This is a genomic window from Kocuria sp. KKT182, assembly GCF_055635395.1.
The window spans coordinates 1,526,497-1,583,193 of sequence record NZ_CM145757.1; the positions used below are offsets into that span (position 1 = coordinate 1,526,497).

The window sequence follows — 56,697 nt, forward strand, 5'->3', positions numbered from 1 at the left end:
GGACGGCGCGGTGCTCCGGGACCTGCCGTGGGTGCGGATCGCCTTCGACCGCCCGGAGGTGCGCAACGCCTTCCGGCCGGGCACCGTCGACGAGCTCTACCGCGCGCTCGACCACGCGCGGATGAGCTCGGACGTGGGCGCCGTGGTCCTCACCGGCAACGGGCCCTCCGCCAAGGACGGCGGCTGGGCGTTCTGCTCCGGCGGGGACCAGCGCATCCGCGGCCGCGACGGCTACCGCTATGCCGGGGGCGAGACCGCCGAGAGCATCGACCCGGCCCGCGCCGGGCGGCTGCACATCCTCGAGGTGCAGCGCCTGATCCGCACCATGCCCAAGGTGGTCATCGCCGCCGTCCCCGGGTGGGCCGCGGGCGGCGGGCACTCCCTGCACGTGGTCTGCGACCTCACGATCGCGTCCCGGGAGCACGGGCGGTTCAAGCAGACGGACGCCACCGTCGGCTCCTTCGACGCCGGCTACGGCTCCGCGCTGCTCGCCCGGCAGGTGGGGCAGAAGGCGGCCCGCGAGATCTTCTTCCTCGCCCGGGAGTACGACGCGCAGCGGATGCTCGAGATGGGCGCGGTCAACGAGGTCGTCCCGCACGCGGAGCTGGAGGACGCGGCGATCGCCGCCGCCCGGGACGTGGCGGCCCAGTCCCCGCAGGCGATCCGGATGCTGAAGTTCGCCTTCAACCTGCCCGACGACGGGATGGTGGGCCAGCAGGTCTTCGCCGGCGAGGCGACCCGCATGGCGTACATGACCGACGAGGCCGTCGAGGGCCGGGACGCGTTCCTGGGCAAGCGCGACCCGGACTGGTCCGGCTTCCCCTACTACTTCTGATCCGGCTGCCGCCGGTGCACGACCCGTCCCCGGGTCGGGAGCCGACCGGCGGCGCGAGGAGGAGACCCGCGATGGCCGAACTGATCGTCCCCGGCGACGCCGTGGTCCTCGACGGGCCCGTGCCCGGCGACCCCCTGCGGCTGCTGTCCCCGCTGACCCGCGCGCTGGGCCGGGAGGGCCCCGCCGTCGTCGTGCGGACCTCCGGCTCCACGGGCCGGGCCAAGCGCACGGTCCTCACCCGGGACGCGCTCGCGGCGTCCTCGATGGCCACCGCGGTGCGCACCGGCGGGGTGGCCCAGTGGCTGCTCGCGCTGCCCGTCCACTACGTGGCCGGGCTCCAGGTGCTCGTGCGCTCCCTCTACGCCGGGACGGACCCCGTGGTCCTCGACCCCGCGGCCCGCTTCACCCCCGAGGCCTTCGCGGCGGCGGCCGAGGAGCTGGAGGACCCCGTGCGCTTCACCTCGCTCGTGCCCACCCAGCTGCAGCGGATCCTGGAACCGGCCTCCGGGGTGCGCAACGGGGACGCGGTCTCCGCGCTGAAGAGCTTCTCCGCGGTCCTGCTCGGCGGCTCGGCCGCTCCCCCGCGGCTGCTGGCGGCCGCCCGGGCCGCCGACGTCCGGGTGGTCGTCACCTACGGGATGTCGGAGACGTGCGGGGGCTGCGTCTACGACGGCGTGCCCCTGGACGGCGTCTCCGTGCACGTGGGGACGGAGGGGGCCGAGGACGACGTCCCGCGAACCGGGGTCACCGGCGGGTCCGGGCCGGGCCGGATCTGGCTCGGCGGGGACGTCGTCGCCGCCGGCTACGCCGGGGACCCGGAGCAGACCGCACGGCACTTCCGGGAGGCCGCCGGGACCCGCTGGTACCGCACGGACGATCTCGGCGAGATCTCCGCCGACGGCGTGCTCACGGTGCACGGGCGGGTCGACGACGTGGTGAACACCGGCGGGGTCAAGGTCGCCGCGGGGCTCGTGAGCGCCGCGCTCACGGAGCACCCGGGGGTGCGCCAGGCCCTGGTGCTCGGCGTGCCCGACCCCGAGTGGGGGCAGGCGGTCGGGGCGGCGGTCGTCGCGGTCCCCGGCGCGGACCGCCGGCGGCTGCGCGCCGAGCTCGAGGAGTCGGTGCGCGCCCGGCACGGCGCCGCCGCGGTGCCCCGGCGCTGGGCCTGGCCGGACGAGCTGCCCCTGCTGCCCACCGGGAAGCCGGACCGCGCCGCCGTGGGCCGTCTGCTGGGCTGAGCCCCCGCCCGAGCCGGGTCCGGGGCCGGGCCGTGACACAATGGTTCGCGGCCACGGACCCCCACCGCGGCCCGCATCCCGCACCCCGCACCCGCGCGGGTCGTTCCCGACGGAGGTAGCCCGTGGCCACGCCAGCACAGTGGATCGAGGGGGCCCGGCTCCGGACGCTGCCGATGGCCCTCGCCCCCGTGGTGGCCGGCTCCGCCGCGGCCCAGGCCCTGCACTCGTTCGACCCCGTCCGCGCGCTGCTCGCGCTGCTGGTCGCCCTCCTCCTGCAGATCGGCGTGAACTACGCCAACGACTACTCCGACGGCATCCGGGGCACCGACGACGACCGCGTGGGCCCCCTGCGCCTCACGGGTTCCGGGGCCGCCGCGCCGGGGCAGGTGCGGGCGGCGGCGCTGCTGTGCTTCGGCCTCGCCGCGCTCGCCGGCGCGGCCCTGGTGGTGCTGAGCCGTCAGTGGTGGTTCATCCCCGTGGGCCTCTCGGCCGTGCTCGCCGCGTGGGGGTACACCGGCGGGCGCAGCCCGTACGGGTACCGCGGGCTCGGGGACGTGTTCGTGTTCGTGTACTTCGGGCTCGTGGCCGTGCTCGGCACCACGCTCACCCAGGCGGGCACCCTCAACCTCGAGGCCTTCGTCGCGGCCCTGTCCACCGGTCTGATCGCCACCGCCCTGCTGATGGCCAACAACATCCGGGACCTGCCCGGGGACCGGGAGGTCGGCAAGCGGACCCTGGCCGTGCGGCTGGGCGACCCGCTGGCGCGGGTGGTGTTCACCGCGGAGATCGCCGTGGCGTTCGCGCTCGTGCTGTTCCTGGTGCCCGACAACCCGTGGATGCTGCTCGTGCTGCTGCTCCTGCCCCTGGCGTGGGCGCCCGTGGCCACGGTGCTGCGGGGGCAGGACCGGCGCCAGCTCATCCCCGTGCTCCGGCAGTGCGGGGTGCTCAACGTGGGCTGGGCCGTGCTCTTCCTGCTGGCGGTGCTGCTGCGGCAGTGGTGGTGAGCACCCGGTGAGGAGGCGACGGCGGGCGGCTCAGACCTCGCGGCCGTCCTCGCGCAGCCGCCGGTCCACGTAGGCGTCCTCGACCTCCTGGTCCTCGAGCGCCACCCGGTTGCGGGGCTTCGGCGCCCGCGCGAACCACCGGTGGAACTCCTCCCCCGCGGCGCTGTGCAGGCGCGGGAAGAACAGGTAGGAGACCGCGAAGGAGATGACCACCGCGGCGACCCCGGACAGGACCAGCCCCACGCCCAGCCACATGCTGAGCAGGAAGGCCAGCACGAGCAGCGCGAACCGGAGCAGGGAGTACTTCAGGAAATTCACGCGCCCAGTCTAGCCGGAGCTCCTGACAGGTTCCCCGGGCCGGCGGAGCGGCGGACAGGGCCTCCGGAGCGCTGAGCTGGCGTCCAGGCAACTCCCCTACGATTGTCGGCATGGGCAGAGCCATCCTCATCATCGGCGCGGCCGCTTTGGCGGTGGGCGTGATCGTCTACTCCCTCATCGAGTGCGCCCGGACCGACAGCACCGACATGCGCGGTCTCCGCAAGGGAGGCTGGATCGCGGTGATCCTCCTCCTCCCCCTCCTCGGCGCCCTCCTGTGGCTGTTCCTCGGGCGGCCCAAGGGCACCGCGGAGTCCTCGCGTCCCGCGCGCGGCAGGGGGCCCGACGACGACCCCCAGTTCCTGCGCAACCTCGAGGAGCGCCGCCGGCAGCAGGAGAAGGCCGAGAAGCTCCGGCAGTGGGAGGAGGAGCTGCGACGCAACGGCGGACCGGGAGCGTCCGGCGGCACCGGGCCGGACGGGGCTCCCGGCGAGCGCCCCGACGACGGGCCCTCCGGCGGCTCGTCCGCCGGCCGCAGCGACGGGCCGACGGACGGCTCCCCCGGCAGCCGGCCCCCGCGCGGCTGATCCGCCCGGCAGGACCGCACGGCAGGACCACCCGGCAGGGCCCCACGGCAGGACCGCTCAGAGCGGGACCACGCGCCGGAGCCGCCCCGCCGCGGACCCGACCGGGCCGGACGCCCCGGCCACGACCGCCCCGACCACGACGAACGGCCCGCACCTGCCGGTGCGGGCCGTTCCGGTGTCGTCGCCCGGCGGGGCGGCCGGGTCAGACCCCGGAGTAGGAGTGCAGGCCGGGGAAGACGGTGTTGACCACGGTGAAGTTGAAGATCACGCAGAGGTAGCCGACGATCGACAGCCAGGCCGACCGGTTGCCGGTCCAGCCCCGGGTGGCGCGGGCGTGCATGTAGGCGGCGTAGACCACCCAGATCACGAAGGTCCAGACCTCCTTGGTGTCCCAGCCCCAGTAGCGGCCCCAGGCCTGCTCCGCCCAGATGGCGCCGGCGGCGAGGGTGAAGGTCCAGAACGCGAACCCGACCGCGTTGAGCCGGAAGGACAGGTTCTCGAGCGCCTGGGAGGACGGGACCATCGCCAGGAACCCCGCGCCGGGCCGCTCGCCGGACAGGATGATCTGCTCCCGCCGGGCCTGCAGCAGCTGCAGGACGGCCATGGCGAACGTGATGGTGAAGATCCCGGAGGCGGCCACGGCGATGGACACGTGGATCACCAGCCACCAGGACTGCAGGGCGGGCTGCAGCGGTCCCACCGGGGTGGGGAAGCCGATGGTGGCCGCGCAGAGCATGATCACCACGAGCCCGGAGACCAGGGAGCCCACGAAGCGCAGGTCCCGGGCCAGCAGGGCCAGCAGGAACACGCCCGCGACGACCAGGGCGCCCGTGGTGCAGAACTCGTACATGTTGCCCCACGGCACCCGCCCGGCCGCGAAGGCCCGGCTGAGCACGGCGGCGGCGTGCACGGCGAAGCCCAGGACCATGACGGCCACGGCCACGCGGGCGGCGGGCCGGCGCTCGCCGGTGTAGCGCATCTCCTCGTCCGCCACGTGGCCGGACAGGGCGGAGCGCGCGCTCGTGCGGTAGCCGCGCCCGCGGTGGCCCGCGCCGTGGCCGGCCCGGGAGTCCGCGGGCTCGGCGGCGTCCCCCGAGGTCGCCGCGGAGGCTCCCGCGGCGGCGCCCACGAGCTCGCGCTCGCCGCTGCCCTCGGCCCCGCGCAGGGTCTTGGAGTGGGACGCCACGTCCCACGCGAAGGCCACGAAGGCGACCAGGTAGGTCATGGCCGCCAGGAGCATGAAGAGCTCGCTCCAGGCGCCCAGTGTCTCGTTGACGGTCATGCCGCCCATCCTCTCACTCGTGGTCCGGCCGGGCGTCCGGCACGGAGTCCGTCCGGCCGTCCGGCCGGCCGGCGGCGTGCCCGGTGCTCCCGGCCGTCGCCGCGGTCGCTGTTGCTGTCGCTGGTGCCGGCGTCGGCGTGGTCGCCGTCCCGGACGTGGTCGTGGTGTCGTTGTCCCGCACGCCGGCGTCCTGCCACTGCTCGGTCCAGAGCCGGTCCAGCCGCTCGGCCTCCGCGGCGAGCCGGGGGTCCTCGCCGCGGGCCAGCAGCCCGTACTCCAGCACCGTGCAGGGCCGTCCGTCCGCGTCGACGCCCTCCGCCGCGCGCACCCAGACGCGGCGGCGGGCGATGAACAGGGACATGAGCAGGCCGGCGAAGGCCGCGACGAAGGAGACGAAGGCGCCCGTCTTGCCGGGGTCGTAGTGGACGTCCAGACCCACGTAGCGCTTGACGTCCAGGAACTCCACGGTGCCCTTGCCGTCGGGCAGCTCGTGCACGGGGTTCGCGGCGTCGAGCGTGATGGCGCCGTTCTCGTTGGTCATGGCGTTGAGCTCGGTGAGCGGCTCGACGTCGAGCACGTACACGTTCTGCGGTTCGCCGCTGTCCAGGCCGAGGTCCCCGTGGTACGCGGAGAGGATCAGCCGGGGGTTGGCGAGGCCGGGGTCCACGGAGCGGGGCATCTCGCCCTCGCCGCCCACGGCGGTGGGCAGCAGCAGCCCCACGAGGCCGAGCTGGTCGGGACGGGCGTCCGGGATCTTGAGCACGAGCGAGGACGTGTAGACGCCGTCGGAGGGGATGGTCACGACCGGCCCCTCGAAGGCGACGTCCCCGTTGCCGTCGGTCACCCGCACCACCGGGGCGTAGCCGTTGCCCACGAGGTAGCTCTTCACGCCGTTCACGTTGAGCGGCTGGTTCACCTTCAGGACCTCCTGCCGCGGCTCGGCGCCGGGCTCGTCCTGCACGGTGACCTCCGCGGTGAAGTCGAGCGGCGCCCCGTAGCTGCGCGGGTTCGTGGTGTCCCGGTTGAACACGGCCTCGAAGCGGTCCAGCCGCACCGAGAAGGGGTCGAGCCAGTCGGCGTCGTAGTTGGGGCCGGGGGTGAAGGAGTCGTAGCCGATGAGGGTGTTGACGAAGGACTCGCCCTCCACGACCACCCGCTGGCCCTTGTAGCCGAAGAGGGAGCCGACGGCCACGGACACCAGCACGCCCAGCAGGGCCAGGTGGAAGACGATGTTGCCGACCTCCTTCCACATGCCGCGCTCGGCGGCCACCGACGGGGCGGCCGTGCCGGCGTCCCGGACCGCCACCCGGTAGCCGCGCTTCTTCAGCAGCCGGGCGGCGTCGGCCACGACGTCGTCCGGGGCCGGCGCCCCGGCCCCGTCACGGCCGCCCAGGGCCAGGGAGCGGTGCTCCGGCAGCCGCTCGAGCCGGCGCGGGGTGCGCGGGGGCTCAGCCCGCCACGCCCGCCAGTGCTTGGCCGCGCGCGGCAGGACGCACCCCACGAGGGAGACGAACAGCAGGATGTAGATCGCGGAGAACCACGCCGACGAGAAGACGTCGAACAGCTGCACCCGGTCCAGCCACTCCCCCAGGACGGGGTTGTTGTCGATGTAGTCCTGGACCGCCGCCGGGTCCTGGATCCGCTGCGGGAAGATCGATCCCGGCACCGCGGCGACCGCCAGGAGCAGCAGCAGGAACAGGGCGGTGTTCATCTTGGTCAGCTGCGTCCAGGCCCACCGGGCCATGCCGAGGGGCCCCAGGGCGGGGAGCTCGACGTCCGGGGTGCGCTGTCCGGACGGGTCCGGGGACGCGGGGCCCGACGACGACGGGGGCGCTGCGGTGCTCATGGCGGCCTTTCTGCTGTCGGTGCGGGCTCGCGGGTCGGAGGTGCTCAGATCGGCATCACCCAGTCGGTGACGAGCTCGGCCTGCACCCAGGAGACGAACGCGGTCCACGCGCCCGTCATCATGAGCAGGCCGACGAGCACGAGCAGGCCGCCGCCGGCGCGCTGGATGCCGAGGCGGTGCCGGCGGAAGAAGCCCATGGCGCCCATGCCCCGGCGCAGGGCGAGGGCGAGCAGCAGGAACGGCACGCCCAGGCCCAGGCAGTAGGCGACCGTGAGGACGGCCGCCTTGCCGGTCGAGGCGCCGTCCACGTAGACGAGCGCCTGCACGGCCGCGAAGGTGGGGCCGATGCAGGGGGCCCAGCCGAGGCCGAAGGTCACGCCGAGCAGCGGGGCGCCCCAGAGCCCGGGCGGTGGGCGGTGCTCGATCTTGCGGTCCCGCTGGAAGAAGGACACCCCGCCGAGGAACACGACGCCCATGAGCACCACGAGCCCGCCGAGGACCACGGTGATCCAGTTCTGGCCCAGGAACCAGGCGTAGGCGCCCAGCTGGGCCAGCAGCACGGACATCAGCAGGAACACGGCGGAGAAGCCGAGGACGAACAGCGTGATCCCCGCGAGCACGCGGCCGCGCCGCTGCTCCTGCAGGTCCGCGCCGGTCAGGCCGGTGACGTAGCCGAGGTAGCCGGGCACGAGGGGCAGCACGCACGGGGAGGCGAAGGAGACGAGGCCGGCGAGCAGCGCCACGGGCAGCGCGACGAGGAGGGAGCCGTCGAGGACGATCTCGGCGAAGGGGTTGCCAGCCGTCATGCCGCTTCGGCCACCGTGTCCTCGAGGAGGGTCTCGAGCACGGAGCGGTCCGCGATGCCGAGGATGCGGGCGGCCACCCGCCCCTGGGCGTCGAGCACGAGCGTGGTCGGCACGGCCTGCGGCGGCACGTACGCGCTCAGCGCCATGAGCACGCCCCCGTCCTTGTCCGCGACGGAGGGGTACGGGATCTCGAAGGTGCGCTCGAACGCCTCGGCGGTGGCCCGTTCGTCGCGCAGGTTCACACCGTAGAAGGCGGCCTGCCCCTCGAACCGCTCGGCGAGCTCGCGGAGGTCGGGGGCCTCCACGCGGCACGGGGCGCAGCCCGCGTACCAGAAGTTCAGCAGCGCGGGCCGCCCGCGCAGGTCCTCGGCGGCGAGGGGCGTGCCGTCGAACAGCGTGCCGGCGAACTGCACCGGCTCCCCGCGCTCGGCGGCCGGGTACTCGGAGACCGTGCCGTCCCCGGCGATGTAGCCCTTCTGGTCCCCCGAGTTCGCCTGCTGGGCGAGGGAGTCCTCCTCCGTGCACCCGGCGAGGGCGAGTCCGAGGACGCCGAGGCCCGCGAGCGAGAGCACGCGGCGGCGGGACGGACGGGGGGCGGGCGAGGGGCGGGAGGTCACGGACGGATCACCTGGTGCTCTGGACGGGACGGGGAGGTCGGCGGCGCCCGGCCATTATGAACCGGGAAGCTGGTTGACCCCTGGGTAGAGGTCGGCGGCGGGCTCGCTGTAGACGACCCGGGGCGGGCGCCCGGAGTCGAGGTCGTCGAAGACCAGCGAGGTGATGGAGGCGAGGTTGCACTGCCGCCGCCGCGGGTCGTGCGGCAGGGGGCGCCCCTCGGCGGAGAGCCGGGTGAGCCAGATCGGCAGCTGGTGGGACACGAGCACGGCCTCGGCGCCGTCCCCGCCGCGCTCCACGGCGGCGCGCCCGGCGTCCAGCACCGCCTCCGCCATGCGCGCGACCTGGTGCCGGTAGGGCTCGCCCCAGGAGGGCCGCAGCGGGTTGCGCAGGTGCGGCCAGTGCCGGGGCCTCAGCAGCTCGGGGAGGTCCACGTGCAGGCCCTCGAAGTGGTTGTGCGCCTCGATGATCCGCTCGTCCGGGTGCACCGGCAGGTGCAGCTCCCGGGCCACGGGCGCGGCCGTCTCCCGGGCGCGCTGCAGCGGCGAGGAGACGAGGTGGACGATGCGCGAGCCGGTGTTCACACGGCGGGCGAGCTCCGCGGCGGCGGCCTCCGCCATCCGCGCACCGAGCTCGGTGAGGCCGTAGCTGGGCATCCTCCCGTAGACGATGCGGTCCGGGTTGAGGACCTGGCCGTGGCGCAGCAGGTGGACGGTCGAGGAGGGCATGCCCCCATGGTCCCAGACCGGGCGCACCGGCCCCAAAACGGGGGGCGGTTCAGCCGGCCAGGCGCTCGCGCAGCAGCCGGGCGAGGCGGCGCTCGTCGATCTGCCAGAAGTCGCGCGGGACGCCGTCCACGAGGACCACGGGGATCTCCTCGGCGTGCCGGCGGGCCAGCTCGGGGTCGGTGTCGACGTCGACGTCCTCCCACTCCAGCCCCAGCGCGGAGGCGACCCGGTCCACGGACTCCCGGGCGGCCTCGCAGAGGTGGCACCCCGGGCGGGTGAGGAGGGTCACGGCGGGCGGCGGAGGAGGAGTCATGGAGCCCATGCTACGGGCCCGCCGCGCGGTGCGGACGGGCCCGGGAACGCACCGGGGGCCGCCGTCCTGGATCGGACGGCGGCCCCCGGTGGCGCTCAGCGCAGGGTCACTTCTTGTTGCGGCGCTGGTGACGGGTCTTGCGGAGCAGCTTGCGGTGCTTCTTCTTGGACATCCGCTTGCGGCGCTTCTTGATCACTGAACCCATAGGATCCCTCGCATCTTCATGTCTCGGTGGTGTGCCCCCGGGGACTCCGCGCGACAGGCGGGAACCAGGGGTGCCGGCCTGCGGACGGTGACGGCCGGGCAAACGTTCACTGACACCCTACCGTCTTGTGGGGAGATTGCTGTACTCGGTCCGGCCGCGGCCGGCTCAGGCGCTGCGGGACACCGGTGCGGGCCCGTCCCCGGGCTCCTCCTCGAAGGCGTCCGCGAGCTCGTGCGCGCCGGTGTCCGGCTGCGCCGCGGCGCCGGGCGGGTTGAGCTCGGCGGGCGCGTCCGGGGCCGGACCGGGGGTGCGCTGCTCCTGGTCCGGGTCCACGCCGGCCTCGCGGTACTGGTACTCGATGTGCTCCGCCACCAGCCGGGACGCCAGCCGGCGGTCACCGGCCGCCACGGCGGAGTAGATGGCGTGGTGCTCCGCGCGCAGCCGGTCCGCGGTGGTGCTCCACAGGGGCACGTGGCCCACCAGGGCCATCGTGTACTCGTAGATCGAGTCCCGCAGGGAGGACATCAGGGCGGAGACCACCGAGTTGCCGGCGGTCTTGCACAGGGCGATGTGGAAGCTCACCTCGAGGTGGTGGAACTCCTTGAGCGACAGGTCGTCCCGGGCCATCTGCTCGAGCAGCGCCCGCAGCTCGGCCATCGCCGGGTGCTCCGGGTCCGAGCGCTCCAGGGCCCACGTCTCGAGCAGCACCCGGGTCTGGACGATGTCCCGCAGGGGGTAGTCCGAGGTGGCCATGTGCAGCTGCAGCGCTGGCCCCGCGGACGCGGCGGGCTCCCGCACCAGCATGGGCAGGATCGACTTGCGCGGCCCGTCGAACAGCCGCACGATGCCCTGGGCCTCCAGGGTCTTGAGCGCCTCCCGCATGGTGTTGCGGGACACGCGGTGGATGGCCGCGAGGTCGCGGTCCGAGGGCAGTTGTTGGCCCAGCACGAGGTGGCCGTCGAACAGCTCGTTCTCCAGCCACTGCAGGACCTGCCGATGCGTTGCCATAGTCTCCAGGGTAGGACCACCGCGGCCCTCCGTGGGACGAACGCGGGTCCGGACGTGTCGGAAGTGCGGACGGGGAACCCCTGCCGGGCCCGGTGGACCGGACCCGGCACGGGTCAGATGAGGCCCTGCGCCATCATGGCGCCGGCGACCTTCATGAACCCGGCGATGTTCGCGCCGGCCACGTAGTTGCCGGGCATGCCGTAGTCCTCGGCGGTCTCGGCGCAGGTGTCGTGGATCGACTTCATGATCTGGCCGAGCCGCTCCTCCGTGTACTCGAAGGTCCACGAGTCGCGGGAGGCGTTCTGCTGCATCTCGAGCGCGGACGTGGCCACGCCCCCGGCGTTGGCCGCCTTGCCCGGGCCGAAGAGCACGTCCGCCTCCTGGAACAGGCGGGTGGCCTCGCCCGTGGTGGGCATGTTCGCGCCCTCCGCCACGGCGAGCACGCCGTGGCCGAGCAGCTTCTTGGCGTGGGAGCCGTCCAGCTCGTTCTGGGTGGCGCACGGCAGGGCCACGGTGCCGGGGACGTCCCAGACGGAGCCCTTGGCGATGAACCGGGCGCGTCCGCCGCGGCGCTCGGCGTACTCGGAGATCCGGCCGCGCTCCACCTCCTTGACCTCGCGGAGCAGGTCCAGCTCGATGCCGTCCGGGTCCACCACGTAGCCGCTGGAGTCCGAGGCGGTGACCACGGTGGCCCCGAGCTGCTGCGCCCGGTGGATCGCGAAGGTCGCCACGTTGCCCGAGCCGGAGACCAGCACGGTCTGACCGTCGAAGGACTGCCCGCGGGTCTGCAGCATCTCCTCGGCGAACATCACGGTGCCGAAGCCGGTGGCCTCGGTGCGCACCAGGGAACCGCCCCAGCTGAGGCCCTTGCCGGTGAGCACGCTGGACTCGTAGCGGTTGGTGATCCGCTTGTACTGGCCGAACAGGTAGCCGATCTCGCGTCCGCCCACCCCGATGTCACCGGCGGGGACGTCCGTGTACTCGCCGATGTGGCGGTAGAGCTCGGTCATGAAGGACTGGCAGAAGCGCATGATCTCGCCGTCGGAGCGCCCGCTCGGGTCGAAGTCCGACCCGCCCTTGCCCCCGCCGATCGGCATGCCCGTGAGGGCGTTCTTGAAGATCTGCTCGAAGCCCAGGAACTTCACGATGCCCAGGTACACGGAGGGGTGGAAGCGCAGCCCGCCCTTGTAGGGCCCGAGCGCGGAGTTGAACTCCACGCGGAAGCCGCGGTTGATGTGCACGCGGCCCTCGTCGTCGGTCCACGGCACGCGGAAGATGATCTGCCGCTCCGGCTCGCAGATCCGCTCGAGCACGGCGGCGTCGAGCAGCTCGGGGTGGCGTGCGACCACGGGGCCCAGGGAGTCGAAGACCTCGTCCACGGCCTGGTGGAACTCCACCTCTCCGGGGTTGCGGGCGAGTACGGCCTGGCGGATCGGGTACAGGTCCTCGTGCATGGTGCTCCTCGTTCGGATCGATTGGGCCCGGCCGGTCACCGCCGCGGGTTCCTGGTGCGGCGGCGCAGGCCGGAGAGGCTGGACAGGATGTCCACCGCACGAGCCCCCGCGCCCCTGCCCGGGCGCGCGGGGGTGCCGCCGACGGCCGGCTCCGGGCCGGTCTCGACCGCCGGCTCAGGGCTGGGGACGACGGCCGGCTCCGGAACGACCACCGCCGCGGCGTCCAGCACGTCCGTCCCGGGCGTCGCCTCCGGAGCCGTCCCGGTCCCATCGGCCCCCGCGGTCACGACCACGTCGGGTCCGGCGACGCCGGCCCCGGCAGTGCCGCTGTCCGCGGCGTCCCCCGGGGCGGCCGGCTGGTGCGCCGCACCGCCCACGACCTCGTGGACCCACGCGGTGACCTCGGCCAGCGGCTCCGGCTGCACGGCGTAGAGACGTCGTTGCCCCTGTGCCTCCATGGACACCATACCGGCCTCGCGCAGGATCTTCAGATGCTTCGAGACGGTCGGCTGGGAGACCCCCAGCTCTGCCACGAGGTCGCCCACGGGTCGTTCGCCGTCCTTGAGCGCGGCGAGGATCCCCCGCCGGGTCTTGTCGGCGATCACCGCGAACACGTCGTTGTTGCCCATCCGATCACTGTAAACGGGTTGCCGTGCGGCTCCCGGCACCGGCACGTCCGTGCCGCCCCCGTGGCTGCCCCCGCCGCTGCCGGAGCCCGCGGGCGGCGGGCTCAGTCGAACCACGGGTCCAGCCCCCACTGGGGGAAGACCTCCTTGCGGGTGGCCATGATCGTGCGGTCCGTCTCGTCGTTGGGGTCGAAGCCCACCTCCCAGGAGCGCCACCACAGGTCCACCTCGTCGCCCATGACCCGCGGCGCGTCGGCGCCGTAGCGCTCTTGCACGTAGTCGCGCCACGGCTGCGGCACCGCGGTGCCCACGTCGATCGGGTGGCCGGCGGCGACTCCCACCAGGTGCGTCCAGGAGCGGGGCACCACGTCGTAGCAGTTGTACCCGCCCCCGCCCGTGGCGATCCACCGGCCCTCGCACAGCTCGTGGGCCAGCCCTGCCAGGGCCACGGCGGTCTGCCGCTGCGCGTCGACGCTGACGCGCAGGTGGGTGAGCTCGTCGGCGAAGTGCGAGTCGCAGCCGTGCTGGCTCACGATCACCTCGGGCCGGAACTGGCGCAGCAGGGGCGGGACCACGGCGTCGAACGCGCGCAGCCACATGGAGTCGTCGGAGGCCGTGGGCATCGCCACGTTCACGGAGTGCCCCTCGGCCTCCCCGCGGCCGGTCTCGTTGGCGAAGCCCGTGCCCGGGAACAGCGTCAGGCCCGTCTCGTGCAGCGAGACGGTGAGCACGCGGGGGTCGTCGTAGAAGATCGACTGGGTGCCGTCGCCGTGGTGGCCGTCGACGTCCACGTAGGCCACGCGCCGGACACCCTGGTCCAGCAGGTGCTGGACCGCCACGGCGCAGTCGTTGTAGATGCAGAATCCGCTGGCCTTCTCCGCGTGGGCGTGGTGCATCCCGCCCCCGAAGTTCACGGCGTGCACCGCGTCCCCCGCGAGAACGGCCACGGCGCCCTGGTAGGTGCCGCCCACGAGCCGGGCGCTCGCCTCGTGCACCCCCGGGTACCCGGGGGTGTCCTCGGTGCCGAGACCGCACTCGGGGACCTCCACGGTGGGGTCGGCGCTGACGGCCCGGACCGAGTCCACGTAGTGCTGCGGGTGGACGAGGTTGAGCACCTCGTCCGGGGCCACCTCGGGCGCCTCCACCGTGACGTTGTCCCGGCGGTCCAGGCCGAACTCCTGGACCAGCCGGTAGGTGGCCTCGAGCCGGGACGGGTGCATGGGGTGGTGGTCCCCGAAGTTGTACTCGAGCAGGGCGGGGTCCCAGAACAGTCGCGTGGGGTACGGGGCGCCGGGCCCGGACGTAGCAGGGGTCACACCGCCATTAGACCACTCGGGGCCGGGGCCCGCCGTCGCGGGCGTGGCGCCGGCGCCCTTTGTGTCACCCCGGCGCGGCTCAGTCGAGGTCGCTGAAGGCCTCGACCGCACGGGTGGGTCCCGTCACGAGGATCTGGTCGTTCTCGTAGAGGACCGTGCCGGGCTCGGTGGCCTCCCACCCCTGGCCCAGGCGGCGGACCGCGACGATCGAGACCCCGTGGGTGCGCCGGATGCTGAGGGTGTCCAGCGGCCGCTGCTGGACGGCCTCCGGGGCCGGGCAGCGGATGAGGGCGAATCCCTCGTCGATCGTCACGAAGTCGAGGACCCGGCCCTGGATCAGGTGGGCGGAGCGCACGCCCATGTCGTGCTCGGGGCTGATGACGTGGTGGACCCCGAGCTGCTCGAGGATCTCGGCGTGGGGCGTGGTGATGGCCTTCGCCCAGATCTCGGGGTGGGCGAACTTCAGCAGCCGGGAGGCGACCAGGATGCTGGCCTGGACGTCGGAGCCGATGCCGACCACGACCTTGTCGAACTCGTCGACGCCGAGCTGGCGCAGCACCTGTTCCTGGGTGGCGTCGGCGCGCACCACGGTGGTCAGCTGCCCGTTGAGCTCCTGGACGACGTCCTCGTCGACGTCGATGCCCAGCACCTCGGCGCCGTTGCGCATCAGCTCGAGGGCCAGGGCGGCGCCGAAGCGGCCGAGGCCGATCACGGCCACCGTGCCCGGTGGCCGGCGGCGGCCGGAGTGGTGGTGCGAGTCGGTGCCGGGGCCGGAGGGGAACATGTGGGGACCTCCAGGAGGTGTCGGGGTGGGCCGCAGGGCCCCGTGGGGTGGTGTGCCGGGCGGGCGCGGTGGACTCAGCCGATCAGCGGGCGTTCCTTGGGCAGTTCGTACAGGGCCTTCCGGGGACGGGCCGCCATGGCGGTGGCCACGGTGATGGGCCCCAGCCGGCCCAGGAACATCAGGGCGATGAGCACCCCCTGGGCCGCCGGCGAGAGATCCGCGGTGATGCCCGTGGACAGGCCCACGGTGGCGAACGCGGAGATCGTCTCGAACAGGATCCGGTCCAGGCCGATGTCCTCGTGCAGCAGCATCAGCACCATCGTGGCGGTGGTCACCGCGCCCAGCGCCAGGACGACCACCGTGATCGCCTGGCGCTGCACCGACCGGGACAGGCGCTTGCCGAGGACGTGCACGGCCGTTCCCCCGGTGATCTCGGTCCAGGCGATGAAGCCGAGGACGGCGACGGTGGTGACCTTCAGCCCGCCGGCCGTCCCGGCGGGGCCGCCGCCGATGAGCATCAGGAGGTCCAGCCCCAGCCAGGACACCGGGTGCATCGCCGAGATGGCGATGCTGTTGAACCCGGCCGTGCGGGCGATGGTGGACTGGAAGAACCCGGCCATCAGCTTCTCGTCGGCCCGCATCGGCCCGAGGGTGGCGGAATTGGACCACTCCACCGCGCACAGGAACACCGTGCCGGCGCCGAGCAGGACCACGGTGGCGAACAGCACGATCCGGGTGTTCATGCTCCACCGCCGGGGTCGGCGCCACTCCCGGCGCAGCTGGTAGAGCACCGGGAACCCCAGCCCGCCCAGGACCACGGCGACGACGATCGGCAGGTTGACCCAGGGGTCGGCGGCGAAGTCCATGATCGACAGGGTGTACAGGGCGAAGCCGGCGTTGTTGAACGCCGAGACCGCGTGGAACACGCCGTGCCACACCGCCTGCCCCGGTCCGTACCCGTAGCCGGCGAAGAAGCGCAGGGCGAGCGCCGCGGCCACGACCGTCTCGATCAGCAGCGTGGTGGCGAGGATGCGCAGCAGCACCCGGCGCATGTCCCCGTAGCCGGGGTTCTTCGTCTCGGTCGAGCTCATGATCCGGGCCGTCAGGCCCAGCCGGCGGGCCAGGAGGATCCCCAGCACGGTGGCGAAGGACATCACCCCGAACCCGCCGATCTGGATCAGGGCCAGGATCACCGCCTGCCCGAACGGCGTCCAGTAGGTCGGCGTGTCCACCACGACCAGCCCGGTCACGCAGATCGCCGAGGTCGCGGTGAAGAACGCCTCCATGAACGACGCCCCGCCGAGGCCCGACCTCGCGACCGGGAGCATCAGCAGGACGGTGCCGACGGCCAGGGCGGTCGCGAACGCACCGATGATCAGCTGCGCCGTGCGCGCCGCGGTCACCTCCCGCGGATCGGTGCTCCGCCGCTGTCCCGGCCGGCGACCGTGGGGGGAGCGGATCCCGTGCCGTCGGGTGAGTCGACGGACCCGGGCGCGCAGCAGGGCCTCTTCCAGGGGCATGGGCGACAACCTACACCCGCGGCTGCCCGCCGCGGACGGGCGCGGGTGGAATACTGTCTCGGGTCGAGGCGAACGCCGCGGCCGCCGCCCCGCCCGGGCGGTCAGGACACCAGGAGGAGAGCCCGTGAGCCACCTGCAGCGCGCGCCCTGGGCCCGTCCGGAGGAGCGTGGCCGGTTCTGGCTGCTGACCTCGCTGCGCGACCTCGTGGACCGGATCGCGGCGGGCTCCCCCGCCCGTCTCGCCGTCATCTCCTTCGCCGCGGTCGTGTCCGTGTTCTCCTTCCTGCTGTGGCTGCCCGTGGCCTCGGCCCCCGGCGTCGTGACACCGGTCGAGGACGCCGTGTTCACGGCCACCTCCGCGGTCACCGTGACGGGCCTGACCACGGTGTCGACGGCGGCCAACTGGTCGTTCTTCGGCCAGTTCGTGATCCTGGTCGCGATGCAGATCGGCGGTCTGGGCACCCTCACCATGACCTCGATCCTGGCCATGGCCATCGGTCGCAAGCTCGGCCTGAAGTCCCGGCTGATCACCCAGGAGGCCCTGAACATCGGGCGCCTGGGCGAGGTCGGCTCGCTCCTGCAGATCATCGTGCTGATGTCCGTGACGATCGAGGCGATCCTGGCCACGGTGCTGACGATCGGCTTCCTGGTGGTCGGGGAGCCGTTCCTCACGGCGCTCTGGCACGGGGTGTTCTACGCGGTCTCCGCGTTCAACAACGGGGGGTTCACCCCGCACTCGGACGGCCTCGTCCCGTACACGGACGCGGTGCTGATCCTCCTGCCGATCGCCCTGGGCGTCCTCCTGGGCTCCCTCGGCTTCCCCGTGGTCCTCGTGCTGCGGCAGACCGGGCTGCGCTTCTCGCGGTGGAACCTCAACACGAAGCTGGTGATCGTGACCACCACGATCCTGCTGTTCGTGGGGTGGGCCCTGTTCCTGGCCTTCGAGTGGTCCAATCCGGACACCCTGCGGGACCGGCCCGTGCACGAGAAGATCTTCGAGGGCTTCTTCCACTCCGTCATGGTCCGCTCCGGGGGCTTCAACCTCGTGGACATGAACAGCCTGGAGCCGGTGACCCTGCTGATGACCGACGCGCTGATGTTCGCGGGCGGCGGCCCGGCCTCCGTGGCCGGCGGCATCAAGGTCACCACCCTCGCCGTGGTCTTCCTGGCGATCCTGGCCGAGGCCCGGGGCGACCGGTCCGTGATCGCGTTCTACCGGACCATCCCCGAGGACGCCCTCCGCATCGCGATCTCGGTGATCATGATGGGGGCGACCGTCGTCCTGGTGGGCTGCGGGATCCTCGTGGAGATCTCCGAGGAGCCGCTGGACCGGGTCCTGTTCGAGGTGATCTCCGCGTACGCGACGTGCGGTCTCAGCGTGGGGCTCTCCGGCGAGCTGCCCCCCGCCGGCAAGTACGTCCTGGCCCTGATCATGCTCATCGGGCGCATCGGCACGACCACCGTGGCCGCCGCCCTGGCGCTGCGCTCACGCCGGCGCCTCTACCGGTACCCCGAGGAAAGGCCCATCATTGGCTGACCGTTCGTCCCACAGCGTCCCCGTCCTGGTGATCGGCCTCGGCCGCTTCGGCACCGCCACCGCGCTCCAGCTCGCCCGCCAGGGCCGGGAGGTCCTGGGCGTGGAGCGGGACGCCCAGCTGGTCCAGAAGCTCTCCGGGCAGCTCACCCACGTGGTCGAGGCCGAGGCCACGGACATCGACGCCCTGCGCCAGCTGGGGGCGGCCGAGTTCGACTCCGCCGTGGTGGGCGTCGGCACGTCCATCGAGTCGAGCGTGCTCATCACGGCGAACCTCGTGGACCTCGGCGTGAGCCGGATCTGGGCGAAGGCCATCACGCCCTCGCACGGCAAGATCCTCTCCCGCATCGGGGCGCACCACGTGATCTTCCCCGAGGCGGACGCCGGGCGGCGCACCGCGCACCTGGTCTCGGGCCGGCTGCTGGACTACATCGAGTTCGACGACGACTTCGCGATCGTCAAGATGTATCCGCCGCGGGAGGTGCAGGGCTTCACGCTGGGCGACTCCAACGTCCGCTCCAAGTACGGCGTGACCGTGGTGGGCGTGAAGTCCCCGGGCGAGGACTTCACGTACGCCCGCCCCGACACCAAGGTCACCTCCCGCGACCTGCTGATCGTCTCGGGGCACGTGGACCTGCTCGAGCGCTTCGCGGCCCGCCCCTGACCCGGGGACCGGCCGGTCCGCGGCTCAGTCGCCGCTGAACTCGCGCGTGAGCTCCGCGGAGCGGTCCGCCGAGGCGCGGGCCGCGGAGGCCACGAGAGCCTCGAAGCCGTTGTCCTGGAAGGTCGTGATGGCCCGGTCCGTGGTGCCCTTGGGGCTCGTGACGGCCCTGCGCAGGGCCGCGGGGTCGGCCTCCGCCGGGCGCAGCAGCTCCCCGGCGCCGGAGACGGTCTCCTTCGCGAGGACCCGCGCGACGTCCGCCGGCAGCCCCATCCGCTCCCCCGCCTGCTGCATGGCCTCGGCCAGCAGGAACACGTAGGCGGGCCCGGAGCCCGAGACGCCGGTCACGGCGTCCACCTGCTCCTCGGGGACCTCGACCACGGTGCCCACGGCCTCGAGCACCTGGCGCACGGCCTCCGTCTGCTCGGGGCCGGTGGCGGCCCCCGGGGTCACCGAGACCACCCCGCGGCCCACGCTGGAGGGTGTGTTCGGCATCGTGCGCACGACCGGCTGGCCGGCGGGGAGGGCGCGCTCGAGGGCGCCGACGGAGATCCCCGCCGCTACCGAGGCCACGACCGTGCCGGGGCGCAGGGCGGGGGCGATCTCGCGGGCGAGGTCGAGGATGCCGACGGGCTTGACGCCGAGCAGCACGACGTCCGCCTCACGGGCGGCCCGCCGGTTGGCCTCGGGATCGTCCCCGGTGACGTAGGGCCGCACGCCCGTCTCGTCCTCGAGCCGGCGGGCGCTCTCCGCGGAGCGGACGGTGGCCCGGACCTGCTCGACGGGCACGCCGGAGGCCAGCACCCCCCGCAGGATGGATCCGTTCATGGAGCCGCAGCCCAGGAAGGCGAGCACAGGGGTCATGGTCGGTGAGGTCCTCTCATCGGTGGGATCGGAAAGGTGGAATCGGAACGGTGGGAACAGGACGGTGGGAACGGCGCCGGCGGGCCGGGTGCGCCCGGGCCTCAGCCCCGGCTGCCGTCCGCGCCCTCCGTGCCGTCGGGGCCGCCGGCGCTCGGGGCGCCGTCGGAGCGGCTCGTGTGCCGGCGGGCGAACTCGAGGGACTCCGCGAGCCACTGGGTGCGCTCGTCGGCGTTCTTCGAGCGGCGGGTCGAGACCTCGACCCCGATGATGCCCTGCCACCGGGTGGAGGCGAGGAACTCGAGGGACTCGGCCACCGGCTGCACCCCGTGGCCGGGCAGCAGGTGCTCGTCCGCCGTGGTCTCCCCCGACCCGTCGGTCAGGTGGACGTGGCCCAGCCGGGGGCCCAGTTCCCGGATGGCGGCCAGGGAGTCCATCCGGGCGGTGGCGGCGTGCGAGAAGTCCCACGTCACCCAGTCGTAGTCCAGGCCCAGCGGGCTGTAGTGCGGGGCGTAGACCACGGTGTCGCGGCCGCGGACCCGCCAGGGGTACATGTTCTCCACGGAGATCTTCACGCCGGTGGCCTGGGAGACCACCCGCACCCCCTCCACGAAGTTCGCGGCGTACCGGCGCTGCCACCGGAAGGGCGGGTGGACCACGACGACCTCCGCGCCCACCTGTTCGGTGAGCGCGGCCGCCATCTGGATCTTGGTCCACGACTTGCCCCACACCTGCTGGGTCAGCAGCAGGGTCGGGGCGTGGATGGTCGAGATGGGGAGCTGGTGGCGCTGCACGAGGTCCTGCAGCTGGTGGGTGAGCTGGCTCATCCGCTCGTGCGTGACGAGCACCTCCACGCTGTCGTAGCCCAGCTCCACGGCCGCCTCGAAGGTCTCCGGCACCCCGAGCGGATAGAGGGAGCTGGTGGACAGCGCCACGTGCGGACGGTACGGCTCCGGGACGGCGCCCTGCTGCTCGCTCATGCCGCACCCACCAGGTGCCGGGGGTCCACGGTGCGGACGTCGGAGTGGCTGCTCAGCTGGTCCAGGCGGCGCAGGATCAGTCCCTCGCGGAGCGCCCACGGGCAGATCCGGATCGACTCGACGCCGTAGGCGTCCATCGCCGACTCCGCCACCACGGCGCCGGCGAGGATCTGCCGGGCCCGCGCGGCGGAGACCCCCGGCAGCTCGGCGCGCTCCTCCGGGGACATGGCCTCCATCCGGCGGGTCCACAGCCGCAGGTCCTCGAGGTGGAGGGTGCGGGGCACGTACGGGCCCATCTCGTACGGCGCCGCGCCGCAGATCCGGGCCAGGGAGCGGAACGTCTTGGAGGTGCCGGCCACGCAGGTGGGCGCCCCGGCCGCGCGGACCCGGTCGACCGCGGGCCGGAGCTCCTGGCGCACGTGCTTGCGCAGGGCCTTCATCTCCTTCGGGGTCGCGACGTCCCCGGCGACGAAGGTGCGGGTGAGCCGCCCCGCGCCGAGCGGCACCGAGGTCGCCACGGTGGGCAGCGCGTTGTCCCCCAGGGCCATCTCGAAGGACCCGCCGCCGATGTCGAGGTCGAGAACGGTCCCCGCGCCCCAGCCGAACCAGCGGCGCACCGCGAAGAACGTCACGGCCGCCTCCTGGTCCCCGGCCAGCTCCGTGAGGGTCACGCCGGAGCGGGACTGCACGTGGTCCAGCACCTGCGCCCCGTTGCCGGCCTCGCGGATCGCGGAGGTCGCGAAGGCGAGGAAGTCCTCGGCCCGGTTGTCCACGGCGAAGTCGCGGGCCTCGACCACGAACGCGGTGAGGGCGTCCCGGCCGGCGTCGGAGATGTTGCCGTCGGCGTCGAGGTACTGCACCAGCCGCAGGGCGAGCTTGTGGGACGCGTACGGCTCGGGCCGGGAGCCCGGGTAGACGTCCAGCAGGAGGAGGTGGACGGTGTTCGACCCCACGTCGAGGACTCCGAGACGCATGCCGTGGTGCTCCTTCGAGTTCCGTGTCCGTCCCGCGCGTGCGGAGCGGATCAGCCCTTGGACCCGGCGCGGGCGGGCTTGGCCGCCGCGGGCTTCTTGGCCGTGCTCTTCTTCGCCGTGCTGCTCCTGGCCGTCGTCCCCTTGGTCGTCGTCCCCTTGGCCGTGGACCGGGCCGTCTTCTTCGGGGCGGGGCCCTGGGCGCGCTTCTCCGCGAGCAGCTGGCTGGCGCGCGCCGGCGTGATCTGCTCCACGGTCTCGCCGCGCGGGACCGTCACGTTGGTCTCGCCGTCGGTGATGTAGGGGCCGAAGCGCCCGTCCTTGATGACCATGGGCCGTTCCGTGATCTGGTCGGTGCCGAGGTCCGCGAGCGGAGGCTTGGCGGCGCCGCGGCCGCGCTGCTTGGGCTGGGCGTAGATCGCCAGGGCCTCGTCGAGGGTGACCGTGAACAGCTGCTCCTCGGACTGCAGTGAGCGCGAGTCGCCGCCCTTCTTCAGGTAGGGGCCGAAGCGGCCGTTCTGCACCGTGATCTCGTTGCCCTCGGCGTCCGTGCCCAGCGTGCGCGGCAGGGACAGGATCTTGAGCGCGTCCTCGAGGGTCACGTCCTGCAGCGTCATCGTGGAGAGCAGGGAGCCCGTGCGGGGCTTCTCCTTGACCGGCTTCTTCGGGGGCTTGGGCTTGCCGTTCTTGTAGTACTCGACGGGCTGGGCCGCGAGCTCCTCGGCGGTGGGCTCGGGGATCACCTCGGTGACGTAGGGCCCGTAGCGGCCGTCCTTGGCCACGATGGCGCGCCCGGTCACGGGGTCGCGGCCGAGCTCCCGGCCGTCGGCCTTGCCCGTCTCGATGAGCTCGCGCGCCTTGTCGGGCGTGAGCTCGTCGGGGGCGAGGTCCTCCGGCACGTTGGCCCGGATCGGGTCGGTGATCTCCCCGGTCTCCGGGTCGACGGCGCCGGCCACCTCCAGGTAGGGGCCGAACTTGCCGACCCGCAGGGTGATGTCCTCGGTCACGGGGATGGAGTTCACGGCGCGGGCGTCGATCTCGCCGAGGTCGTCGACGATGGGCTTGAGCCCGTTCTCGTGGCCCTGGGAGCCGAAGTAGAAGTCCTGCAGCCAGTCGGTGCTGTCCTCCTCGCCGCGGGCGATCCGGTCGAGGCCCTCCTCCATCTCCGCCGTGAAGTCGTAGTCCACGTAGTCGGAGAAGTGCTCCTCGAGCAGGCGCACCACGGAGAACGCGGTCCACGAGGGGATGAGCGCGGAGCCCCGCACGCGGACGTAGCCGCGGTCCATGATCGTGGAGATGGTCGCCGCGTAGGTCGAGGGCCGGCCGATGCCGAGCTCGTCGAGGACCTTCACGAGGGACGCCTCGGTGTAGCGCGGCGGCGGCGAGGTGCGGTGCCCGTCCGCCTCGACCTCGGTGGCGTCCAGGCGGTCGCCCTCCGCCATGCGCGGGAGCCGCTTGTCGCCGTCCTTGGCGCCGTCCTTGTCCGTGGCGGGGTCCTCGTCCCGGCCCTCCTCGTAGGCGGCCAGGAAGCCGCGGAACGTGATGACGGTGCCGGACGCGGAGAACTCGGCGTCCCGGCCGGCCGAGGACGTCGCCCCGAGCCGCACGGTCGCCGTCGACCCCTTGGCGTCGGCCATCTGGGAGGCCACGGTGCGCTTCCAGATCAGCTCGTAGAGCCGGAACGCGTCCGCGGAGAGCTCGCCGCGGACCTGGTTCGGGGCGCGGAAGGAGTCCCCCGCGGGGCGCACGGCCTCGTGCGCCTCCTGCGCGTTCTTCGACTTGGAGCTGTAGAGCCGCGGGGAGCCGGGCACGAAGTCGGCGCCGTAGAGCTCCGTGGCCTGGCGCCGGGCGGCCGTGACCGCCTGGTCGGACAGCGCCACGGAGTCGGTGCGCATGTAGGTGATGTAGCCGTTCTCGTACAGCTTCTGCGCCACCTGCATGGTGGTGCGGGAGGTGAAGCGCAGCTTGCGCGCCGCCTCCTGCTGCAGCGTGGAGGTGGTGAACGGGGCGGCCGGGCGGCGTGTGTAGGGCTTGGTCTCCAGCGACCGGACCGTGAACGCCGCGTCCTCGAGACCGGCGGCCAGTTCGCGGGCGGCCTGCTCGTCCAGGTGCGCGAGCTTGTCCGCGGCGCCCTTGAGCACGCCGTCGTCGCCGAAGTCGCGGCCGCCCGCCACCCGCTTGCCGTCCACGGAGGAGAGCCGGGCGCTGAAGGCGGTGCCGGCGTCCTCGCCGTCGGTGCGCGCGAACGTCCCGCTGAGGTCCCAGTAGTCGGCGGGCACGAACGCCATGCGCTTGCGCTCCCGCTCCACGACCAGGCGGGTGGCCACGGACTGCACGCGCCCGGCGGACAGGCCCGAGGCGATCTTGCGCCACAGCACCGGGGAGATCTCGTAGCCGTAGAGCCGGTCGAGGATGCGCCGGGTCTCCTGCGCGTCGACCAGGTCCTGGTCGAGCTCGCGCAGCTCCCCGAAGGCCCGCTCGATGGCCTCGCGGGTGATCTCGGAGAAGGTCAGCCGGTAGACGGGGATCTTGGGCTTGAGCACCTCCAGGAGGTGCCACGCGATGGCCTCCCCCTCGCGGTCGCCGTCGGTGGCGAGGTAGAGGGCGTCCGCGTCCTTGAGCTTGCGCCGGAGCTCGGTGACCTTCTTCTTCTTGTCCGGGTTCACCACGTAGTACGGCTCGAAGCCGTGCTCCACGTCCACCGCGAACTTGCCGTAGGGACCCTTCTTGAGCTCCGCCGGCAGCTCCGAGGGCTGCGGGAGGTCGCGGATGTGCCCCATCGAGGACTCGACCTCGTAGGCGTCGCCGAGGTACCCGGCGATGGTCTTGACCTTGGAGGGGGACTCCACGATGAGCAGGCTCTTGCCCGTTCCCGGGCTCTGGGTGGCCTTCGTTGGCACGGTACTCCTTGCTGCGGTCCGCGGTGCCGCGGGCCGCGGCGCTGCTGGACGTCGGGTCGAACGGGCGGGCGTCGGCCCGCCGTTGCGCTCCACCATAACGCCTCACCGCCGTCAACCCCGGCGCGGCGGGGACCCGGAGGACATCGGCGTCCCCGGGCGGGTCGCACGGGCCGCCCGGCCCGGGCGGCCCGGACCGGTCTCAGGAGGGGTAGCGCTCGGGCTCGTCGCCGATCGTGAACTCGCGGCCCGTGGCGTGCTCCACGTCGATGACCACGAAGTTGTACTTCAGCGTGGGCGCCCACGGCCTGAGCGGCAGCTCCTCCGCGGCGTCGATCTCGGCGCGCGTCTCGAGCCGGCGGGCCCGGCCGTGGACCACCACGGAGCGCACGACGTGCTCCTCCGAGACCTCGTCGATCTCGAACGCCACCTGGTCGTTGACGATGAGGCTCGAGAGCTTGGAGCCCTGGGCCGTGCGGAAGTACAGCTTGCGCTGGTGGACCACGTAGTTCACCGGGAAGATGTCCACGAGACCGGCGGCCTCGACGGCCAGCCGGCCGAAGGGGTGCTGCTCGAGGAGCTGCCAGACGGTGTCCTTGTCGAGGGTCTTGATGGGGTTCAGGTTGTCTCCGATGCTCATGCTCCCATCCTCCCACCCCCACCGTCGCGGCGCCGCCTGCTCATCCGCCCACAACGTCGCTCAGGCGGCGGGCGGCACCGGCTCGTGCGGCACGAGGAAGCCGTCGAGCACGAGGTGCCGGACCTCCTCGGTCAGCCGCTGCCGCTCCTCGCCCGCCCAGTCCAGCAGGGCGGCGAGCGCCCCGAAGATCTGCCGGGCGCTCAGCTCGCCGTCGCAGGCCCCGGCGAAGCCCGCGGCCTCGCTCGAGAGCACCACGGTCCGGCGCAGCCCGGCCCCCTGCCGGAGCAGGATCACGCCGGGGTGCTCCGCGCCGGGGCGCTGGTGGCGCTCCTCGGTGACGTCCTCGGCGGCCACGAGGTGGGCGTCCAGCCAGTCCTGGGGGTGCGCGGCGAGCCAGTCGGCCCGTTCCCACGTGGCGGCGAGCGCGGGGGCGAGCGGCTGCTGGACCGGATGGGGGACGTGCTCGAAGCGGCGGAGCGCGCCCCCGGGCCGGGCCCGGGACGGGCGGCGGAGGCGGATCATCCCGAAGCCCACGGCCTCGACGCCGCGGGCGGCGAAGTCGTCGAGATAGGCGCGGTAGGCGCGTTCGTAGTGCTCGAGGTCGCGGGACTCCGCCGCGTCCCGCAGCCACGTCTCGGCGTACTCCTCCGGGCCGGCCAGCTCCCGCTGGACGAACCAGGCGTCGACGCCCTCGGGCACCCACTGCTCGGGCCGCTGCGCCCAGCGCTCGGCGGCCGGCCGCGCGTCCCCGGGCGGCGGGGCGAGGACCTCCCAGTTGCCGAGCAGGTGGGCGGTGGCCCCGGGGGCCATGACCCCGGGCAGCCCCCGCACCAGGTCGGCCACGATCCGGTCCCCCGGCAGACCGCCGTCCCGGTAGGTGTAGCGGTCGAGAGGGGTCTCCCCGGCGGGGCGCGGTGTGATGACGAACGGCGGGTTGGACACCACGAGGTCGAACCGCTCACCGCGCACGGGCTCCAGGAGGGATCCCGCCCGCAGGCTCACGCGGTCCTCGAGCCGGTCGGGGTCGATCCCGAGCGCCTGCGCGTTGAGCAGCAGGTTGAACCGGGTGAAGCCCAGGGCCCGGTCCGAGACGTCGGTGGCGGTCACGTGCCCCGAGTGCGCGAGCAGGTGGAACGTCTGGATGCCGCACCCGGTCCCCAGGTCCAGCGCCCGCTCCACCCGGCGGCGGTCGGTCGTCTGGGCCAGCGTCAGGGAGGCCTGGCCGATGCCCAGCACGTGGTCGCGGCGCAGCACGCCGGGGCGCTGGGACTCCCCCAGGTCGCTCGCCACGTACAGCTCCGTCCCGTCGTCGGAGGCGTGGGGGCGCAGGTCCACGGTGGAGCGCAGCCCGCCCTCCGTCTCCTCGGCGAGGCCCAGGCCCACGAGCTGCTCCGGGCGCACCGGGGCGGGCGCGAGCGTCTCCACGGGGACGGTGCGGCCGAGCAGAAAGAGCGAGACGACCCCGGCGAGGCCCCGGTCCGGGTGCCCGGGCGTGCGGAGGGCCGGCTCGAGGACCCGCAGGGCGGGCACCGCCTGGTCCCGTGCGAGCGCGTCCATGGCGGCCTCCCCCAGCAGCTCCGCCACGCGGTCGTGGGTGAAGCCCGTCCGGCGGAGGGCGTCGTGCAGCTCGGCCGGCGCCCGCGGGTCGTCGGAGACGGGGGTCCCCGGGACCCGGGAGAAGGCCGGCGCCGCCGAGGGGCCGGGGGCGGCGGGCCTCATGCGGCCCCCGTCGGCACGGGCACGGGCACGGGTGCGGGGGCGGGTGCGACGGCGACCGGGGCGCCGTCGCCGGCCCCCGGTGCCGTGGCGGTGCCGCACCCGGCCGGGCAGGTGAGCCGCGGCCGCTCCTCGAGGCAGGCCGGGCACGCGAGCACGAGGGCGCGGCAGGTGCCGTCCGCGCAGTTGACGAAGCGGTTCGCGGGGCCGGCGCACCGGTCGCAGCGCCCGATCGTGACCGCGGCCGGGGTGAACCGCACGTGCATGCGCCGGTCGAAGACGTACAGGGACCCCTCCCACAGCCCACGGTCCCCGCGCTCGCGGCCGTACTCGGCGATGCCGCCGTCGAGCTGGTAGACCTCCTGGAAGCCGCGGTTGCGCATCAGTGCGGAGAGCACCTCGCACCGGATCCCGCCGGTGCAGTAGGTGACCACGGGCCGGGTCTTGAGGTGGTCGTACTTCCCGGAGTCCAGCTCGGCCACGAAGTCGCGGGTGTGCGCCACGTCCGGGACCACGGCCCCGCGGAAGCGCCCGATCCGGGCCTCGTGGGCGTTGCGCCCGTCGAAGAACAAGACGTCCTCGCCGCGGCGGGCCACGAGCTCGTCCACGGCGTCGGGCGCCAGGCGGGTGCCGCCGCCGACCACGCCGTGCTCGTCGACCGCGAGCTCGCCGGGCGCGCCGAAGGACACGAGCTCGTCCCGGACCTTGACCGACAGCCGCGGGAAGTCCTCGGCCGAGCCGTCCGACCACTTGAACACCGTGTCCCGGAGACCGGGGTGGGAGCGGGTGGTGCGGGCGTACTGCTTGAGCGCCCCGACCTCACCACCCACGGTGGCGTTGAGCCCGTGCGGGGAGACGATGATCCGCCCGCGCAGGCCCAGCCCCTCGCACAGGGCGCGCTGCCAGAGCATCACGGCCGTGGGGTCGGGGAGCGGGGTGAAGACGTAGTGCAGGACGATCCGGTGCTGTGCCACGGGTCCAGGCTACAAGCGCGGCGGGGCGTCCGGCGCCGAGCGGTCCGGGCGCCGGGTCAGTGGCCCAGGTGGAACACGCGGCCGGTGACCTTCGTGGGGGCCACCTCCACGTACTCGAGCTTGGTGGTCCCGACCCACGGCCGCAGCGGCAGCTCGTCCACCCGGTCGGTCTCCTCCGGGTCGGTCAGCTGGCGGGCCGTGCCGCGCACGATCACGGACCAGGCCTCCCCGCCCTGTGCCTGGTCGACCTGCACGGCGACGTGCTCGTTGAGCGCCAGGTGCAGCAGCTTGGTGCCCTTGGCGGTGCGGAAGTAGATCTTCCCGTCGTCGGCCACGAGGTTGATGGGGGTGATCTCGATCTCGTCGCCGTCCATGGTGGCGATCCGGCCGAAGCGTGCGCTGTAGAGGTGCTCCCAGCACTGCTCCGGGGTCAGCTCCGTGACCGGCGGCCGGTGCGCCCGGGCCTCCTTGTCGGGATTGTGCCCGGAGATGTTCATGGGGTTGCTCATGCGGTCATTCTGGCACGGGGCCTCCGCGGGCGTGACCCGTGTCATGTTCGTGACCGGGGCCCGGTCCGGGACGGGCGGACGCCCCGGCCGGGGTGACCGGCCGGGGCGTCCGCCATCGTCAGCGCTTCCGGAGCGTTCAGCGGCCGGAGGCGGTGCCCGCCCCCTGCAGCCGCTCCAGATCGGCCGCCTCGGTGCGGGTGGTGTGCAGGTCGTCGATCTGGCCCAGGGTCCTGTCCTTGGTCTCCTTGGCCGTCAGGGCGGCGGCCACGGCGACCAGGCAGGCGCCGGTGACGAACCCCGCCACGCCCAGCCAGTTGTTCCCCTCGGCCCCGGCCAGGGAGCTGGCCAGGACGGGGGCGAAGCCGCCGGAGATCGCGAAGCCGATCTGGGTGCCCAGGGCCAGCCCCGTCACGCGCACCCGGGTGGGGAACATCTCCGCGTAGAAGGAGGGCCAGATGCCGTTGGCCATGGAGTAGAAGAAGCCGGACATGACGGCGCCGAGGAGGAAGATCAGCGTCCAGTTCCCGGCGTGGACGGCGGCCAGGTAGGGATACATCATCGCGGCCGCGCCGGCCGCCCCGGTGATGAACACCGGCTTGCGCCCGACCCGGTCGGCGACCGTGGCCACCACGGGGATCACGAGCAGGGCCACGGCGTTGGCGATGACGGAGACCCAGAGCATGGTCGAGCGGTCCAGGCCCACCACGGAGGTGGCGAAGGACAGCGACCACACCAGGAAGACCACGTTGACGGTGTTGATCATCGCGGCCGCGGCCACGCGCAGCACCGCGGTCTTGTGGTGCTTGAACATCAGGGCGAGGGGGGTGGCCGGCTTCTCGCCGGGCAGCACGGCCCGGGCCTGCTCGAAGGCGGGCGGCTCCTCCAGGTGGCGGCGGATCAGATAGGCCACGACCACCACGACGGCGGAGAGCCAGAACGGGACCCGCCAGCCCCAGCTGAACAGCTGCTCCTCGGTGAGCACGAGCGTGAAGGGGATGAAGACGGCGGTGGCGAGGAGGGTGCCGAACTGGGTGCCCTGCAGCGTCCAGCTCGTGGTGAAGGCCCGCCGGTGCTCCTCGGAGTGCTCCAGCGAGACCGAGATCGCGCTGGCCTGCTCGCCGGAGGCCGACAGCCCCTGGATGACACGGCAGGTCACGAGCAGGGCCGGGGCCAGCAGCCCGGCCTGGTCGTAGGTCGGCAGGCAGCCGACGGCGAAGGTGCCGGCGCCCATCATGAACAGGGTCAGCATCAGCACGAACTTGCGCCCGAACCGGTCGCCGAGGGGGCCCATGATGAGGGCCCCCAGGGGCCGGACGACATAGGCGACGCCCACGGTGCCCATCGACAGCAGGATCGCCACCCCGGGGGACGTGTCGGCCGGGAAGAACAGGTGGTTGAGCACCAGGGCGGCGGCCGTCCCGTAGACGGCGAAGTCGTAGTACTCCAGGGCGGAGCCGATCCAGCTGGCCAGGGCCGCCTTCTTCGGGGTCTTGCCGTGGGTCGCGGCCGCGGCCGGTGGAGGAGCGTTGTGCATGGGAGGTCCTTCGCTGAGGGCACCCCGGACGGCGGGGGCAGGGACGTGAGCGGAGCTGGAGAGAGGTGCACCGGCGGGTGGACGGGTTCGCGAGGAGCCCGGCCGGCCGGACCGTTGCCATATGCTGGCAACTGTGTTTATATCTTGAACACAAGGATGATCCAGATCACACTGCACGTCAAGAGTGCGCCCTGCGATGACGCCGGCCCCGGGCCCAGTGGGCCCGGGGCCGAGGAGCAGTGGCGCGGTGCCACCGACGTCGTCCTGCGAAGGATCCGCGCCTCACCGCACCCGGCCGGCACCCTCCCCCGGCACGACGACGAAGACGTCCGGCGCCCGGTGACCCCGGTCCGCGAAGGCCTCGGCGACCGCGTTCCCGACCTGCTCCGCCCGCGCCGCGGGCACGAGGGCGATCGCGGAGCCGCCGAAGCCCCCGCCGGTCATCCGTGCGCCGGCGGCCCCGGCGGCCAGGGCCGCGTCGACGGCGAGGTCGAGCTCGGGGCAGGAGATCTCGTAGTCGTCCCGCATCGAGGCGTGGGAGGCGACCAGCAGCTCCCCGATGCCCCGGACGTCCCCGGCCCGCAGCCGCCGGACCGTCTCCAGGACCCGGCGGTTCTCGCTGAGCACGTGCCGGACCCGGCGGGCGGTCTCCTCGTCCAGTCCGCTCAGGTCGGTCCCGTCCGGGACGTCGCGCAGGGAGACCGCTCCGAGGGCGGCGGCCCCGCGCTCGCAGGAGGCGCGCCGGGCGGCGTAGCCGCCGTCGGCGTGGGAGTGGGCGACCTTCGTGTCGACCACCAGGACGGCGAGCCCGTGCCGGGCCACCGGCAGCGGCACGAGCTCGGCCTCCTGGGTGCGGCAGTCCAGGAACAGCGCCGCGCCGGCCCGGCCGCGCAGGGAGGCCGACTGGTCCATGATCCCGGTCGGGGCGCCGACGAACTCGTTCTCCGCCCGCTGCGTCAGCCGCGCCATCGCCGGCCGGTCCAGATCCAGTCCGAGCAGGTCGTTCAGGGCCACGATCGTGGCGACCTCCACGGCGTGCGAGGAGGACAGGCCCGCGCCCACGGGGACGGTCGAGTCCAGCAGCAGCTCGAACCCGGGCACCTCCACCCCGTCGAGGCCGGCGAGCACGTGCACCACGCCGGCCGGGTACGCCCCCCAGCCGCCGACCGCCCCGGGGGCGAGCCCGGGGATCCGGAACCGGGCCCGGGACAGTCCCCCGCCGTCGGGGGCGTACGTGGAGGCCAGGTCGACGACGTCGTGCCGGATCGCGTCCTCGCCCTGCCCGGTCCGCCGCCCCTGCTCCGCGTCCCGGCGCAGCCGGACGGCGACCATCGCCGAGCGGTCGATGGCGAAGGGCAGCACGAAGCCGTCGTTGTAGTCGGTGTGCTCCCCGATGAGGTTCACCCGTCCCGGGGCACGCCACACCCCGTCCGGAGCGTGGCCGTACACCTCGGTGAAGCGGCGGGAGAGCTCATCCGCCCGGGCGGCGTCGTCCTGGCCTGCCTGCCGAGCGGCCGGCTGGGGGGTGTGCTGTCCGGTCATCGTGCGGCCTCCCTCAGGCGTGCGGCGGTCTGCTCGGCGGTGACGTCGTTGATGAACGCCCCCATGGCGGCCTCGGAGCCGGCCAGGAACTTCAGCTTGTCCTCGGCCCGGCGCGGGCTGGTGAGCTGCAGGTGCAACCAGCCGGCCTCCCGGTCCGCGGTCGTGACGGGGGTCTGGTGCCAGGCGGCGATGTAGGGGGTCGGCGTGTCGTAGAGCCGGTCCACCCGCTGCACCAGATCGCGGTAGAGGACCGCCAGCTCGTCCCGCTCCTGCCCCGTGAGCGCGGCGAGGTCCGGGACGCGGCGGTGCGGGACGAGGTGGACCTCCAGGGGCCAGCGCGCGGCGTAGGGCACGTAGGCGGAGAAGTGCTGCCCGGCCAGCACCATCCGGTCCCCGGCGGCGGTCTCGTCGGCCAGGACCTCGCCCATCAGGGTCCGCCCCGTGGCCTCGAGGTGCGCCCGGGAGCGGGCCGCGAGCCGGGCCGCGTGCGGGGCCGGATAGGGGTAGGCGTAGATCTGCCCGTGCGGGTGGTGCAGGGTCACCCCGATCTGCTCACCCCGGTTCTCGAACGGGAACACGTGCCGGACCCCGGCCATGGCCGAGAGCGCGTCGGTGCGCTGGGCCCAGGCCTCCACCACGGTGCGCGCCCGCTCGGAGGACAGGGACGCGAAGGAGCCCTGGTGCTCGGGCGTGAACACGACCACCTCGCACCGCCCCACGGCCGGGGACGGGACGCCCCACAGGGACCGCTCCCCCACCTGCCGCGGGTCCGGCAGCTCGGTCAGCTCCGGGCCCAGCGAGGGGAAGCGGTTCTCGAAGACGACGACGTCGAAGTCCTCCGCCGGGATCTCCGACTCGCGCCCACCCACGCTCGGGCACAGCGGGCACTGGTCGGCCGGGGGCAGATAGGTGCGCGCCTGCCGGTGGGCGGCCACCGCCACCCACTCCCCCGTCAGCCGGTCGAAGCGCACCTCACCGCCACCGGAGCGGACGTCCAGGGGCCGGCGGTCCACCACCTGCTCCACGGGCGGGGTGCCGCGGTCGGAGAAGAACACGGCCTCCCGTCCGTCGGCGAGGTGGTGCGTCCGGTGCGCGATCAGCGGCGCGGCGGCGCGCTCGGCGGGGGCGGGAGAGGTCATCGGACGGGCTCCAGTCGCAGGTCGGGGACGTGCTGGCTCAGGGTCTCGCGGTCGGCGGCGCCCAGACCGTCGTCGGTCACGACCGTGTCGACCTCGTCGAGACCGGCGATGCGGTGGAGCCCGGACAGGCCCCACTTCGTGGAGTCGGCCAGCACCACGCTGCGGTCGCAGCGCTCCAGGAAGAGGCGGTTGATCTCGGCCTCCATCATGTTCGGAGTGGTCAGCCCGTCGCGCTCGGACAGCCCGTGCACGCCCAGGAAGGCCAGGTCCACGTGCAGGGTGCGCAGGGCCGCGGTGGCCAGCGGGCCCACCAGGGCGTCCGAGGGGGTGCGCACCCCGCCCAGCAGGACCACCGTCTGTCCCGTGGCGGGCGCGTCCTGGAGCACGTCGGCGATCCGCGGGGAGTTCGTCACCACCGTGATGTCGCTGACGCGGCGCAGGGCGCGGGCCAGCGCGAAGGTGGTGGTCCCGGAGTTCAGCGAGACGGACATGCCCGGGGCCACCATCGCCTCGGCGGCGGCGGCGATGGCCGCCTTCTCCGGCAGCTGCAGCTCGGACTTGTGCGTGAATCCGGGCTCGGCCGCGGAGGATCCCGCCGGCAGCTTCGCCCCGCCGTGGACCTTCTGCAGCTCCCCGTCCCGAGCCAGCCGGTCCAGGTCCCGGCGCACCGTCATGTCGGACACGCCCAGCTCGGCGACCAGGTCCGCGACCCGCACCGCACCGGAGGCGCGCACGCGGTCGAGGATCTCCCGCCGTCGGCGGTCGGGGAGCATCTCGGTCATGGGGCCTCCTGGCTCGGCAGGGGTCCGTCGAGACCCCGGATCGGTGACATGCCCCACAATACAAACATCCTGATGTTCTTTTCAACAGGGTTGATGTTTGATTCTGTCGCTTCTACTATGACGTGAACCACATCGATCCACCACTGCGATCGAGTGCCCGAACCCACCACCCCGATCAGCGCCCAGGAGCCGACATGACTGCTGCGACCCTCGAGCCGACCACCGCCCTCGATCCCACCGGACCGTGCCGGGTCCACCTCACGAGCGGGGGAATGTCGGTCCTGGTCGACCTCTCCGAGGCCCAGCTGCCCTCCGTGGTGCACTGGGGCGCCGCACTGCCCGGCCTCGACGCCGAGGAGGCCGCCGTGCTCGTCGAGGCCGCGGTGGCCCACCGCACGGCCAACGGGCAGGACCTGCCGATGCGCCCGGACGTGCTCGGGAGTCTGCACACCGGCTGGAGCGGCCGGCCAGGACTGGTGGGTGACCGGGACGGCACCGCGTGGACCCCGCTGCTGCACCTCACGGAGGCCCGGCTGGATCCGGTGGAACCGCAGGAGGTCCTCGCCGACGGCGCCCTGGTGAGCGCCGGCGCGGCCCGCCTGCTCGTGACGGCGGAGGACACCGGCGCAGGCCTGCGCGTGGCGGTCGAGCTGGAGCTCACGCCCTCGGGCCTGCTGCGCGCCCGCGCCACGCTGACGAACACCGCCCCGGGTCCCTACCGCGTCCAGGAGCTGGGCCTCGTGCTCCCCCTGCCCACCCACGCGAAGGAGATCCTGGACTTCGCAGGGCACTGGGGCAAGGAACGGACCCCCCAGCGGCGCGAGCTCACCGTGGGCACGCACCTCCGGGAAGGACGCAAGGGCCGCACCGGCGCCGACGCCGCCTACGTCCTGTCCGTGGGTGAACCGGGCTTCGGCTTCGCCGACGGCGAGGTCTGGGGCCTGCACACCGGGTTCTCCGGCAACCACCGCACGTGGGCGGAACGGCTCTACGACGGCCAGCAGGTGCTGGGCGGCTCCGAGCTGCTGCTGCCGGGCGAGGTCTCGCTCGGACAGGGCGAGAGCTACACCACCCCGTGGCTGTACGGCGTGTACGGGCGGGGGCTGGACGAGCAGGCCGGGCGCTTCCACGACTGGCTCCGGGCCCGCCCCCAGCACCCCGCCCGACCCCGTCCGGTGACGCTGAACGTGTGGGAGGCCGTCTACTTCGACCACCGCCTCGAGAAGCTCTCTACCCTGGCCGACCGGGCGGCCGCCGCCGGCGTGGAGCGCTACGTGCTCGACGACGGGTGGTTCGGCGCCCGCCGCGACGACAACGCCGGACTGGGCGACTGGGTGGTCTCCCCCGAGGTGTGGCCGCAGGGCCTGTCCCCGCTGATCGACCACGTCAACGACCTCGGCATGGAGTTCGGCCTGTGGTTCGAGCCCGAAATGGTCAACCCCGACTCCGATGTGGCCCGCGCCCACCCCGAGTGGATCATGGGCCCCGGCGGGCGCCTGCCCACCGAGTCCCGCCGGCAACAGGTGCTCGACCTGGGTGTTCCGGAGGCCTACGCGCACGTGCGCGACCAGATGGTGGCTCTCCTGGACGAGTACCCGATCGCCTATCTCAAGTGGGACCACAACCGCGACCTGCTCGAGGCCGGCACCCACCCCGACGGACGCCCCGGGGTGCACGCCCAGACCCTGGCGACCTACCGGCTGATGGCCGAGCTCAAGGAGCGGTTCCCGGACCTGGAGATCGAGTCCTGCTCCTCTGGCGGCGCCCGGGTCGACCTCGGGGTCCTGGAGCACACCGACCGGGTGTGGACCTCCGACGACATCGATCCCTTCGAGCGCCAGCAGATGCACCGGTGGACCCAGCAGCTGATCCCGGCGGAACTCATGGGCGCCCACATCGCCTCCGGCGCCTCGCACACCACCGGGCGCATGCACACCCTGCACTTCCGCGCCGGCACCGCCGTGTGGGGCCACCTCGGCATCGAGTGGGACCTCACCCAGGCCACCGAGCAGGAGATGTCCGAGCTGGCCGAGTGGGTCGCCTTCCACAAGGACCACCGCGGTCTGCTCCACTCGGGCAGGCTGGTCCGCCTGGACGCCTTCGACCCGGCCCTGCGGATCCACGGCGTCGTCGCCCCCGACCGCTCGGAAGCGCTGTTCGCCGTCGTCGGCGCCGCCCTGCCCGACGTCGAACCCGTGGGCCGGTTCCGCCTGCGCGGCCTGGACCCCGAGCTCCGCTACCGGGTGCGCGACGTCACCCCCGGCGCGGACCCGCACGGGTTCCGCCGCCCGCCGTGGTGGCCGACCGAGAGGAGCGTGGTCCTGTCCGGCCGGGCGCTGCAGACCGTGGGCGTGCACGCCCCCTGGCTGGCCCCGGACACCCTGCGCGTCCTGCGGCTCGAGGCCCAGGATCCCACCCAGCCCGCTCCCCAGGATTGAGGTAGCCCCATGTCCACGACCACTCGTTCCCGCCGACCGGACACGCCGGTCGTTCCGGGCCAGGCCGGCGGTGCACGCCGGCGGGGCCGGCAGGACACCCGGATCGCGATGCTGTTCATCGCCCCGGCCCTCCTCGGCTTCCTCGTCTTCCTCGCCTGGCCCACCGTGCGGGGCATCTGGCTGAGCTTCACCAGCTTCAACCTGCTCACCCCGTCCGAGTTCGTGGGCCTGGCCAACTACCGACGCCTCGTGCAGGACCCCATCTTCTGGGACTCGCTGCTGGTCACGGTGGAGTACGTCCTGCTGAACATCGGGATCCAGACCACGTTCGCCCTGCTCATCGCGCTGATGATGCACCACCTCACCCAGTCCACCTTCCTGCGCGGGGTGGTGCTCGCCCCCTACCTGGTCTCCAACGTGGTCGCCGCGATCGTGTGGCTGTGGATCCTCGACACCCAGTTCGGGGTGGCCAACCAGGTCATCTCGTGGGTGGGGCTGGACCGGATCGGCTTCCTCTCCGACGAGACCTGGGCCATTCCCACGATCGCGCTGATCAACGTGTGGCGGCACATGGGCTACACCGCCCTGCTGATCTTCGCGGGTCTGCAGACCCTGCCCCAGACCGTCTACGAGGCGGCGCGCATCGACGGGGCCGGTGAGGTCCGGACCTTCTTCACCATCACCCTGCCCCTGCTGCGCCCCATCCTGGCGCTGGTGCTCATCATGACGGTCATCGGGTCCTTCCAGGTCTTCGACACCGTCGCCGTGACGACCGCCGGTGGGCCGGCCAACGCCACCAACGTGCTCCAGCTCTACATCTACGACATGGCCTTCGGCCGCTTCCAGTTCGGCTACGCCTCGGCGATGTCCGTGGCCCTGCTCGTGGTCCTGGCCGTCATCACCTTCCTCCAGTTCCGTCTGACCCGCGCCGGGTCCACGGACCTGGCCTGATCCCGAGGAGCTCCGATGAACCCGACCCCAGCCCCAGCGCAACCCGGAAGCGCCGCGCCCAGTTCCACGGGCGCCGCCGCGCCCGTGACCGCGGCCCCGGCGGACACCCCCGCCCCCGCCCGCCGCCGGATCACCCCCGGCAGGCTGCTCGCCTGGGCCTTCCTGATCGCCGTCGTCCTCGTCACACTGTTCCCCTTCTACTGGATGCTGCGCACCGCGCTGTCCACGAATCCCGGGCTGCAGGCGGATCCCTCCTCCTGGTTGCCCCCGGAGTTCACCTGGGGCGCCTTCGAACGCGTGCTGGGGATGCAGTCCACCGAGGAGGCCCTCGCCGAGGGCGGCTCCGGCACGTCGCTGAACTTCTGGCGCTACCTGCTGAACTCCGTGGTGGTGGCCACGCTCATCACCGCGGGCCAGCTGCTGTTCTCGGCCATGGCCGCCTACGCCTTCTCCCGGCTGCGGTGGCCCGGGCGGGACCGGATGTTCGCCCTGTTCCTCGCCGGACTCATGGTGCCGGCCATCTTCACCCTGCTGCCCAACTTCGTGCTCATCAAGGAGCTGGGACTGGTGGACTCCATGCTGGGCATCGCCCTGCCGACGATGTTCATGACCCCGTTCGCGGTGTTCTTCCTGCGGCAGTTCTTCATGAACGTCCCCGCGGAGATCGAGGAGGCCGCCCTGCTGGACGGCGTCTCCAAGGTCGGGGTGTTCTTCCGGGTGATTCTGCCCATGTCCGCGGCGCCGATGGCGACCCTGGGCATCCTCACGTACATGACGGCCTGGAACGACTACTTCTGGCCGCTGATGGTCTCCTACACGGACGCCTCCCGCGTCCTCACGGTGGCCCTGGGCGTCTTCCGGGCGCAGTCCCCGCAGACCGGCACCGACTGGGCGGGTCTGATGGCCGCCACCCTCATCGCCGCGCTGCCGATGATCCTGCTCTTCGCGGTCTTCGCCAAGCGCGTCGTCAACTCCATCGGCTTCAGCGGCATCAAGTAGGAGCTCACCATGACACGCAACCCCGCACTCTCCCACCGTCCCCGGCGCACGCCACGCACCCGCACGCGCCTGGCCCTGGCCGTCTCCACCGTCCCGCTGCTCGCCCTCACCGGGTGCGGGGCGGACCCGGACGCCGAGGCCACGGCCACCGGCGTCGTCGACTACTGGATGTGGGACACCAACCAGCTGCCCGCCTACCAGAAGTGCGCCGAGATGTTCGAGACCGAGCACCCGGACCAGGACGTGCGCATCACCCAGACCGGATGGGACGACTACTGGACGAAGCTCACGGCCGGGTTCATCGCCGACACCGGCCCGGACGTGTTCACCAACCACGTCTCCAAGTACCCCCAGTTCGCCGAGCTCGAGGTCCTGGCCCCCCTGGACGAGCACCCTGCCACCGCGGTACTGGACCCCGACGACTACCAGGACGGCCTCGTCGACCTGTGGACCGGCCCGGACGGCCACCAGTACGGCGCGCCCAAGGACTGGGACACCGTCGCCGCCTTCTACAACGAAGAGCTGCTCGCCGAGGCGGGCCTGACCCCCGCGGACCTCGAGGGCTGGAGCTGGAACCCCGAGGACGGCGGCAGCTTCGAGGACCTCGTGGCGCACCTGACCGTGGACGAGAACGGCGTCCGCGGCGACGAACCGGGCTTCGACAAGGACCACGTCGCCGTCTACGGCCTGGGCATCTCCGAGGCCGGCGGGAGCACCGCCGGCCAGGGACAGTGGTCGGCGTTCGCCGCCTCCAACGGCTGGCGGGTCACGAACGAGCCGCTGTGGGGAGACCACTACAACCTGGACGACCCCGCGCTGCACGAGACCCTCGACTGGTACTTCGGGTTGACCGACAAGGGGTACATGCCCCCGTACGGGCAGTTCAACGCGGCCGAGGGCGTCAACGCCCAGCTGGCCTCGGGATCGGCGGCCATGGTCCTGGACGGGGCCTGGATGATCAGCACCTACGCCGGCATCGAGGACTTCCCCGTGGGCACCGCCCGCACACCCGTGGGACCCGACGGCACCGCCACTTCCATGCTCAACGGCCTGGCGGATTCGATCGTCAAGGACACCGACAACCCTGAGGGCGCGGCGCAGTGGACGGCGTTCATGTCCTCGGCGCAGTGCCAGCAGGAGGTCGCCCGCGCCGGTGTCGTCTTCCCCGCCCGAAAGGACGCCACGCCCCTCGCCGCGGAGGCCTACCGGCAGATGGGAATCGATCCCGAACCGTTCACCGCCCCGGTCCAGGAGGGCAACACCGTCTACTTCCCCGTCACGAAGTTCGGCGCAGACGTCTCGGCCCTGATGACCCCGGCACTGGAGGACATCTACGCGAACCGGGTGCCCGCATCCGTCCTGGCGGAGACGAACGAAGCCATCAACGTCCTCTTCGAGACCGACGAGACCGACGACTCCTGACCCGAGCCGCTCCGGGACCTCTCCTCCCGGTGCGGAGCCCTTCCCGACCACGACGACCCCCGACCCGGAGCACCGAGACCCATGCATCCCTGCACCACCGGCAGCACCGCCGATGCCCGAGTGGACCCGTGGTGGTTCACCCACCCCGACGGATCCCGCGGGTCGTTGCCCCCGCGGGCGCACCTCACCTCCGACCGGCCGGAGCTCTCTCTGGCGGGCGCGTGGGACTTCCGCTGGTTCCCCTCGGCGTCCGACGCCGTCTCGGCCTGCCCCGACCCGACAGCACCGGACACCGCCTGGCCGGACCGGATCCCCGTCCCCGGCCACTGGGTGCTCGAGCACCTCGACGGGGACCGGCGGTTCGGCACCCCCTGGTACACCAACGTCGTCTACCCCTTCCCCGTGGACCCGCCGCACGTCCCGGACGCCAACCCGACGGGCGACCACCGCACGCGCTTCGTGCTCGTCGATCTCACCGGCGGCGCGAGGACGGACCTGCGTGCCGTGCTGCTGCGCTTCGAGGGCGTCGAGTCCGCCTTCCGGGTGTGGGTGAACGGACGGTGGGCCGGCCAGGCGATGGGCTCCCGGCTCACCCACGAGTTCGACGTCACCGACCTCGTCCGGGACGGGGAGAACACCGTGGTGGTGCGGGTCCACCAGTTCAGCGCGGGGTCCTACCTCGAGGACCAGGACCAGTGGTGGCTGCCCGGCATCTTCCGCGACGTTCGCGTGCTCGGCGAGGTGCACGGCGGGATCGACGACGTCCACCTCACCGCGGACCGGGACCCGGCCACCGGTGAGGGCGTCCTGGGCTGCCGGATCACGGCCCCCGCGGGCGCGTTCCCGGTGCAGGTGGAGATCCCGGAGCTCGGCCTTTCCACCACCGTGGACGGCCCCGACCGGGTGGAGCTGCCCGTCGGGGTCGTGCGCGCCTGGACCGCCGAGGACCCGCACCTCTACGACGTCGCCCTGCGCGCCCAGGGACAGCTCGTCACCCACCGCGCCGGATTCCGCCGCGTCGCCATCTCCACCGACGGCGTCCTGCAGGTCGACGGCGCCCCGGTGCGCTTCCGCGGCGTCAACCGGCACGAGTTCCACCCGCGCCGGGGCCGCGCCGTGGATGCCGACTTCACCCGCGACGAGTACCGCCTCATGCAGGGGAACCACGTCAACGCGGTGCGCACCAGCCACTATCCACCGGCGCACCACGCCCTCGACCTGGCCGACGAGATGGGGCTGTGGGTCGTCCTCGAGGGCGACCTCGAGACCCACGGCTTCGTGCAGCAGGGTTGGGCGCGCAACCCCTCGGACGACCCTGCCTGGCGAGGGGCCTACCTCGACCGCACGGCCCGGATGTGGCACCGGGACAAGAACCACGCGAGCGTCGTGATGCTGTCCCTCGGCAACGAGTCGGGCACCGGCGCGAACCTCGCGGCCGCCGCCGACTGGCTGCGCCGGCACGACGACCGCCCCGTGCACTACGAGGGCGACCACGACGCGGCCTACACCGACGTCTACTCCCGCATGTACCCGACGCCGCGCGAGACCCGCAGCATCGCCGCCGGCGAGCCCGTGCCCTCCACGGACGCTGCCGGGTCAAACCGGATCGCCCGGATGCCGTTCGTGCTGTGCGAGTACGCCCACGCCATGGGCACCGGCCCCGGTGGCCTGGCCGACTACGAGGAGATCTTCCGGACCCACCCCCGCGCGTGCGGCGGTTTCGTCTGGGAGTGGAAGGACCACGGCATCACCACCGTCACACCCGACGGCTCCCCGGTGCTCGCCTACGGCGGCGACTTCGGGGAGCCCCTGCACGACGGCAGCTTCGTGCTCGACGGACTGTGCACCGCCGACGGCCTCCCCGGCCCGGGACTGCTCGAGTACGCGGCGGTGATCGACCCGCTGCGCGGCACCGCTGTGGAGACGCTCAGGACGGGCACGGTGGAGGCGGGCGACCTGCCGCCCCGCCGCAGCAGCCGCGTGCCCCTGCCCGTGGCCCCTGGACCCGGGCAGCACCTCGAGGTCACCGTGGAGGCCCGCGGTCCTGTGGCCGGGTCACGACGGCGTGACGCCCAGCTCACCGGCCCGCCGGCCGTCGCCTCCGGGACACCAGGGCCGGCCGCGACGGCACCGTCCGGGGTCCGCGGTCCCGTGCTCTGCGTTTTCCGCGCGCCCACGGACAACGACGCCGGCACCATCGAGCCGACCCGCGAACTGTGGCGGCCGTCCCCGGACGGGGACGACACGGACTGGCACGGCTACACCGGGACCGACCCCCGCGACGCCACGGCGACGCCGGGCATCGTGGTCTCCACGGCCCGGCGATGGCTGGACCACGGTCTGCACCGTCTCCAGCCGCGCACTCTGCCCCACGATTCCGGCGCGCCGGCGGGCACGGTCCGCACCCTGTGGGCCGCACCGGGCACCGATCTGCGCACCGCGCCGTTCGTGCTCACCCACCGCTGGAGCGCCACGGACCGCCCCGGCGCCCGGCGCCTGGAACTGTCCTGGCAGCTCCCCGAACTGGACGTCCCCCTCGCGCGGGTGGGCTGTGTCCTGTCCCTGCCCGTGGATCCCGACGGGGAGGTGAAGTTCGACGGCGACGGCCCGCACCAGTCCTATCCCGATGCCTGCGCCGCCGCGCGGTACGGCACGCACCGCCTTCCGGCCCGGGGCCTGGCCGATCCCGGCGCCCGCCCGCAGGCCTCGGGCAACCGCGCCCGCGCGCACCGGCTCAGCATTCCACTGGCCGACGGCACCCGCCTGCGGCTGCAGACCCTGAGCACCGAACTGGACGGAGCGCCCGCTCCCCGGGGGTTGCAGTGGACGCTCACTCCATACCGGGATGAGGAGCTCATGGCTGCGGCCCACCCGCACGAGCTGCCGGACACCGCCGGACGCGACTGGTTCCTGCACCTCGACGTCGGCCACCACGGTCTCGGCAGCCGCTCCTGCGGCGTCGACGTCGCACGCTCGGCGCGGCTGCACGCCCGCAGCGCCCGGCTCGACCTGGTCCTCGAGCCCGAGGCACCCGACACCGTGCGGAGACGGCCTGCCCGGTGAGCACGCTGCGGGGCCTCGCGACAGTCCTCGGGCGCGCCGGGGCACGCCGGGGACGGCGGACCTCGGCCGCCACCTGAGCCTCAGCGGCCGGCGAGCTCCAGGTCCAGGGCGTGGCGCTCCACGTGGTCCAGGGCCAGACGGACTGCCCCCACGGAGACCACCGACTCCCCGAGCACCGAGACCGCCACCCGCGGGGGCGTGGCGGTGAAGCGGGGCAGCAGGTCCTCGATCCGTCCCAGCAGCGCGCCCGCGGACTCGGCGACGGCACCGGCGATGACCACCAGTTCCGGGTCGAAGAGCGTGCCCAGCAGGCCGACGACCCGCGCGAGCCGCTCGGCGAGGCGGCCGAGGATCTGCTGCGCGACCTCGTCTCCGCCCGCCGCGGCACGGAACACCGCCTCCGCCTCGACGGCGCCGGACGGCCCGGCCAGCTCCCGGAGCGCGGTCTCCGGCGCCCCGGGCCGCACCGCCTCGGCGCCCCACGCCCGGCACAGGGCGGCGATGCCGTCCGGGCTGCCGACCCCTTCGACCAGGGTCAGGCTGCCGAGCTCGCCCGCCGCCCCGGAGCGGCCGTGCAGGAGACGGCCGGCCTCCATCACCCCGGTGCCGATCCGCTCCCCCGCCAGCATCACCACGAGGTCGTCCACCCCGGCGGCAGCCCCGCGCCAGCGCTCGGCCATGGCCGCGAGGTTGGCGTCGTTGGCCAGCAGGGCGGGCCACCCGCGGCGCTCCTCCAGCCGGGTCTCGAGGCCGAGGTCGAAGGCCTCCCAGAACGGCTGGCCGTGGGAGATCCTGCCGGCGCGGTCCACAGGCGCGGCGATCCCCACCGCGGCGGCCAGCACCGCTTCCGGGGCCACGGACGCGTCCGCGAGCGCGCCGTCGACGGCGTCGTCCACGGTGGCCAGGCGCCGCGCCGGGGCGGGGTCGGCGAAGGCGCGGGTCGTGCGGCCCAGGACGCGGCCCCGCAGATCCGCCACCACGGCGGTGGTCTTGGCCTCGCCGACGTCCACGCCCACCACGAAGCCCGCCCGGTCCCGGAACCGGAAACGGCGGGCGGGCCGGCCGACCTGGGCGTCGGAGGCCCCCTCGAGCTCCTCGATCCAGCCCATCCGCAGCAGGTCGTCGCACACGGCGATGACGGTGGTGCGCACCAGGCCGGTGGCGGCGATGAGCTCCGTGACGGTGACGACGCCCGCCTCGCGCATCACCTCCAGGACCGCGACCGTGTTGGTCCGGCGCAGCAGCTGCGGCGATGTTCCCGTGCGACCCACCCGAACCCCTTGACTCTCCCGAACTGTGATCCACATAATAGTCCAGATAATAAATCTAAGTCACGTATTTATGTTCCGCGCAGTGCCGGACCGCCTGTCGTCCGTCGTCGCCCCGCCCGAGGAGAACCATGAGCGAGACCCCTGCCCCGCCGCCCCCGTCCGCCCTCCCGGCCCCGGTGCGGCCGTGACCGCGCCACGGCGCCGGGGCACGCGGCGATGGACCGCGACGGCCGTGTGCGCCCTGCTGCTGAGCGGCTGCGCCGTGGACGCGGACGCGCCCACCACGATCACCTTCTTCCAGTTCAAGCCCGAGGCCGTCGCCTACTTCGAGGACCTCGCCCGGCAGTTCGAGGCCGAGAACCCGGACGTGCGCGTGGTCGTGGACAACGTCCCGGACCCCGAGACGGCCCTGCGCACCCGCCTGGTCAAGGAGGACGTGCCCGACGTCCTGACCCTCAACGCCAACTCGACCTTCGGCGAGCTCGCCTCCGCCGGGATCTTTGCCGACTTCGCCGGCACCCCCGCGCTCGAGGACGTCAACCCGGCGTACGTGGACGTCGTCCGGGACCTGGGCGCGAGCACGCCGGATGCCGTCAACGGGGTGCCCTTCGCCGCCAACGCCTCCGGGGTGCTCTACAACGAGGAGCTCTTCGCCGAGCACGGCGTGGAGGTGCCCCGCACGTGGGACGAGCTGATCGCCGCCGCGGAGACCTTCGAGGCCGCCGGGGTCACCCCCTTCTACGGGATGCTCGCCGACGCCTGGACCGCCCAGGCGCCGCTCGCGCCGCTCGTCCCGCAGACCGTCCCGGAGGACTTCTGGGAGCAGCGCTTCGCGGGCGGGAGCTCCTTCCGGGAGGAGTGGCCGGAGGCCGCGCAGAAGCTGGCGACCCTCTTCGACCACACCCAGCCCGACCCGGTGGCCACCGGCTACGAGGACGGCACCGCCGCCTTCGCCCGGGGCGAGTCGGCGATGCTGCTGCTGGGCAACTACGCCGTACCCCAGATCCGCTCGTTCGAGCCCGAGTTCACCATCGGCAGCTTCGCGCTGCCCGCCACGAACGACCCCGCCGAGACCGTCCTGGTCTCGGGGGTGGACGTGGTCGTCACCGCCGGCGCGGACACCGAGCACCCCGAAGAGGTCCGGCGCTTCGTCGACTTCCTCATGCAGCCGGAGGTCGTCCAGGCCTACGCCGAGGAGCAGACGGCCATCCCGACCCTCGAGGGCATGTCCAACGACGACCCCGCGCTCGCCGGGGTCCAGCCCTACATCGACCAGGAGCGCATCGTGGGTTTCTTCGACCACCAGTTCATCCCCGCCGTCCCCCTGGGGTCGCTGCTGCAGCAGTACCTCATCGACCGCGACCAGGAGGCCTTCCTGGGGAACCTCGACGAGAGCTGGGACAGGGTCGCCGACCGGCGCACCTGGGGCCTCGGGGCGGTGGAGTCACGATGACCACGGCACCCGCCCGCGCGCAGGGCGCACCGTCCACGGGCACGTCCGCCGCCGCGCCCGCCCGGCGCCGGAAGGGACCCGGCCGCGCCTTCTACTGGATGGTGCTGCCCGCCCTCGTGCTCTTCCTCCTCTTCCACACCGTGCCCGTGCTGCAGGGTGTCTTCTACAGCTTCACGGACTCCCCGGGCTACGGCGAGTGGGACTTCGTGGGCCTGTCCAACTACACGGCGCTGTTCACCGACGAGCGGGTCCGCTCCGCGTACCTGTTCACCTTCCAATTCGCGCTCGTGGCGACCGTGCTGGTGAACGTCATCGCCCTGGCCCTGGCCGTGGGCCTGACGGGGCGGATCAAGTTCAAGAACACCCTGCGCGGGATCTACTTCGTGCCCAACATCCTGGCCGTCCTGGTGATCGGCTACGTGTTCAACTACCTGCTCACCAACTCCCTGCCGAGCATCGGGGCGGCCCTGGGGATCGACCGGCTGTCGACGTCGATCCTGGCCGACCCCGAGCTGGCCTGGGTCGGCATCGTGGTGCTCGCCGTGTGGCAGGCCGTCGCGTTCAACATCATCATCTACATCGCCGGGCTGCAGACCATCCCGGCCGAGCTCTACGAGGCCGCCGCCATCGACGGCGCCGGGCCGTGGCGGCGGTTCTGGTCCATCACGTTCCCCATGATCGGGGCGTTCTTCACGCTCAACATGGTGCTCTCGCTCAAGAACTTCCTGCAGGTCTTCGACCACATCATCGCCATGACCAACGGCGGGCCGGGAACGGCGACCGAGTCCGTCTCCGTCCTCATCTACCGGGGCGGGTTCCAGGGCGGCGAGTACGGCTACCAGATCGCCAACGCGGTCGTGTTCATGATCGTGCTGGTGGTCTTCGCCGTCGTCCAGCTCCGAGTCCTCCAGCGCGAAGAGGTGTCCGCCTGATGTCCTCCACCAACGTCTCCGCCCCGCCCAGCGGCACCGCCGCAACCACCCTCCCGGCCCGGTCCCGGCGGTCCGGCCGCCGGCGGCCCGAGGGAGGCCGGGTGAACTGGTGGCTGACCGCGCTGCTGGTCGTCCTGGCCCTGACCGTCTTCGTGCCGCTGTACTTCACGGTGATCACCGCCCTGAAGACCCCCGACCAGCTCGGCGGCAGCGGCTTCGCCCTCCCCACGGAGGTGCGGTGGGCGAACTTCGCCGACGCGTGGACGCTGACGGACTTCCCGCGGGCCGCGCTCAACAGCGCCCTGATCACCGTCTCCGCGGTGGTGCTCACGCTCCTGACGAACTCGATGGTGGCGTACGCGATCGCCCGCAACATGCACCGGCGCTTCTTCAAGGGCCTGTTCTTCTACTTCATCTCCGCGCTGTTCGTGCCCTTCCCGATCCTCATGCTGCCCGTGGCGAAGCAGACCGCCGCCCTGGGCCTCGACAATCCCGCCGGCCTGGTCCTGCTCTACGTGGTCTACGGCCTGTCCTTCAACATCTTCATCTTCACCGCCTACATCCGCTCCATCCCCGTCGAGCTCGAGGAGGCGGCGAGGATGGACGGTGCGGGCACGTGGGGAGTCTTCTGGCGGGTCGTCTTCCCGCTGCTCACGCCCATGAACGCCACGGTCGGCATCCTGACCTGCCTGTGGGCGTGGAACGACTTCCTGCTCCCCCTCATCATCGTCTCCGACCCGCAGCAGGCGACCCTGCCGCTCGTCCAGTACGTCTTCCAGTCCCAGTTCCAGACCAACTACACCGTCGCGTTCGCGTCCTACCTGATGGCGATGGCACCGCTGCTCGTGGTCTACGTCTTCGCCCAGCGGTGGGTCATCTCCGGCGTCACCCGAGGAGCAGTCAAATGAGCACCCGCACCCAGCAGCAGGACATCACCGCGCAGCGGCCCGGCACCGGCAGCGGCGCCGGGGACACCCCCGCGTGGTGGACCGACGCGGTCGTCTACCAGATCTACCCCCGCTCCTTCGCGGACTCCGACGGCGACGGGATCGGCGACCTCGGCGGCATCATCGCCCACCTCGACCACCTGCAGGACCTGGGCGTGGACGTCGTCTGGCTGTCCCCGATCTACTCGTCCCCGCAGGACGACAACGGCTACGACATCAGCGATTACCAGGACATCGACCCGGTCTTCGGCACCCTCGAGCAGTTCGACGAGCTGCTCGGGGCGGTGCACGCCCGCCGCATGAAACTGGTGATGGACCTCGTGGTGAACCACACCTCCGACGAGCACCCGTGGTTCGTCGAGTCCCGCTCCTCGCCGGACTCGCCGAAACGGGACTGGTACTGGTGGCGGGCCCCGCGCCGAGGCATGGAGGCCGGCGCCCCGGGCGCGGAGCCGACGAACTGGCAGAGCGCCTTCTCGGGCTCGACCTGGGAGTACGACGAGGCCTCGGGCGAGTACTACCTGCACCTGTTCTCGCGGAAGCAGCCGGACCTCAACTGGGAGAACCCCGAGGTGCGGCAGGCCGTCCACGCCATGATGCGCTGGTGGCTGGACCGCGGCGTGGACGGCTTCCGCATGGACGTCATCAACATGATCAGCAAGGACGTCGCCGAGGACGGCCACCTGCACGACGGGCCCCCGGTGGACGGGACGCCCTGGGGCGACGGGTCGGCGTCCTTCCTCTGCGGTCCCCGGATCCACGAGTTCCTCCAGGAGATGCACCGCGAGGTCTTCGCCGGCCGGGACGCCGAGCTCATCACGGTGGGCGAGATGCCCGGCGTCACCGTGGAGCAGGCCCAGCTCTTCACCGATCCGGCCCGCGCCGAGGTGGACATGGTCTTCCAGTTCGAGCACGTGGGCCTCGACCACGGCCCGGGCGGGAAGTTCGACCCCGAGCCGCTGCGCCTGACGGACCTGAAGGCCTCGCTGGGCCGCTGGCAGGAGGGCCTGGAGGAGGTCGGCTGGAACTCCCTGTACTGGAACAACCACGACCAGCCCCGCGCGGTCTCCCGCTTCGGCGACGACAGCCCCGAGCACCGGGTGGCCTCCGCGACCTGCCTGGCCACCCTGCTGCACCTGCACCGCGGCACGCCGTACGTGTACCAGGGCGAGGAGCTGGGCATGACCAACGCACCGTTCGAGACGATCGAGGACTTCCGCGACATCGAGTCGGTCAACCACTACCGCCACGCCGTGGCCGCCGGCGCGGACCCCGCCGGGGTGCTGCGCGGACTGCGCTGGTCGAGCCGGGACAACGCCCGCACCCCGGTCCAGTGGACCGCGGGCGCGAACGCCGGGTTCACCACCGGCACCCCGTGGATCGCGGTCAATCCGAACCACGACGAGGTCAACGCCGAGACCGCCCGGGCCGAGCCGCACTCGGTGTTCCACCACTACCGGCGTCTCATCGAGCTGCGGCACACCGAGCCCGTGGTCGCCCTGGGCGACTTCACCATGCTGGCCCCCCACCACGAGCAGCTCTACGCCTTCACCCGGCGGCTCGGGGACGTCGAGCTGCTGGTGCTCGCCAACGTCTCGGGCGAGGAGGTCCGCACCGACCTGCCCGAGGGCTGGGCCGGCGCCGAGCTGCTGATCGGCAACCGCCCCGACGGCGTGGTCCCCGGCGACGAGGGGCTGCTGCGGCCGTGGGAGGCCCGCGTGCACCGGCGGACCCGGGGCGCGGCGACGCAGGGCTGAGACGCGCCGCAGCGGCAGGGCGCCACCGCGCAGCGGCGCCGCACGGAGCCGCCGGGACAGCACCGAGCGCCGATGCCCTGGCGGCTCCCGGCGGCCGCCCCGCCGGTGGGGCCGCCGGGGCGGCGGTGGCACAATGAACCGGTGCCGTCCTCCGACCACGTCTCCTTGATCCCCCTGCTCGGCCGCGGCGACGCGCCGGAGCAGGTGCGGCACGTCCGGGAGATCCCCGACCGGGACGCCGTGACGGCGCCGTGGCCCGAGCACCTGCACCCGGACGTGGTCGCGGCCTGGGAACGGCTCGGCGTGCACGCGCCGTACCTGCACCAGGTCCAGGCGGTGCTGGCCCCCCGGCACGTGGTGGTCGCCACGGGGACCGCGTCCGGGAAGTCCCTCGCCTACCAGGCGCCCGTGGCCGACGCCGTGCACCGCGGCCGGCTCGCGGCGCTGGCGAACCCGGGCATGATCCACCACCCGGACGAGGCCACGGCCCTCTACCTCTCCCCCACCAAGGCCCTGGCCGCCGACCAGCTCAAGGGCCTCGACGCCCTCGGCCTGCCGACCCTGCGCGCCGCGACCTACGACGGCGACACCGACCCCGCGGAGCGCCGGTGGGTCCGGGACCACGCCGACGTGGTGCTGTGCAACCCGGACATGCTGCACTACGGGGTGCTGCCCAACCACGCGCGCTGGTCCCGGTTCTTCCGCCGCCTGAAGTACGTCGTGGTGGACGAGGCCCACTCCTACCGGGGTGTCTTCGGCTCGCACGTGGCCAACCTCATGCGGCGGCTGCGCCGGATCTGCCGTCTCTACGGCGCGGACCCCGTCTTCATCGGGGCGTCCGCGACCTCCTTCGAGCCGCACGCCTCCTTCGCCCGCCTCGTCGGCGTCCCCGAGGCCGAGGTGACGCCGGTGACCACGGACTTCTCCCCGCACGGACCGGTCACCGTGGTGCTCTGGGAGCCGGAGCAGACCGACGGCGGCGGCGAGAACGACGCCCCGGTGCGCCGCACCGCCCTGGCCGAGACCGCCGACATGCTCACCGACCTGGTGCTCCGCCAGGTCCGCACCATCGCGTTCATCAAGTCCCGCCGCGGCGCGGAGACGATCGCCCAGATCGCCCACCGGCAGCTGGAGGAGGTCGACCCCTCGCTGGCCCACCGGGTGGCGGCCTACCGCTCCGGGTTCCTCCCCGAGGAGCGCCGGGAGCTCGAGGAGGCGCTGCGGGACGGGCGGCTGCTCGGGATCGCGAGCACGTCCGCGCTCGAGCTCGGCATCGACGTGGCCGGGCTGGACGCCGTGGTCGTGGCCGGGTGGCCCGGCACCCGGGCGTCCTTCTTCCAGCAGATCGGCCGGGCGGGCCGGGCCGGGCAGGAGGCCCTGGCCGCCTTCGTGGCGGGCGACGACCCCCTCGACACGTACCTCGTGAACCATCCGGAGGCGATCTTCGACGTCGACGTCGAGGCCACGGTGTTCGACCCCTCCAACCCCTACGTGCTGGCCCCGCACCTGTGCGCGGCCGCGGCCGAGCAGCCGCTGCGCGCGGAGGAGATCGACAGCTTCGGGCCCACCGCGCCGGAGGTGCTCGGCTCGCTCGTGGCCAGCGGGCACCTGCGCCGCCGGCCGAACGGCTGGTTCTGGACGCACCCCCAGTCCGCGGCCGGGATAGTGTCGCTGCGCTCGGACGGCGGCGGGCCGATCCGGATCATCGAGACGGACACCGGCGCGGTGCTCGGCACGATGGACTCCCCCCAGTCCCACTACCAGGCCCACCCGGGGGCCGTGTACGTGCACCAGGGCCGGACCTACATCGTGGACGAGCTCGACGAGGCGGGCTCGGTGGCCGCCGTGACGCGGGCGAACCCCGACTTCTACACCACCGCGCGGGACATCACGCAGGTGAGCGTGGTCGCCGAGGAGCGCTCGGAGCGCTGGGGGCCGGTGACCGTCCACTTCGGCCAGGTGCAGGTCACCACGAAGGTGGTCTCGTTCCAGCGCAAGGCCGTGATCTCCAACGAGGTGCTGGGCGAGGAGCCCCTGGACCTCGCGGCCCGCGACCTGTTCACGAAGTCCGTGTGGTTCACCGTGCCGGGCCCCGTGCTGACCGGCGCGGGGATCGAGGAGCCCGACGTCCCCGGGGCGCTGCACGCGGCCGAGCACGCCGCGATCGGCCTGCTGCCGCTCGTGGCCTCGTGCGACCGCTGGGACGTGGGCGGGCTCTCGACCGCGCTGCACGCCGACACGGAGCTGCCCACGGTGTTCGTCTACGACGGCCACCCGGGCGGGGCGGGGTTCGCGGAGCGCGGCTACGCCACGGCCGTCGCGTGGCTGGGCGCCACCCGGGAGGCGATCTCCTCGTGCGAGTGCGAGCACGGGTGCCCGTCCTGCGTGCAGTCGCCGAAGTGCGGCAACCGCAACAACCCGCTGGACAAGGCCGGCGCCGTGCGGCTGATCGACGCGGTGCTGCACGACGCCCCCCGCGCCTGAGTCCTCACGGCGCACGGGCGGCCTCCGGGGGCCCGGCCCGGGACACGCCGCGGGCGGCCCCGAAGCGGGCGAGCGGCCCGTCCAGGGCCACGGCGGTGCGCACGTCCACGACGACCCGCTCCGGCTCCACGAGCGCGCACCGCTCGAGCCGTGCCCCGTTGTCCCGGGCCACGCGCTCGGCGGCGCCGCACGGGTCGCCGGCCACGAGGCCCCGGGCGGTGTCGGCGGCGGCGAGCGCCGCGAGGTCGGCGGCCTTGCCGGCACGGTGGGTCGCGATCCCCGCCTGGGCCAGCAGCAGCACGGCCACCAGCAGCACGCCGAGCACCAGGGTGAGCGTCAGCGCGTGCACGGTGCCGCTCCCCCGGTCGCCGTCGCGGTCCGGACAGCGGTCGGGCCGCCCCGGGATGCCCGGCACCGCGGGCTCAGCCACCGTGCCCATCGGCCGCTCCGGCCCCCTCCGTCTCGGCGGAGGCGTCCGCGCGCAGCTCCCAGCCGCCCCAGGTCCCGAGGATGCCGGGGGCGGGGCCGGTGACGGTGACCGTGGCCGTCCCCGCGTTCCCGCCCAGGCGGATCGCGGCGTCCTCCCCGGCCACGCGCAGCGCCGTGGAGCGGACCACGGCGGCGCTCTCGCCGCGGGCGGCGGCCCGGGCCGAGGCCCGCGCGGCCTCCTCGTAGCGGATCAGGGTCATCCCGGCCGCGGCGGCCGCGAGGAGCACGGCCAGGAGCAGCACGAGGGCGGGCAGCAGCACGGCCGTCTCGGCGGTGACGGCGCCGCGGTCCGGCGGCACCGGCCGCGGCGCGGGTCGGGACCGGGGGCCGCGCGGCGACCACGGACGGAGGCGGGAACCGACACGCCACCGGGAAGCAGGGGAACGGGGTCGGGACGGCGGACGAGACCGACCACGGGATGAGCATCGGGGGCGGTGGGCGGGCATGGTGGACTCCTCACGGGCAGGGCGCACGGCGGCTCGGGTTGCTGGGACCGGCGGCCAGGACGGACGGGGAGGACGCTCCCGCGGGGTCCGCGGCGCCGGGGACGGCACCACGGACCCCGCGGGAGCAGCCGCTCAGACGCCGAGCGCCTTCTCGATGATCGCGGTCAGGAGCTCGCGCACCTGGCCGGAGGAGAGGACCGCGGCCATGACCCCGCCGAAGGCCGCCGCGGCGAGCACGACCATGGCGTACTCCACGGTGGTCGCACCGAGGTCCGGGTCCCCGGCCCGGACGAGCGGGCGGGGCGGGGCGCCGGTGGCCCGGCGGGCGGACGGTGCGACCGGGCGGCCCCCGGCGGCGACCTCCAGGCCGGGCCCGGAGGGGCTGCGGCGCTTCCGGGCGGGACGGGAGGCGGTGATCTGGTGCTGGGACATGATGGTTCCTTTCGGTGCGGAGCGAACTGGTGCGGGGTGAGCAGGTGCCGGACGGCCGGCACTGGCCGGGCAGCACGGGCCGGGCAGCACTGGGCGAGCAGCACTCGCCGAGCCGGTGCCGGACGGGCGGCAGGGCCCGCCGGAGGACGGCGGACGGCGCAGCGCAGCGGCGCCGGGCCGGTCCTCGAGGGCGCAGGGGCGGACGGGGAACGCCCCGGCGGCCGGGGGCCCGCGGCTCCGGGCGCGGCGGGTCATCCGAACACCTCGGGCACGAGCCCCATCACGACCGGCAGGACGCCCCAGCAGACGAAGGCCGGCAGGGAGCACAGGCCCAGGGGCAGCACGAGCTGGACGGACAGCGACTCCGCGGCGCGCTCGGCCCGCCGGTAGGCGGCACGCCGGACCTGGGCGGCCTGCGAGCGCAGGCTCCGGGCCGACGGCGCCCCGGACGTCGCGGTGAACGTGAGCGCCTCGCGGTAGTCGGCCAGGTGCGTGGGCAGCTCGCCCGCCGAGGTCCACGCCGTGTGCCAGGGCAGCCCGAGCCGCAGCCGGGAGCCCACGCCTTCGAGGGCGGCGCCGGTGGCGTCCGTCCGGCACCCGCCCAGCACCGCCACGGCCTCCGCGAGCGGCAGACCGGCGTCCAGCATGGCGGCGGTGAGCTCCACGAGGACGCCGGCGGAGACGTGCGGTCCCGGCGGGCGGCGGCGGGCCGCGGCCGGACGGGGCGTTCCCGGCAGCCGGGCTCGGGACGGGAGCGCCGCCAGCGCCACGGCCGCCACCAGGAGCAGCCCGGCGGCGGGCGCTGCGAGGGCGGTCATCGCGCACCCACCGCCTCGGCGCGGCTGATCAGGGTGCGCGTCCACACCCGGCCGAGGCCCGTGAGCGCAGCGCCGGCCACGAGGGCGGCCAGCCCCCACGGGGTGGTGAGCAGCGTGCGCAGCGGGTCGACGCCCATGAGCATGCCCAGTCCGATGCCGAGCACCGGGAGCCAGGTCAGGATCCGGACGGTGGAGCGGGGGCCGGCCAGGGCGGTGCCGCGTGCGGCCTCGGCGTCGAGCTCCGCCTCGAGGGCGTCGGCGAGACCGCCGAGCAGGGCGGCGAGGGGCGCGCCGGTGCGCTCGGAGACCTCCCAGCACAGGGAGAGCTCGGCGGTGGTGGCGACGGCCCGCCGCTCCAGCGCGCGGTGGCCCAGCTCCGGGGCCGGCACCCCCGCCAGGGCGGTCGAGACGCTCAGCCCCAGGCGGGCGGCGGCCGCCACGGACGTGCACAGCAGTTCGAGGTGCCGGCCGGTGCCCGTGCGGGCGGCGCGGCCCCCGGGCCCCGCTCCCTCGAACGCGGCCGCCGGGGACCGGCCCGCCTCCAGCAGCGCCGCGAGCCGGCGCAGCAGCGCGATCCACTCGGCGGCCTCCGTCTCGGCGTCCCGGGCGAACCGGGCCCACCACCGGACCGGGACGACGGTGCCGGCGCCCGCCCTCGCGGCCGACCGGACGCGGTGGCCCGGACCCGCGACCAGCACCGCGGCGCCCCCGGCGAGGCACAGGCAGAGGGCGAGGCAGAGGACGAGGACCGTGCTCACGGCCGGCCTCCCGCGAGGTCCCCGCCGGGGTGGGGCGAACGGTCGGGCGAGCGGTCGGACGCGTCGCCGGGCGTTCGGTCGGGCCGGTGGTCGAGCAGGGCGCACAGCCCGTCCCAGCCCGGGCCGCGGCGCACGCCGTCGTGGGACCGGACCGCCGCGGGCACGGAGACGAGGGCGCCGGCCCGGTCCTCGAGCAGGGACACCGCCCGGACCTCGCGGCGCCCGCCCGCCCGGGCCACGTGGACGACCAGGTCCAGGGCGCTCGCGGCCTGCAGCGTCACGGCCTCCCGGCTCATCCCGGCCAGGGCGCCCAGGGCCGAGAGCCGGGCGGGGACCGCCTCGGCGGAGTTGGCGTGCACGGTGCCCGCCCCCGCGTGGCCGGTGTTCAGGGCCGTGAGGAGCTCGCGCACCTCGGCGCCGCGGCACTCGCCCACCACGAGCCGGTCGGGCCGCATCCGCAGGGCCTGCCGGACGAGCTCCGCCAGGTCGATGCTGCCCGCGCCCTCGGTGTTGGCGTGCCGCGCCTGGAGACCGACCACGTGGGGGTGCTCGGGCCGAAGCTCGGCGGCGTCCTCGATGAGCACGATCCGCTCGTGCGCCGGGGAGCAGGAGAGCAGGGCGTTGAGGACGGTCGTCTTCCCCGCCCCGGTGGCGCCGCTGACCAGGAAGTTGGCGCCCGAGCGCACGGCGCCCACGAGGAGCTCGGCGGTGCCGGGGTGGACGGTCCCCGCCGCCACGAGGTCCTGCAGGGACAGGGTCCTCGTGCTGCGGAAGCGGACGGAGAGCAGGGTCCCGCCCGTGGAGATCGGCGGGAGGACGGCGTGCACCCGGTAGCCGGCGGCCGTCTGGACGTCCACGCACGGGTGGGCGGCGTCGAGGCGGCGTCCTGCGGCGGTGACCAGGCGCACGGCCAGGGCGCGCACCTCGGCGTCGGTGCGGAAGGGGGACGGGACGCGGCGCACCCCGGCCTCGGTCTCGAGCCAGACCTGGTCCGGCCCGTTGACGTAGACGTCGGTGAGACCCCGGTGCGGCAGCAGCGGCTCGAGCGGACCGAGACCGGTCAGCTCGGCGCGCACGGCCTGCACCGCCCGCAGGGTGCCGGCGGCCCCGAGCACCCGGCCGCTCGCGCGCACGGCCGCGGCGATGTCGGTGTCCGTGACCGGCCCGGGGGCGGCCAGCAGCCGGTCCCGCACGTCGTCGAGCAGGGCGGCCGGCAGCGCGGCCTGCGGGCCGGGCACCGCACCGGGCAGCGCGGCGCTCACGGGGCGGCCCCCACGGCCTCGAGCAGGCCCGCCACGTCCCGGGCGAGCCGCCGGGAGCGGCCCGCCTCGAGCAGCCGGCCCGTCTCGGCGGCCTCCGGCACCGCGCCGGAGAAGCGCAGGGAGCCGGCGACGGGCAGACCGGTCGTGGCGGCGGCGAGGGCGTCGTCCACGTCGGCCACGTTGAGCCCGGCCGGCACCAGGCGGGCACTGGCGCCCGCCAGGGAACCGGCGGCCCACCGCGCGGCCAGCACGCCGCGCACCGTCCGGGGCGTGAGCACGAGGACCTCGTCGCACAGGGCCGCGGTGTCCGCCGTGCCCGCCCCCGCCCGGCCCAGGTCCACGACGACGAGGGCGGCCGCCCGGCGCAGCGCCTCGAGCACGCCGGCGTACGGCGCGGCGGCTCCGTCCGGCTGGGAGCGGTCCCAGGAGAGCCAGCGCAGCTGTCCGGTCCGGGCCATGGCCGGCCACAGCTGCTCGGCGTGCACCGTCCCGGCGATCCGGAGCAGGTCCGGCCAGCGCAGACCGTCCTGGTCCTCGAGGCCCAGCAGGACGTCGATGCCGCAGCCGGCGCGGTCCGCGTCCACGAGGACGGCCGGCCGGTCCTCGTGCGCGGCGCGGTCGGCGAGCCAGCACGCCAGCGTGGACGTGCCGGCCCCGCCCACGGCGCCCAGCACGCCCAGCACCCGGCCCGTGCCGCCGGGACCGGCGGGGCCGCCGGGCCGGGCGGTGAGCAGGTCGGCGAGCCATCCGGCGGCGTCGGGCAGCACGGCCACGGCGCAGCCGCCGAGGTCGGCCGCCCGGTCCCAGATCCCGGGGTCCTCGGGCCGGCCCACGAGCACCGTGCCCGGACGGACCCGCCCCCGCACGGCGTGGCGCACGTCCACGAGCTCGGTGTCCGCGAGCGTGCCCGGCGCGGTGGCCGCCGCCGCGCCGGGCGGATCGGCCAGCAGGTCGGCGCCGGCGGCCGCGCAGACGCGCTCGACCGTGGCGCGCAGCCCGGCGTCCTCGCTGACGAGGCGCACGGTGCGCGCGCGGACCGCGGTGCCCGGATGCGGCGGGGCCGGGGCGGAGAGGTGGGCGGCGGTGCTCATGGCCCCACTGTCCGGGCGGGCGGCACCGGGCCGGCCCGGCGGGGGCGCCGGTGTGGACGGGCGGCGGGCTTCCGGCGGCCCCGCGGGCGTGTGCAGTCCGGGCACCGGCGTAGCGTGACGGACCCGTGCAGGACAATGGCCGGATGCACATCGTGGTGGGACCAGCACAGGACGGCCGGGGCGGGCACCGGGTCCAGGACCTGACGGGCTCCGGGGACCCGGACGGGCCCGGCGTCGACGTGCCCGCCGGGGAGCTGGCCGCGTTCGTCGCCGACCGCGAGGAGGCCGCCCGGCGCGCCGGGTCCACGCCGCCGCGCTGGACCTGGGAGCGCACGGGCGCCGCCTACCCGCAGCTGCTGGCCGCCGGCGTCCGGGTGGAGCGCTGCCACGACCTGCGGCTGTGCCAGGCGATCCTCGCCACGGCCGCCACCGCCCACGGGTCCGGCGTCGACGGCCCGCTGC

51 protein-coding genes (2 of these 51 cut by a window edge) are annotated in these 56,697 nt (G+C 73.8%); 17 read left to right on the plus strand and 34 right to left on the minus strand.

All coding sequences use genetic code 11. The features are described 5' to 3' along the window. The 3 genes from ACZ2G1_RS07020 to ACZ2G1_RS07030 form a co-directional block, all read left to right on the plus strand. A protein-coding gene (locus ACZ2G1_RS07020) for a 1,4-dihydroxy-2-naphthoyl-CoA synthase (RefSeq protein WP_017832472.1) crosses the window boundary here: on the plus strand, positions 1 to 835 show its 3' portion. Its footprint begins 143 nt before the window's first position; the window shows 835 of its 978 coding nt (coding positions 144-978); its start codon lies beyond the left edge, outside the window; its stop codon occupies positions 833 to 835. A gap of 71 nt (positions 836 to 906) precedes the next feature. After that, positions 907 to 2,073, plus strand: a complete 1,167-nt coding sequence (locus ACZ2G1_RS07025) for an AMP-binding protein (RefSeq protein WP_470377608.1) — start codon at positions 907 to 909, stop codon at positions 2,071 to 2,073. Between the two features lie 122 nt (positions 2,074 to 2,195). Beyond that, a complete protein-coding gene (locus ACZ2G1_RS07030; protein ID WP_470377609.1) occupies positions 2,196 to 3,077 on the plus strand; it encodes a 1,4-dihydroxy-2-naphthoate polyprenyltransferase in 882 nt (293 codons plus the stop codon). 30 nt (positions 3,078 to 3,107) lie between these two features. On the opposite strand, the gene ACZ2G1_RS07035 is transcribed toward ACZ2G1_RS07030, so the two are convergent. Beyond that, complete coding sequence (locus tag ACZ2G1_RS07035; protein WP_017832475.1) at positions 3,108 to 3,395, minus strand: DUF4229 domain-containing protein; 288 nt, start codon at positions 3,393 to 3,395, stop codon at positions 3,108 to 3,110. A 110-nt stretch (positions 3,396 to 3,505) separates the two neighbouring features. Here ACZ2G1_RS07035 and ACZ2G1_RS07040 point away from each other — a divergent pair, with 110 nt between their 5' ends. Next, entirely contained in the window at positions 3,506 to 3,979 is a 474-nt protein-coding gene (locus tag ACZ2G1_RS07040; protein ID WP_017832476.1) for a PLDc N-terminal domain-containing protein, read from the plus strand. Positions 3,980 to 4,181: 202 nt separating this feature from the next. Here the strand turns inward: ACZ2G1_RS07040 and ccsB are convergent, their stop codons facing one another. The 13 genes from ccsB to ACZ2G1_RS07105 all read right to left on the minus strand — a co-directional run bounded on the left by ccsB (position 4,182) and on the right by ACZ2G1_RS07105 (position 16,482). Beyond that, complete coding sequence (gene ccsB / locus ACZ2G1_RS07045) at positions 4,182 to 5,261, minus strand: c-type cytochrome biogenesis protein CcsB (protein ID WP_035925013.1); 1,080 nt, start codon at positions 5,259 to 5,261, stop codon at positions 4,182 to 4,184. A gap of 13 nt (positions 5,262 to 5,274) precedes the next feature. Further along, the gene (gene resB, locus ACZ2G1_RS07050; protein ID WP_336649864.1) at positions 5,275 to 7,107 is read right to left on the minus strand and encodes a cytochrome c biogenesis protein ResB; all 1,833 of its coding nucleotides are present in this window, start codon (positions 7,105 to 7,107) and stop codon (positions 5,275 to 5,277) included. Positions 7,108 to 7,151: 44 nt separating this feature from the next. Then, complete coding sequence (locus ACZ2G1_RS07055) at positions 7,152 to 7,913, minus strand: cytochrome c biogenesis CcdA family protein (protein WP_017832479.1); 762 nt, start codon at positions 7,911 to 7,913, stop codon at positions 7,152 to 7,154. Next, complete coding sequence (locus ACZ2G1_RS07060) at positions 7,910 to 8,530, minus strand: TlpA family protein disulfide reductase (protein ID WP_035925018.1); 621 nt, start codon at positions 8,528 to 8,530, stop codon at positions 7,910 to 7,912. The genes ACZ2G1_RS07055 and ACZ2G1_RS07060 overlap by 4 nt, the downstream gene beginning before the upstream one ends. A gap of 54 nt (positions 8,531 to 8,584) precedes the next feature. Then, positions 8,585 to 9,256: a histidine phosphatase family protein gene (locus ACZ2G1_RS07065; RefSeq protein ID WP_095651134.1), complete on the minus strand. Its 672-nt coding sequence runs from the start codon at positions 9,254 to 9,256 to the stop codon at positions 8,585 to 8,587. A 49-nt stretch (positions 9,257 to 9,305) separates the two neighbouring features. Further along, entirely contained in the window at positions 9,306 to 9,569 is a 264-nt protein-coding gene (locus ACZ2G1_RS07070) for a glutaredoxin family protein (RefSeq protein ID WP_031282502.1), read from the minus strand. Positions 9,570 to 9,675: 106 nt separating this feature from the next. Then, complete coding sequence (locus tag ACZ2G1_RS07075; RefSeq protein ID WP_005504750.1) at positions 9,676 to 9,774, minus strand: 30S ribosomal protein bS22; 99 nt, start codon at positions 9,772 to 9,774, stop codon at positions 9,676 to 9,678. Between the two features lie 165 nt (positions 9,775 to 9,939). After that, positions 9,940 to 10,782, minus strand: a complete 843-nt coding sequence (locus ACZ2G1_RS07080; RefSeq protein WP_017832484.1) for a FadR/GntR family transcriptional regulator — start codon at positions 10,780 to 10,782, stop codon at positions 9,940 to 9,942. 113 nt (positions 10,783 to 10,895) lie between these two features. Further along, on the minus strand, positions 10,896 to 12,236 hold the full coding sequence (gene gdhA, locus ACZ2G1_RS07085) for an NADP-specific glutamate dehydrogenase (protein WP_017832485.1): 1,341 nt from the start codon (positions 12,234 to 12,236) through the stop codon (positions 10,896 to 10,898). A 35-nt stretch (positions 12,237 to 12,271) separates the two neighbouring features. After that, positions 12,272 to 12,865 (minus strand): ArsR/SmtB family transcription factor, encoded by a 594-nt coding sequence (locus tag ACZ2G1_RS07090; RefSeq protein WP_470377610.1) that lies wholly within the window; start codon positions 12,863 to 12,865, stop codon positions 12,272 to 12,274. Between the two features lie 101 nt (positions 12,866 to 12,966). After that, complete coding sequence (locus tag ACZ2G1_RS07095) at positions 12,967 to 14,178, minus strand: acetoin utilization protein AcuC (RefSeq protein ID WP_035925024.1); 1,212 nt, start codon at positions 14,176 to 14,178, stop codon at positions 12,967 to 12,969. 79 nt (positions 14,179 to 14,257) lie between these two features. Further along, positions 14,258 to 14,962 (minus strand): potassium channel family protein, encoded by a 705-nt coding sequence (locus tag ACZ2G1_RS07100; protein WP_470377611.1) that lies wholly within the window; start codon positions 14,960 to 14,962, stop codon positions 14,258 to 14,260. A 74-nt stretch (positions 14,963 to 15,036) separates the two neighbouring features. Then, entirely contained in the window at positions 15,037 to 16,482 is a 1,446-nt protein-coding gene (locus tag ACZ2G1_RS07105; RefSeq protein ID WP_470377612.1) for a TrkH family potassium uptake protein, read from the minus strand. Between the two features lie 124 nt (positions 16,483 to 16,606). Between ACZ2G1_RS07105 and ACZ2G1_RS07110 the strand changes: the two genes are divergently transcribed. After that, positions 16,607 to 18,019 (plus strand): TrkH family potassium uptake protein, encoded by a 1,413-nt coding sequence (locus tag ACZ2G1_RS07110; protein ID WP_419720429.1) that lies wholly within the window; start codon positions 16,607 to 16,609, stop codon positions 18,017 to 18,019. After that, on the plus strand, positions 18,012 to 18,680 hold the full coding sequence (locus tag ACZ2G1_RS07115; RefSeq protein ID WP_017832491.1) for a potassium channel family protein: 669 nt from the start codon (positions 18,012 to 18,014) through the stop codon (positions 18,678 to 18,680). The genes ACZ2G1_RS07110 and ACZ2G1_RS07115 overlap by 8 nt, the downstream gene beginning before the upstream one ends. Before the next feature lie 24 nt (positions 18,681 to 18,704). Here ACZ2G1_RS07115 and proC read toward each other — a convergent pair whose 3' ends face one another. The 12 genes from proC to ACZ2G1_RS07175 all read right to left on the minus strand — a co-directional run bounded on the left by proC (position 18,705) and on the right by ACZ2G1_RS07175 (position 33,222). After that, entirely contained in the window at positions 18,705 to 19,541 is an 837-nt protein-coding gene (gene proC / locus ACZ2G1_RS07120) for a pyrroline-5-carboxylate reductase (RefSeq protein WP_095651139.1), read from the minus strand. A 101-nt stretch (positions 19,542 to 19,642) separates the two neighbouring features. After that, entirely contained in the window at positions 19,643 to 20,518 is an 876-nt protein-coding gene (locus ACZ2G1_RS07125; RefSeq protein ID WP_470377613.1) for a sugar phosphate isomerase/epimerase family protein, read from the minus strand. Then, positions 20,515 to 21,492, minus strand: coding sequence for a Ppx/GppA phosphatase family protein (locus ACZ2G1_RS07130; RefSeq protein ID WP_017832493.1), 978 nt, complete (start codon positions 21,490 to 21,492; stop codon positions 20,515 to 20,517). The genes ACZ2G1_RS07125 and ACZ2G1_RS07130 overlap by 4 nt, the downstream gene beginning before the upstream one ends. A 50-nt stretch (positions 21,493 to 21,542) precedes the next feature. Then, complete coding sequence (topA, locus tag ACZ2G1_RS07135; protein ID WP_017832494.1) at positions 21,543 to 24,389, minus strand: type I DNA topoisomerase; 2,847 nt, start codon at positions 24,387 to 24,389, stop codon at positions 21,543 to 21,545. Between the two features lie 199 nt (positions 24,390 to 24,588). Then, the gene (locus ACZ2G1_RS07140; RefSeq protein ID WP_017832495.1) at positions 24,589 to 25,026 is read right to left on the minus strand and encodes a pyridoxamine 5'-phosphate oxidase family protein; all 438 of its coding nucleotides are present in this window, start codon (positions 25,024 to 25,026) and stop codon (positions 24,589 to 24,591) included. Between the two features lie 60 nt (positions 25,027 to 25,086). Next, the gene (locus ACZ2G1_RS07145) at positions 25,087 to 26,745 is read right to left on the minus strand and encodes a DUF7059 domain-containing protein (protein ID WP_470377614.1); all 1,659 of its coding nucleotides are present in this window, start codon (positions 26,743 to 26,745) and stop codon (positions 25,087 to 25,089) included. Continuing rightward, positions 26,742 to 27,716, minus strand: a complete 975-nt coding sequence (gene trhO, locus ACZ2G1_RS07150; RefSeq protein WP_470377615.1) for an oxygen-dependent tRNA uridine(34) hydroxylase TrhO — start codon at positions 27,714 to 27,716, stop codon at positions 26,742 to 26,744. Before trhO ends, ACZ2G1_RS07145 begins: the two co-directional genes overlap by 4 nt. A 56-nt stretch (positions 27,717 to 27,772) precedes the next feature. Further along, entirely contained in the window at positions 27,773 to 28,225 is a 453-nt protein-coding gene (locus ACZ2G1_RS07155) for a pyridoxamine 5'-phosphate oxidase family protein (protein WP_368826751.1), read from the minus strand. 136 nt (positions 28,226 to 28,361) lie between these two features. Then, positions 28,362 to 29,759, minus strand: coding sequence for an MFS transporter (locus ACZ2G1_RS07160; protein WP_470377616.1), 1,398 nt, complete (start codon positions 29,757 to 29,759; stop codon positions 28,362 to 28,364). A 282-nt stretch (positions 29,760 to 30,041) separates the two neighbouring features. Beyond that, positions 30,042 to 31,301 (minus strand): galactokinase, encoded by a 1,260-nt coding sequence (galK, locus tag ACZ2G1_RS07165; protein WP_284563432.1) that lies wholly within the window; start codon positions 31,299 to 31,301, stop codon positions 30,042 to 30,044. Further along, complete coding sequence (galT, locus tag ACZ2G1_RS07170; protein ID WP_470377617.1) at positions 31,298 to 32,440, minus strand: galactose-1-phosphate uridylyltransferase; 1,143 nt, start codon at positions 32,438 to 32,440, stop codon at positions 31,298 to 31,300. The genes galK and galT overlap by 4 nt, the downstream gene beginning before the upstream one ends. Further along, positions 32,437 to 33,222, minus strand: a complete 786-nt coding sequence (locus ACZ2G1_RS07175) for a DeoR/GlpR family DNA-binding transcription regulator (RefSeq protein ID WP_284563430.1) — start codon at positions 33,220 to 33,222, stop codon at positions 32,437 to 32,439. Before ACZ2G1_RS07175 ends, galT begins: the two co-directional genes overlap by 4 nt. Before the next feature lie 194 nt (positions 33,223 to 33,416). On the opposite strand from ACZ2G1_RS07175, the gene ACZ2G1_RS07180 reads away from it, so the two are divergent. From ACZ2G1_RS07180 to ACZ2G1_RS07200, 5 genes are all read left to right on the plus strand, one after another. Beyond that, positions 33,417 to 35,660, plus strand: a complete 2,244-nt coding sequence (locus tag ACZ2G1_RS07180; RefSeq protein ID WP_470377618.1) for an alpha-galactosidase — start codon at positions 33,417 to 33,419, stop codon at positions 35,658 to 35,660. A gap of 9 nt (positions 35,661 to 35,669) precedes the next feature. Next, positions 35,670 to 36,611: a carbohydrate ABC transporter permease gene (locus ACZ2G1_RS07185; RefSeq protein WP_035925052.1), complete on the plus strand. Its 942-nt coding sequence runs from the start codon at positions 35,670 to 35,672 to the stop codon at positions 36,609 to 36,611. Positions 36,612 to 36,626: 15 nt separating this feature from the next. After that, complete coding sequence (locus ACZ2G1_RS07190; protein ID WP_081994276.1) at positions 36,627 to 37,610, plus strand: carbohydrate ABC transporter permease; 984 nt, start codon at positions 36,627 to 36,629, stop codon at positions 37,608 to 37,610. 9 nt (positions 37,611 to 37,619) lie between these two features. After that, positions 37,620 to 39,032 (plus strand): ABC transporter substrate-binding protein, encoded by a 1,413-nt coding sequence (locus tag ACZ2G1_RS07195; RefSeq protein ID WP_470377619.1) that lies wholly within the window; start codon positions 37,620 to 37,622, stop codon positions 39,030 to 39,032. Positions 39,033 to 39,113: 81 nt separating this feature from the next. Then, entirely contained in the window at positions 39,114 to 42,095 is a 2,982-nt protein-coding gene (locus ACZ2G1_RS07200; protein ID WP_470377620.1) for a glycoside hydrolase family 2 TIM barrel-domain containing protein, read from the plus strand. 80 nt (positions 42,096 to 42,175) lie between these two features. On the opposite strand, the gene ACZ2G1_RS07205 is transcribed toward ACZ2G1_RS07200, so the two are convergent. After that, positions 42,176 to 43,366, minus strand: coding sequence for an ROK family protein (locus tag ACZ2G1_RS07205; protein WP_035925059.1), 1,191 nt, complete (start codon positions 43,364 to 43,366; stop codon positions 42,176 to 42,178). Positions 43,367 to 43,598: 232 nt separating this feature from the next. Here ACZ2G1_RS07205 and ACZ2G1_RS07210 point away from each other — a divergent pair, with 232 nt between their 5' ends. The 5 genes from ACZ2G1_RS07210 to ACZ2G1_RS07230 all read left to right on the plus strand — a co-directional run bounded on the left by ACZ2G1_RS07210 (position 43,599) and on the right by ACZ2G1_RS07230 (position 50,939). Next, the gene (locus ACZ2G1_RS07210; RefSeq protein ID WP_284563426.1) at positions 43,599 to 44,819 is read left to right on the plus strand and encodes an ABC transporter substrate-binding protein; all 1,221 of its coding nucleotides are present in this window, start codon (positions 43,599 to 43,601) and stop codon (positions 44,817 to 44,819) included. Continuing rightward, positions 44,816 to 45,751 (plus strand): carbohydrate ABC transporter permease, encoded by a 936-nt coding sequence (locus ACZ2G1_RS07215; protein ID WP_176337850.1) that lies wholly within the window; start codon positions 44,816 to 44,818, stop codon positions 45,749 to 45,751. Before ACZ2G1_RS07210 ends, ACZ2G1_RS07215 begins: the two co-directional genes overlap by 4 nt. Next, positions 45,751 to 46,659, plus strand: a complete 909-nt coding sequence (locus ACZ2G1_RS07220) for a carbohydrate ABC transporter permease (RefSeq protein WP_176337851.1) — start codon at positions 45,751 to 45,753, stop codon at positions 46,657 to 46,659. The genes ACZ2G1_RS07215 and ACZ2G1_RS07220 overlap by 1 nt, the downstream gene beginning before the upstream one ends. Beyond that, a complete protein-coding gene (locus tag ACZ2G1_RS07225; protein WP_368826769.1) occupies positions 46,656 to 48,455 on the plus strand; it encodes an alpha-glucosidase in 1,800 nt (599 codons plus the stop codon). Before ACZ2G1_RS07220 ends, ACZ2G1_RS07225 begins: the two co-directional genes overlap by 4 nt. A 141-nt stretch (positions 48,456 to 48,596) precedes the next feature. Next, a complete protein-coding gene (locus ACZ2G1_RS07230; protein ID WP_470377621.1) occupies positions 48,597 to 50,939 on the plus strand; it encodes a DEAD/DEAH box helicase in 2,343 nt (780 codons plus the stop codon). A 4-nt stretch (positions 50,940 to 50,943) separates the two neighbouring features. Here ACZ2G1_RS07230 and ACZ2G1_RS07235 read toward each other — a convergent pair whose 3' ends face one another. From ACZ2G1_RS07235 to ssd, 7 genes are all read right to left on the minus strand, one after another. After that, a complete protein-coding gene (locus tag ACZ2G1_RS07235; protein ID WP_017832505.1) occupies positions 50,944 to 51,378 on the minus strand; it encodes an Rv3654c family TadE-like protein in 435 nt (144 codons plus the stop codon). Further along, positions 51,362 to 51,727 carry a TadE family type IV pilus minor pilin gene (locus ACZ2G1_RS07240; RefSeq protein WP_017832506.1) on the minus strand — a complete coding sequence of 122 codons (366 nt, stop codon included), beginning with the start codon at positions 51,725 to 51,727 and terminating at the stop codon, positions 51,362 to 51,364. Before ACZ2G1_RS07240 ends, ACZ2G1_RS07235 begins: the two co-directional genes overlap by 17 nt. Positions 51,728 to 52,006: 279 nt before the next feature. After that, positions 52,007 to 52,306, minus strand: a complete 300-nt coding sequence (locus ACZ2G1_RS07245; protein ID WP_017832507.1) for a DUF4244 domain-containing protein — start codon at positions 52,304 to 52,306, stop codon at positions 52,007 to 52,009. Between the two features lie 251 nt (positions 52,307 to 52,557). After that, a complete protein-coding gene (locus ACZ2G1_RS07250; RefSeq protein ID WP_109243629.1) occupies positions 52,558 to 53,124 on the minus strand; it encodes a type II secretion system F family protein in 567 nt (188 codons plus the stop codon). Further along, on the minus strand, positions 53,121 to 53,882 hold the full coding sequence (locus ACZ2G1_RS07255; protein ID WP_017832509.1) for a type II secretion system F family protein: 762 nt from the start codon (positions 53,880 to 53,882) through the stop codon (positions 53,121 to 53,123). The genes ACZ2G1_RS07250 and ACZ2G1_RS07255 overlap by 4 nt, the downstream gene beginning before the upstream one ends. After that, complete coding sequence (locus ACZ2G1_RS07260; protein WP_284563424.1) at positions 53,879 to 55,144, minus strand: TadA family conjugal transfer-associated ATPase; 1,266 nt, start codon at positions 55,142 to 55,144, stop codon at positions 53,879 to 53,881. Before ACZ2G1_RS07260 ends, ACZ2G1_RS07255 begins: the two co-directional genes overlap by 4 nt. After that, complete coding sequence (ssd, locus tag ACZ2G1_RS07265) at positions 55,141 to 56,235, minus strand: septum site-determining protein Ssd (protein WP_017832511.1); 1,095 nt, start codon at positions 56,233 to 56,235, stop codon at positions 55,141 to 55,143. The genes ACZ2G1_RS07260 and ssd overlap by 4 nt, the downstream gene beginning before the upstream one ends. Positions 56,236 to 56,378: 143 nt before the next feature. Between ssd and ACZ2G1_RS07270 the strand changes: the two genes are divergently transcribed. Further along, positions 56,379 to 56,697, plus strand: partial view of a bifunctional 3'-5' exonuclease/DNA polymerase gene (locus tag ACZ2G1_RS07270; protein ID WP_470377622.1) — the beginning only. The gene runs 1,430 nt beyond the window's last position; 319 of the gene's 1,749 nt are visible here — the first part of the coding sequence; it begins with the start codon at positions 56,379 to 56,381; the stop codon falls past the right edge of the window.

Bases quoted from the DNA above. Each gene is read 5' to 3' on its own strand.
- ACZ2G1_RS07245 (WP_017832507.1), bottom strand. From the start codon at position 52,306: ATGTCCCAGCACCAGATCACCGCCTCCCGTCCCGCCCGGAAGCGCCGC.
- ccsB (WP_035925013.1), bottom strand. From the start codon at position 5,261: ATGACCGTCAACGAGACACTGGGCGCCTGGAGCGAGCTCTTCATGCTC.
- ACZ2G1_RS07160 (WP_470377616.1), bottom strand. From the start codon at position 29,759: ATGCACAACGCTCCTCCACCGGCCGCGGCCGCGACCCACGGCAAGACC.
- ACZ2G1_RS07130 (WP_017832493.1), bottom strand. From the start codon at position 21,492: ATGCGTCTCGGAGTCCTCGACGTGGGGTCGAACACCGTCCACCTCCTC.
- ACZ2G1_RS07025 (WP_470377608.1), top strand. From the start codon at position 907: ATGGCCGAACTGATCGTCCCCGGCGACGCCGTGGTCCTCGACGGGCCC.
- ACZ2G1_RS07180 (WP_470377618.1), top strand. From the start codon at position 33,417: ATGACTGCTGCGACCCTCGAGCCGACCACCGCCCTCGATCCCACCGGA.
- ACZ2G1_RS07070 (WP_031282502.1), bottom strand. From the start codon at position 9,569: ATGACTCCTCCTCCGCCGCCCGCCGTGACCCTCCTCACCCGCCCGGGG.
- proC (WP_095651139.1), bottom strand. From the start codon at position 19,541: ATGACCCCTGTGCTCGCCTTCCTGGGCTGCGGCTCCATGAACGGATCC.
- ACZ2G1_RS07200 (WP_470377620.1), top strand. From the start codon at position 39,114: ATGCATCCCTGCACCACCGGCAGCACCGCCGATGCCCGAGTGGACCCG.
- galK (WP_284563432.1), bottom strand. From the start codon at position 31,301: ATGACCGGACAGCACACCCCCCAGCCGGCCGCTCGGCAGGCAGGCCAG.
- ACZ2G1_RS07075 (WP_005504750.1), bottom strand. From the start codon at position 9,774: ATGGGTTCAGTGATCAAGAAGCGCCGCAAGCGGATGTCCAAGAAGAAG.
- ACZ2G1_RS07190 (WP_081994276.1), top strand. From the start codon at position 36,627: ATGAACCCGACCCCAGCCCCAGCGCAACCCGGAAGCGCCGCGCCCAGT.
- ACZ2G1_RS07090 (WP_470377610.1), bottom strand. From the start codon at position 12,865: ATGGGCAACAACGACGTGTTCGCGGTGATCGCCGACAAGACCCGGCGG.
- ACZ2G1_RS07125 (WP_470377613.1), bottom strand. From the start codon at position 20,518: ATGAGCGAGCAGCAGGGCGCCGTCCCGGAGCCGTACCGTCCGCACGTG.
- ACZ2G1_RS07065 (WP_095651134.1), bottom strand. From the start codon at position 9,256: ATGCCCTCCTCGACCGTCCACCTGCTGCGCCACGGCCAGGTCCTCAAC.
- ACZ2G1_RS07105 (WP_470377612.1), bottom strand. From the start codon at position 16,482: ATGCCCCTGGAAGAGGCCCTGCTGCGCGCCCGGGTCCGTCGACTCACC.
- ACZ2G1_RS07235 (WP_017832505.1), bottom strand. From the start codon at position 51,378: ATGGGCACGGTGGCTGAGCCCGCGGTGCCGGGCATCCCGGGGCGGCCC.
- ACZ2G1_RS07040 (WP_017832476.1), top strand. From the start codon at position 3,506: ATGGGCAGAGCCATCCTCATCATCGGCGCGGCCGCTTTGGCGGTGGGC.
- ACZ2G1_RS07220 (WP_176337851.1), top strand. From the start codon at position 45,751: ATGTCCTCCACCAACGTCTCCGCCCCGCCCAGCGGCACCGCCGCAACC.
- ACZ2G1_RS07155 (WP_368826751.1), bottom strand. From the start codon at position 28,225: ATGAGCAACCCCATGAACATCTCCGGGCACAATCCCGACAAGGAGGCC.
- ACZ2G1_RS07225 (WP_368826769.1), top strand. From the start codon at position 46,656: ATGAGCACCCGCACCCAGCAGCAGGACATCACCGCGCAGCGGCCCGGC.
- ACZ2G1_RS07080 (WP_017832484.1), bottom strand. From the start codon at position 10,782: ATGGCAACGCATCGGCAGGTCCTGCAGTGGCTGGAGAACGAGCTGTTC.
- ACZ2G1_RS07175 (WP_284563430.1), bottom strand. From the start codon at position 33,222: ATGACCGAGATGCTCCCCGACCGCCGACGGCGGGAGATCCTCGACCGC.
- ssd (WP_017832511.1), bottom strand. From the start codon at position 56,235: ATGAGCACCGCCGCCCACCTCTCCGCCCCGGCCCCGCCGCATCCGGGC.
- ACZ2G1_RS07145 (WP_470377614.1), bottom strand. From the start codon at position 26,745: ATGAGGCCCGCCGCCCCCGGCCCCTCGGCGGCGCCGGCCTTCTCCCGG.
- ACZ2G1_RS07100 (WP_470377611.1), bottom strand. From the start codon at position 14,962: ATGTTCCCCTCCGGCCCCGGCACCGACTCGCACCACCACTCCGGCCGC.
- ACZ2G1_RS07250 (WP_109243629.1), bottom strand. From the start codon at position 53,124: ATGACCGCCCTCGCAGCGCCCGCCGCCGGGCTGCTCCTGGTGGCGGCC.
- ACZ2G1_RS07195 (WP_470377619.1), top strand. From the start codon at position 37,620: ATGACACGCAACCCCGCACTCTCCCACCGTCCCCGGCGCACGCCACGC.
- resB (WP_336649864.1), bottom strand. From the start codon at position 7,107: ATGAGCACCGCAGCGCCCCCGTCGTCGTCGGGCCCCGCGTCCCCGGAC.
- ACZ2G1_RS07140 (WP_017832495.1), bottom strand. From the start codon at position 25,026: ATGAGCATCGGAGACAACCTGAACCCCATCAAGACCCTCGACAAGGAC.
- ACZ2G1_RS07055 (WP_017832479.1), bottom strand. From the start codon at position 7,913: ATGACGGCTGGCAACCCCTTCGCCGAGATCGTCCTCGACGGCTCCCTC.
- ACZ2G1_RS07185 (WP_035925052.1), top strand. From the start codon at position 35,670: ATGTCCACGACCACTCGTTCCCGCCGACCGGACACGCCGGTCGTTCCG.
- ACZ2G1_RS07215 (WP_176337850.1), top strand. From the start codon at position 44,816: ATGACCACGGCACCCGCCCGCGCGCAGGGCGCACCGTCCACGGGCACG.
- gdhA (WP_017832485.1), bottom strand. From the start codon at position 12,236: ATGCACGAGGACCTGTACCCGATCCGCCAGGCCGTACTCGCCCGCAAC.
- galT (WP_470377617.1), bottom strand. From the start codon at position 32,440: ATGACCTCTCCCGCCCCCGCCGAGCGCGCCGCCGCGCCGCTGATCGCG.